42 protein-coding genes, 1 tRNA gene and 1 riboswitch are annotated in these 51,552 nt (G+C 69.4%); of the genes, 19 read left to right on the forward strand and 24 right to left on the reverse strand.

The features are described 5' to 3' along the window. Window positions 1-406 precede the first annotated feature (406 nt). A complete protein-coding gene (locus ACFQ9K_RS33625) occupies window positions 407-1,300 on the forward strand; it encodes a LysR family transcriptional regulator (protein ID WP_378717870.1) in 894 nt (297 codons plus the stop codon). On the opposite strand, the gene ACFQ9K_RS33630 is transcribed toward ACFQ9K_RS33625, so the two are convergent. Continuing rightward, window positions 1,301-2,782 carry an amidase gene (locus tag ACFQ9K_RS33630; protein WP_378717872.1) on the reverse strand — a complete coding sequence of 494 codons (1,482 nt, stop codon included), beginning with the start codon at window positions 2,780-2,782 and terminating at the stop codon, window positions 1,301-1,303. Window positions 2,783-2,962: 180 nt separating this feature from the next. Here ACFQ9K_RS33630 and ACFQ9K_RS33635 point away from each other — a divergent pair, with 180 nt between their 5' ends. Genes ACFQ9K_RS33635 through ACFQ9K_RS33645 form a run of 3 tightly spaced genes read left to right on the forward strand, consistent with a single transcriptional unit; the run spans window position 2,963 to window position 8,927 of the window. Then, window positions 2,963-5,527, forward strand: coding sequence for a serine/threonine-protein kinase (locus tag ACFQ9K_RS33635; RefSeq protein WP_378717874.1), 2,565 nt, complete (start codon window positions 2,963-2,965; stop codon window positions 5,525-5,527). Further along, entirely contained in the window at window positions 5,524-8,211 is a 2,688-nt protein-coding gene (locus ACFQ9K_RS33640) for a protein kinase (protein ID WP_378717876.1), read from the forward strand. Before ACFQ9K_RS33635 ends, ACFQ9K_RS33640 begins: the two co-directional genes overlap by 4 nt. Continuing rightward, window positions 8,208-8,927, forward strand: a complete 720-nt coding sequence (locus tag ACFQ9K_RS33645; protein WP_378717877.1) for a cyclase family protein — start codon at window positions 8,208-8,210, stop codon at window positions 8,925-8,927. The genes ACFQ9K_RS33640 and ACFQ9K_RS33645 overlap by 4 nt, the downstream gene beginning before the upstream one ends. Here ACFQ9K_RS33645 and hpt read toward each other — a convergent pair. The 4 genes from hpt to dacB form a co-directional block, all read right to left on the reverse strand. After that, window positions 8,924-9,475, reverse strand: a complete 552-nt coding sequence (hpt, locus tag ACFQ9K_RS33650) for a hypoxanthine phosphoribosyltransferase (RefSeq protein WP_150401002.1) — start codon at window positions 9,473-9,475, stop codon at window positions 8,924-8,926. The genes ACFQ9K_RS33645 and hpt overlap by 4 nt on opposite strands. Window positions 9,476-9,595: 120 nt before the next feature. Next, entirely contained in the window at window positions 9,596-10,618 is a 1,023-nt protein-coding gene (gene tilS, locus ACFQ9K_RS33655; RefSeq protein WP_378717880.1) for a tRNA lysidine(34) synthetase TilS, read from the reverse strand. Window positions 10,619-11,053: 435 nt separating this feature from the next. Next, window positions 11,054-12,184: a zinc-dependent metalloprotease gene (locus ACFQ9K_RS33660; protein ID WP_378717881.1), complete on the reverse strand. Its 1,131-nt coding sequence runs from the start codon at window positions 12,182-12,184 to the stop codon at window positions 11,054-11,056. 13 nt (window positions 12,185-12,197) lie between these two features. Then, on the reverse strand, window positions 12,198-13,637 hold the full coding sequence (gene dacB, locus ACFQ9K_RS33665; protein WP_378717934.1) for a D-alanyl-D-alanine carboxypeptidase/D-alanyl-D-alanine-endopeptidase: 1,440 nt from the start codon (window positions 13,635-13,637) through the stop codon (window positions 12,198-12,200). A gap of 173 nt (window positions 13,638-13,810) precedes the next feature. Here dacB and ACFQ9K_RS33670 point away from each other — a divergent pair, with 173 nt between their 5' ends. Beyond that, window positions 13,811-14,302, forward strand: a complete 492-nt coding sequence (locus ACFQ9K_RS33670) for an inorganic diphosphatase (protein ID WP_150400999.1) — start codon at window positions 13,811-13,813, stop codon at window positions 14,300-14,302. Window positions 14,303-14,355: 53 nt separating this feature from the next. Here the strand turns inward: ACFQ9K_RS33670 and ACFQ9K_RS33675 are convergent, their stop codons facing one another. Next, window positions 14,356-17,400, reverse strand: a complete 3,045-nt coding sequence (locus tag ACFQ9K_RS33675) for a BTAD domain-containing putative transcriptional regulator (RefSeq protein ID WP_378717884.1) — start codon at window positions 17,398-17,400, stop codon at window positions 14,356-14,358. A 472-nt stretch (window positions 17,401-17,872) separates the two neighbouring features. Here ACFQ9K_RS33675 and ACFQ9K_RS33680 point away from each other — a divergent pair, with 472 nt between their 5' ends. Together ACFQ9K_RS33680 and ACFQ9K_RS33685 are read left to right on the forward strand one after the other, a co-directional pair. After that, on the forward strand, window positions 17,873-19,063 hold the full coding sequence (locus ACFQ9K_RS33680; protein WP_378717885.1) for a serine hydrolase domain-containing protein: 1,191 nt from the start codon (window positions 17,873-17,875) through the stop codon (window positions 19,061-19,063). 60 nt (window positions 19,064-19,123) lie between these two features. Further along, entirely contained in the window at window positions 19,124-20,638 is a 1,515-nt protein-coding gene (locus ACFQ9K_RS33685) for an alpha/beta fold hydrolase (protein WP_378717886.1), read from the forward strand. A 43-nt stretch (window positions 20,639-20,681) separates the two neighbouring features. Here the strand turns inward: ACFQ9K_RS33685 and ACFQ9K_RS33690 are convergent, their stop codons facing one another. From ACFQ9K_RS33690 to ACFQ9K_RS33710, 5 genes are all read right to left on the reverse strand, one after another. Beyond that, a complete protein-coding gene (locus ACFQ9K_RS33690; protein WP_378717888.1) occupies window positions 20,682-21,326 on the reverse strand; it encodes a response regulator in 645 nt (214 codons plus the stop codon). Next, window positions 21,314-22,570, reverse strand: coding sequence for a sensor histidine kinase (locus ACFQ9K_RS33695; protein ID WP_378717890.1), 1,257 nt, complete (start codon window positions 22,568-22,570; stop codon window positions 21,314-21,316). The genes ACFQ9K_RS33690 and ACFQ9K_RS33695 overlap by 13 nt, the downstream gene beginning before the upstream one ends. Window positions 22,571-22,658: 88 nt before the next feature. After that, the gene (locus tag ACFQ9K_RS33700) at window positions 22,659-24,467 is read right to left on the reverse strand and encodes an MDR family MFS transporter (protein WP_378717891.1); all 1,809 of its coding nucleotides are present in this window, start codon (window positions 24,465-24,467) and stop codon (window positions 22,659-22,661) included. A gap of 73 nt (window positions 24,468-24,540) precedes the next feature. Beyond that, window positions 24,541-25,047, reverse strand: coding sequence for a MarR family winged helix-turn-helix transcriptional regulator (locus ACFQ9K_RS33705; protein WP_378717893.1), 507 nt, complete (start codon window positions 25,045-25,047; stop codon window positions 24,541-24,543). Between the two features lie 89 nt (window positions 25,048-25,136). Continuing rightward, window positions 25,137-25,958, reverse strand: coding sequence for a crotonase/enoyl-CoA hydratase family protein (locus tag ACFQ9K_RS33710; RefSeq protein WP_378717895.1), 822 nt, complete (start codon window positions 25,956-25,958; stop codon window positions 25,137-25,139). A 236-nt stretch (window positions 25,959-26,194) separates the two neighbouring features. On the opposite strand from ACFQ9K_RS33710, the gene ACFQ9K_RS33715 reads away from it, so the two are divergent. From ACFQ9K_RS33715 to ACFQ9K_RS33725, 3 genes are all read left to right on the forward strand, one after another. After that, the gene (locus tag ACFQ9K_RS33715) at window positions 26,195-26,515 is read left to right on the forward strand and encodes a 2-oxo-4-hydroxy-4-carboxy-5-ureidoimidazoline decarboxylase (RefSeq protein WP_378717896.1); all 321 of its coding nucleotides are present in this window, start codon (window positions 26,195-26,197) and stop codon (window positions 26,513-26,515) included. A 53-nt stretch (window positions 26,516-26,568) separates the two neighbouring features. Beyond that, window positions 26,569-27,045, forward strand: coding sequence for a YbaK/EbsC family protein (locus tag ACFQ9K_RS33720; protein ID WP_378717898.1), 477 nt, complete (start codon window positions 26,569-26,571; stop codon window positions 27,043-27,045). A 113-nt stretch (window positions 27,046-27,158) separates the two neighbouring features. Further along, complete coding sequence (locus tag ACFQ9K_RS33725; RefSeq protein WP_378717900.1) at window positions 27,159-27,710, forward strand: flavin reductase family protein; 552 nt, start codon at window positions 27,159-27,161, stop codon at window positions 27,708-27,710. 25 nt (window positions 27,711-27,735) lie between these two features. Here ACFQ9K_RS33725 and ACFQ9K_RS33730 read toward each other — a convergent pair whose 3' ends face one another. Next, on the reverse strand, window positions 27,736-29,055 hold the full coding sequence (locus ACFQ9K_RS33730; RefSeq protein WP_378717902.1) for an aminotransferase class V-fold PLP-dependent enzyme: 1,320 nt from the start codon (window positions 29,053-29,055) through the stop codon (window positions 27,736-27,738). Window positions 29,056-29,101: 46 nt separating this feature from the next. Continuing rightward, window positions 29,102-29,215: riboswitch (SAM riboswitch) on the reverse strand. Window positions 29,216-29,325: 110 nt separating this feature from the next. Between ACFQ9K_RS33730 and ACFQ9K_RS33735 the strand changes: the two genes are divergently transcribed. From ACFQ9K_RS33735 to ACFQ9K_RS33745, 3 genes are all read left to right on the forward strand, one after another. After that, window positions 29,326-29,973, forward strand: coding sequence for a LysE family translocator (locus ACFQ9K_RS33735; RefSeq protein WP_378717903.1), 648 nt, complete (start codon window positions 29,326-29,328; stop codon window positions 29,971-29,973). A 340-nt stretch (window positions 29,974-30,313) separates the two neighbouring features. Next, window positions 30,314-34,231 (forward strand): Pls/PosA family non-ribosomal peptide synthetase, encoded by a 3,918-nt coding sequence (locus ACFQ9K_RS33740; protein WP_378717904.1) that lies wholly within the window; start codon window positions 30,314-30,316, stop codon window positions 34,229-34,231. Continuing rightward, window positions 34,231-35,565 (forward strand): M1 family metallopeptidase, encoded by a 1,335-nt coding sequence (locus ACFQ9K_RS33745; RefSeq protein WP_378717906.1) that lies wholly within the window; start codon window positions 34,231-34,233, stop codon window positions 35,563-35,565. Before ACFQ9K_RS33740 ends, ACFQ9K_RS33745 begins: the two co-directional genes overlap by 1 nt. Window position 35,566: 1 nt before the next feature. Here ACFQ9K_RS33745 and ACFQ9K_RS33750 read toward each other — a convergent pair whose 3' ends face one another. The 3 genes from ACFQ9K_RS33750 to ACFQ9K_RS33760 are packed head-to-tail and all read right to left on the reverse strand — an operon-like array spanning window position 35,567 to window position 36,696. Then, entirely contained in the window at window positions 35,567-35,755 is a 189-nt protein-coding gene (locus ACFQ9K_RS33750; RefSeq protein WP_378717908.1) for a hypothetical protein, read from the reverse strand. A 55-nt stretch (window positions 35,756-35,810) separates the two neighbouring features. Beyond that, entirely contained in the window at window positions 35,811-36,275 is a 465-nt protein-coding gene (locus ACFQ9K_RS33755; protein WP_378717909.1) for a DUF2752 domain-containing protein, read from the reverse strand. A gap of 43 nt (window positions 36,276-36,318) precedes the next feature. Further along, window positions 36,319-36,696 carry a glyoxalase superfamily protein gene (locus ACFQ9K_RS33760; RefSeq protein WP_378717910.1) on the reverse strand — a complete coding sequence of 126 codons (378 nt, stop codon included), beginning with the start codon at window positions 36,694-36,696 and terminating at the stop codon, window positions 36,319-36,321. A 75-nt stretch (window positions 36,697-36,771) separates the two neighbouring features. Here ACFQ9K_RS33760 and ACFQ9K_RS33765 point away from each other — a divergent pair, with 75 nt between their 5' ends. The 4 genes from ACFQ9K_RS33765 to ACFQ9K_RS33780 all read left to right on the forward strand — a co-directional run bounded on the left by ACFQ9K_RS33765 (window position 36,772) and on the right by ACFQ9K_RS33780 (window position 39,385). Further along, the gene (locus tag ACFQ9K_RS33765; protein ID WP_378717913.1) at window positions 36,772-37,053 is read left to right on the forward strand and encodes a hypothetical protein; all 282 of its coding nucleotides are present in this window, start codon (window positions 36,772-36,774) and stop codon (window positions 37,051-37,053) included. Window positions 37,054-37,294: 241 nt separating this feature from the next. After that, complete coding sequence (locus ACFQ9K_RS33770; RefSeq protein WP_378717914.1) at window positions 37,295-38,347, forward strand: alpha/beta fold hydrolase; 1,053 nt, start codon at window positions 37,295-37,297, stop codon at window positions 38,345-38,347. Window positions 38,348-38,480: 133 nt separating this feature from the next. Further along, entirely contained in the window at window positions 38,481-38,771 is a 291-nt protein-coding gene (locus tag ACFQ9K_RS33775; RefSeq protein WP_378717916.1) for a putative quinol monooxygenase, read from the forward strand. Between the two features lie 140 nt (window positions 38,772-38,911). Then, window positions 38,912-39,385: a hypothetical protein gene (locus ACFQ9K_RS33780; protein ID WP_378717917.1), complete on the forward strand. Its 474-nt coding sequence runs from the start codon at window positions 38,912-38,914 to the stop codon at window positions 39,383-39,385. Between the two features lie 74 nt (window positions 39,386-39,459). On the opposite strand, the gene ACFQ9K_RS33785 is transcribed toward ACFQ9K_RS33780, so the two are convergent. From ACFQ9K_RS33785 to ACFQ9K_RS33800, 4 genes are all read right to left on the reverse strand, one after another. Continuing rightward, the gene (locus ACFQ9K_RS33785) at window positions 39,460-40,743 is read right to left on the reverse strand and encodes an RNA polymerase sigma factor (protein ID WP_378717919.1); all 1,284 of its coding nucleotides are present in this window, start codon (window positions 40,741-40,743) and stop codon (window positions 39,460-39,462) included. Between the two features lie 15 nt (window positions 40,744-40,758). Next, entirely contained in the window at window positions 40,759-41,178 is a 420-nt protein-coding gene (locus ACFQ9K_RS33790) for a YciI family protein (RefSeq protein WP_378717920.1), read from the reverse strand. Window positions 41,179-41,567: 389 nt separating this feature from the next. After that, window positions 41,568-41,640: transfer RNA gene (locus ACFQ9K_RS33795), tRNA-Thr, on the reverse strand. Window positions 41,641-41,712: 72 nt separating this feature from the next. Continuing rightward, on the reverse strand, window positions 41,713-42,918 hold the full coding sequence (locus tag ACFQ9K_RS33800; protein ID WP_378717922.1) for a DNA polymerase III subunit delta': 1,206 nt from the start codon (window positions 42,916-42,918) through the stop codon (window positions 41,713-41,715). A 119-nt stretch (window positions 42,919-43,037) separates the two neighbouring features. Between ACFQ9K_RS33800 and ACFQ9K_RS33805 the strand changes: the two genes are divergently transcribed. After that, window positions 43,038-43,583: a DJ-1/PfpI family protein gene (locus tag ACFQ9K_RS33805; protein ID WP_378717924.1), complete on the forward strand. Its 546-nt coding sequence runs from the start codon at window positions 43,038-43,040 to the stop codon at window positions 43,581-43,583. A 6-nt stretch (window positions 43,584-43,589) separates the two neighbouring features. On the opposite strand, the gene ACFQ9K_RS33810 is transcribed toward ACFQ9K_RS33805, so the two are convergent. The 3 genes from ACFQ9K_RS33810 to ACFQ9K_RS33820 form a co-directional block, all read right to left on the reverse strand. Beyond that, window positions 43,590-44,093 (reverse strand): DinB family protein, encoded by a 504-nt coding sequence (locus tag ACFQ9K_RS33810; RefSeq protein WP_378717926.1) that lies wholly within the window; start codon window positions 44,091-44,093, stop codon window positions 43,590-43,592. 66 nt (window positions 44,094-44,159) lie between these two features. Continuing rightward, a complete protein-coding gene (gene topA, locus ACFQ9K_RS33815) occupies window positions 44,160-47,066 on the reverse strand; it encodes a type I DNA topoisomerase (protein ID WP_378717927.1) in 2,907 nt (968 codons plus the stop codon). Between the two features lie 322 nt (window positions 47,067-47,388). Then, window positions 47,389-47,595, reverse strand: coding sequence for a cold-shock protein (locus tag ACFQ9K_RS33820; protein WP_011206895.1), 207 nt, complete (start codon window positions 47,593-47,595; stop codon window positions 47,389-47,391). Between the two features lie 436 nt (window positions 47,596-48,031). Between ACFQ9K_RS33820 and ACFQ9K_RS33825 the strand changes: the two genes are divergently transcribed. Continuing rightward, window positions 48,032-50,398: a DEAD/DEAH box helicase gene (locus ACFQ9K_RS33825; protein WP_378717928.1), complete on the forward strand. Its 2,367-nt coding sequence runs from the start codon at window positions 48,032-48,034 to the stop codon at window positions 50,396-50,398. 314 nt (window positions 50,399-50,712) lie between these two features. Here ACFQ9K_RS33825 and ACFQ9K_RS33830 read toward each other — a convergent pair whose 3' ends face one another. Both ACFQ9K_RS33830 and ACFQ9K_RS33835 read right to left on the reverse strand, forming a co-directional pair. Beyond that, window positions 50,713-51,174, reverse strand: a complete 462-nt coding sequence (locus ACFQ9K_RS33830; protein WP_378717931.1) for an Rv3654c family TadE-like protein — start codon at window positions 51,172-51,174, stop codon at window positions 50,713-50,715. Between the two features lie 65 nt (window positions 51,175-51,239). Further along, the coding region (locus tag ACFQ9K_RS33835; RefSeq protein ID WP_378984044.1) for a TadE family type IV pilus minor pilin at window positions 51,240-51,552 on the reverse strand (313 nt) is incomplete at its 5' end.

Here is a 51,552-nt window from a genome sequence, read left to right on the forward strand (position 1 = left end):
GATTCATCCCGGCCGCAGCGCCTTTTCGTGTGTCCGGTGAGTGTCCGCGAAGCGATCCAAACGGCAATACAAACCAAATTGTGACGAAAATCACTATTCGATGGGCAAATGACCGCGCGTCAGCCATAAGTGGGGGCCCAGCGGACGATCGGCAATCGAAAATGCCGACGGATCCGGCCCGCCCGGCAGCGCATCGGCGGACATCGCTGCTGGTCACGCGCCCAACTGGATTCGATCGACCGGACCGGCGGTCACATGCCGAAGATTCGCGGAGTCGATGGTGCGTCCCACCATCACAAGCAATATGCTGTCCCTAACAAACCTGTAGAACGTTTTGGTACCCGTATCCGAACTTTCTGGCCTGATAAGGCTGGAAATTCAGGACTGATTCTGATAGCAAGGGGCTATGGACCCGCATTTGCGCGACCTGCGGTATTTCGTCGCCGTCGCTGAGGAACTGCACTTCACCAACGCCGCTCAGCGGCTGCACATCGCTCAACCCACCCTGTCGCGTCAGATCCGGCAGCTGGAACGCCAGCTCGACGTGGTCCTGTTCGACCGCAACCAGCGCAGCGTTGCCCTCACCGTGGCAGGCAAGGAACTGCTCGAGGGCGCCCGCAAGATCCTGGAGCTGTGGGAGGTCACCAACGTCTCCCTGCAGGAGGCGGGCGAGGTGCTGCGCGTCGGCATCCAATCCGCGCTCGGCCGTGGGTTGTTGAACGATCTGGAAAGCGCGAGCGGTCATCGGCTCGCGCTGCACGCGGCCTCGTGGACCGACCCGTCCAGCGGCCTGTCCGGGCGGCAGGCGGACCTGTCGCTGGTGTGGCTGCCGCTGCCCGACCCGAATCGCTACCGCTGGCAGGTGCTGCGCACCGAGCCGCGCTGGGTGCTGCTGCCGGAGAACCATCCGCTGGCCGACCGGGAGATCATCGAGTTCGCCGACCTGCTCGACGAGCCGTTCATCGCACTGCCCACCGAAGCCGGTGCGGTGCGCGACTTCTGGCTCGGCAACGACGCGCGCAACGGACGGCAGCCGAAGATCGGCGCCGAGGCCGCGACCCCCGAGGACAAGCTGGAGGCGGTCAGCCTCGGCCTCGGTGTCTGCCTGCTCGCCGAGAACAACGTGCCGATGTACCGGTGGCCCGGTCTCACCGCGCGACCGGTGGCCGGCCTCGCGCCGTGCGAACTGGCCGTCGCGTGGCGGGCCGACGACCAGCGTCCGACCATCCTCGAATTCGCCGGACGCGCGGTGAACGGCGGATTCTCCGAGCAGCAGCCGCAACCCGCCATCAGCGCCTGATCAGTTGATGGTGCGCCGCCAGGGGTGCAGTGTTTCCAGTTGCGCGGACAACCGCAGCAGGCTGGATTCGCTCCCCGGCGGACCGGCGAGCTGCGCGGCCACCGGCGTCCCGACGTCGGGATGCATGCCCATCGGAATGGACGCGGCCGGCCAGCCGACCAGGTTCCACAGCGGGGTGAATGGGGAAAACCGGGCGGTGGCAAGCACATTCGCCAACCAGCCACGGTGATGCCAGGCCCGCGCCTTGGGCGGCGGGCAGGCGAGCGTGGGGGTGATCACCACGTCGAAGCGTTCGAAGTATTCCAGCAGGCGCGCCTCGACCCGATCGATCTGGGCCGGTCGCACCAGGCGTAGTCGCTGCACCAGGCGGCCGAGCGCGAGGTGGCGGCGGGTGCGCGGCTGCAGGCGGTCGGGGTGCGGTAGCGCGGCGGCGTCCCTGGCGCCAACGGCCAACCAGCGCAAGCAGATCCACAGCATCGCGTCGCCGTAGGGCAATGTCGCCTGCTCGACCAGATGACCCGCCGCGGCGGCGACCGAGGCCGCGGTGCGCGCGGCATTGGTCCAGTGCCGGTCGACCGGGAAACAGCGCAGCGGCGAAGCCACGGCTAGGCCGATGCGTAGTCGGCCGGGCGGCTCCACCTCGGCTAGGTCCGGCCGGGCGGCCAGCACCGATAGCGCGAGCGCCGCATCGCCGACTGTCGTTGCCAGCACACCGTTTTCGAACATGCCCGACCATGAGTCGACGCCGATCTCCGCGGGCACCGTGTAGCGGCCCGGCTTGATGCCGTACACCCCGCAGCAGGCCGCGGGCACCCGGATCGAACCGAGCCCGTCGTTGCCGTGCGCGATCGGCACCAGCCCGGCGGCGACCGCCGCGGCCGCGCCGCCGGACGAGCCGCCCGCGCTGCGCGCGACATTCCACGGATTACCGGTGATCCGCTCGGGCGTATCGGTGGTGCCCCACAGTCCGAGTTCCGGCACCGTGGTCAGGCCGACGATCACCGCGCCCGCGGCGCGCAGCCTGCGCACCACCGGGTGATCGTCGGCGACCGGGCGGGCGTCGGTGGCCGCCGAGCCGGCCCGCATGGTCTCCCCCGCCACCGCGATGTTGTGCTTGATCGCGATCGGCACCCCGGCCAGCGGCAGCACGTCGAGATCGGCGCGCTGCTCGAGCGCGGCCGCCTCGGTTCTGGCCTTCTCGGTACGAATGACGCTGAAGGCGTTGGTGTTCCGGTGCTCGGCCACGATCCGGGCCATGGTCGTCTCGACCACCTCCGTCGCGGTCAGCGAACCCTCGCGCACGCCCGTCGCGATGGTCGCGGCCGGACCGCGCGCGCCGTCCCTATCGGCCGGATCGGCGAGGATTTGGTCGTTCGCGCCCAGCGGACTATCTTGAGCGGGCGCACTCGCTTCGGTGTTCGATCGAACGGGTGGCGCGACGGCTATCTCCGCGTCCGCCACCACTGTGGCCTTGATCTGCATGTGCTGGTCGTCCCCCGTCGCATCGTTGTCGAATTCGGGTGATCGCTCTCAAGCCGCAAGTTATCATTTCGAATACTGCTCGGGGGACGATGGCGTCGGGTGTGGCGGAAATTCTCCGCGACATCCACCGACCGACCAGTGCGGATTCTTCGGTGTCCGCCGAAGCCACTAGGTCCGAGAATGAGTGCCGACTCCGATAGAAGTTCCGAATCCACCACAGGTTTCGATCCGGGTGCCGGTTTCGGCCACCACCCGCCGCAGGCCGAATTCAGCGTCGTCGCCGCCTTCTCCGCCGCCTGGGAAGACGCCGCCTACGCCGCCGCTGGGCCGCCCGAGATCGCCGAGTTCCTGCCGGACGCGCACACCCTGCGCACCGAGGCGCTGCTCGAGCTGATCCGCGTCGACCTGCGGCATCGCTGGCTGCGCCGGGTCGTGCTCGGCGCGCATCCGGCCGGCCAGGACACCCGGAAACGGCTCGCCGAATACTGTGCCGAGTTTCCCGAACTTCAGCCCGGAAGTATCCCCGCCGGGCTGGTGTACGAGGAGTTCGTCATCCGCAGGCACAGCGGCGAACGCGTCGATCCGCGTGAATATCTGCGCGAATATCCACATCAGGCCGGCGAACTGCGCGCACTGCTGAACGCCGACGATGTCGATCAGAGCACCCGCAGGGCGGCGCTAGAGGATTCCACGGTGACCGCGCTCGCGCGTACCAGAGCGGCCTTCGTCGATAACGAATTGAACCGAACCGCCGAGTCGACTCGTAGTTCAGAAGTGACCCGAGCGACCACAACTGATCTGACGGGAACGGCGACAGCCATTCCCACCACGATCGGCACCGGACCTGGCCGCCTCGACGCGCTCGACCGCATCGAAATCGGCCAGCGGATCGATGATTTCGATCTGCTCACCGGGCTGGGCAGCGGCGCCTTCGCGCGCGTCTTCCTGGCCCGGCAGCGCTCGCTGCAACGGCTGGTCGCGGTCAAGATCTCCACCGACCACGGCACCGAACCGCAGACCCTGGCCCAGCTCGACCACGACTACATCGTGCGGGTCTTCGACCAGCGCGTGCTCGCCGACGGCGCCGCGGCCGCGCGCCGGCTGCGGCTGCTCTACATGCAGTTCCTGCCCGGCGGCACGTTGCTCGGTGTGCTGCGCTGGGTGCGCGCCACCCCGCCCGCCGAGCGCAGCGGCCAGCTGTTGCTCGATGCCGTCGACGCGGCGATGGAGGAGAAGGGCGAGATCCGGCCGACGGATTCCAGCGTGCGCGCCGAGATCGCCGCGCTGAGCTGGCCGGAAACCGTGGCCTGGCTGGGCCGCAGGCTGGCCGAGGCGCTGGACTACGCCTCGGCGCACGGCGTGCTGCACCGCGACGTGAAGCCGGCCAACGTGCTGCTGACCGCGGAGGCGGTGCCGAAGCTGGCCGACTTCAACATCAGCTTCAGCCGCAATGTCGAGGGCACCAGTCCGGTGTCCTATTTCGGCGGCTCGCTGGCCTACATGTCGCCGGAGCAACTGGAGGCCTGCCATCCCGGATTCGGCCGCAGCGCCGCGGATCTGGACACCCGCGCGGACATCTATTCGCTCGGCGTGGTGCTGTGGGAACTGCTCACCGGCGCGAAACCGTTCGACGACAGCACCGCGGGCGCCGGCGACCACGGCGACGACACCACCCTCGAGGCCATGCTCGAGCGGCGCAGCTCCGGCGTGGATGCCGCTGCGCTGGACCGGGTTCCACCCGATTGCCCGGCGGCACTGCGGCGGGTGCTGCTGAGCTGCCTGGCACCGGAGCGGACGAACCGGTGGGCGAACGGATCGGTGCTGGCCAGGCAGTTGGAGCTGTGCCTGGACCCGCGCGCCCGCGAGCTCGTCGATCCGGCGCCGACCAGTTGGCGGCTGCGCCTGCGGCCGTGGCTGGTGCTGGTCACGCTGCTGTCGGTCGGGCTGCCGAATGTGCTTGCCTCGCTGTACAACATCCAGCACAACCAGCACCTGATCATCAGCAGGCTGAACGAGGACGCCCAGCACAGCTTCGTGGTGATCACCGGCGTGGTGAACGCGGTGTTCTTCCCGGCGGGCATCGCGATCGTGGTGTACATGTCGCGGTCGCTGCTGACGGTGCCGCGCGGGCTGCGCACGGGACGACGATACGACCCGGAGACGCTGCGGCATGCCCGGCGCGACGCGCTGCTACTCGGGGATCGTGCGGTGGCCGTTGCGTTTTCGCTGTGGGTACTGTCCGGCATCACCTTTCCGCTCACCCTGCAATTGGTGACCGGCGACCTGCCCGCGCGGGCGATCGTGCACTTCCTCGCGTCCCTGGTGGTGTGCGGGGCGATCGCGGTGGCGTATCCGTTCTTCCTGCTGACGTTCTACATGGTGCGCTGCATCTATCCGCTGTTCCTCCGGCACGGCGACATCAGTCCGGCGGACGCGGTCTGGTTGCGCGGCCTGGACCGCCGGTGCAACGGATACCTGGCGGTCGCGGCGTCGGTGCCGCTGCTCGCGGTGGCCGGCGTGACCTTCCTGCCGCCGCCCGATATTCCGTTGGTGATCTTCGCGGTCCGGGTGCTGTGCGCGGGCGGCATCCTCGCGTTCGTCGGCTCCTACCTGCTGTTCCGTGCGCTCGAGGCCGATCTGCGCGCGCTGGAGCGCGTCGTCGCGCCGGACTCGGCCGGACCGAATACCGTTGCGGCGGTGTCCGAACTCGACGAGACCGAGGCTGCCGTGGAGACCCGCACGTGAGCTCCCCGCGCGCCGATGCCGTCGCGCGCTTCGCCGCGGAGTGGCAACGCCGCCTGCGGGCCGACCCGTTCGCGCCGCCGCGCCTGGCGGATTACGTGCCCGACGGCGCCCAGGTGCGGCTCACCGTGCTGGCCGACCTGCTGCGCATCGATCTGCGCGAGCGGTGGGCCATGGCCGCCGGGCTCGGCAAGCGGATTGCCGAGTACCGCAAGGAATTTCCGGAGGTCGAGCACAGTCCCGAACTGGCCGACCTGCTCTGCGAGGAGTTCCTCGCGCGCCGCCGCCACGCCCCGCTGGCCATCGACGAGTTCGTCGCCGAGTATCCCGACCTGGCCGGTGCGGTGCGGGATCGCCTCGCCGCGTTCGGCATCGATGACCACAGCGCCGACCTCGGCGCGGCCGAATCGACCGAAGCGGTTGCCGCACTGGCCGATCTGGCGCCCGGTCGGCAGATCGACGACTTCGACCTGCTCACCGACCTCGGCACCGGGGTGCTCGGCCGCGTCTTCCTGGCCAGGCAGCGCTCCATGCAACGGCTTGTCGCGGTTCGCCTTTCGGCGGGGCGGGCCACCGCGCCGCACACGATGGCCCAGCTCGATCACGCACACATCGTCCGCGTCTTCGATCAGCGGCTGCTCAGCACCGAACCCGCCGATGACGCTGATGCCGACGAGCCGTTCGACCGGGCGACAGCCGATCCCGGACGTGACGCCGGCGATCGACGAGTGCGGTCCGGCCCTCGACCGCCCGGCTTCCGCAGCATGGAGCGGACGATCCCGGACGACGCCACCGTCGCGGGATCTCGTACCACCGAGGCCACTGTCCGCGGCACCTCGAAGCGCCATAACGATGCCGCCGCGGCGCAGGACCCGAATTCCGATGACACCGCGCGTGCCGGCAGCTCGTCGACTGGTATCGGCCGAACCACTGTCACGCGACCGCTCGACGCCGACGGCACCGTCGTCAGCCGTAGTCCTCAGGACGACACCGGCGACCGGACGGTCCCCAGCCCACGCGCGCGCAGCACGGATTTCCCGCGGCCGACGAGAACCGAGCTGCCGCCACGTGTTCCGGGCGGCACAGCCGCCGACCTGGGCCGCTCGCTGCTCAGCGCGTCCGCGCCGCGCCTGGTCTACATGCAGTACCTGCCCGGCGGCACCGCGGTCGGCGTCCTGGACCAGCGTCGCGCCGGCCCCGAATCCGACGGCGGCGCACTGCTGCTGCGCGCCATCGATGCGGCGATGGAGGCGAAAGGCGAGATCCGGCCGTCGGATTCGAGCGTGCGGTCCGAGATCGCCACGCTCAGCTGGCCGGAAACGGTGGCCTGGATCGGCAGGCGGCTGGCCGACGCCCTGGATTACGCGGAGCACCACGGGGTCCTGCATCACGACCTCAAACCCGCGAACGTGCTGTTCACCGCCGAGGGCATTCCGAAGCTGGCCGATTTCGCGTTGAGCGAGTCCGGCCGGCGCCCGGCCGCGGTGAATCCGGCTCAGCACGAGGACGATTCGCTGTCCTACCGGTCGCCGGAGCAGTTGGCCCGGCTGCTCGATCCGACCGCGCCCGCCCCGGGCGCCCGCAGCGACATCTACTCGCTCGGCGTCTTGCTGTGGGAAATGCTCACGGGCGCCAACCCGTTCGACGACACCGGCCGGCCCGGCGAGACACCGGCCGAGACCTATACCCGCATGCTCGCCGTTCGCCGCGCCGGAATCACCGACACCGCGCTCGCCCAACTGCCCGCGGACACTCCGGCCGCCCTGCGCCGAGTACTCCTCGACTGCCTGCACGCCGACCCGAAACGCCGCTGGCGCACCGGCGCCGAGCTGGCCGGGCAGCTCGACCTCTGCCTCGACGCGCGCGCCCGCAACCTGGCCGATCCGCCGCCGACCAGCCTGGCCCATCGGGCCCGCGGCTGGCTGATCCCGTTCGCCGCCCTGTGCATCGGCGTGCCGAACGTGCTCGCGAGCTGGTACAACATCCAGCTGAACCAGTCCCTGATCATCGATCGGATGTCGGCCGACGATCAGGCCAAGTTCGCCACGGTCGGGTTGGTCAACAATCTGATCGCCTTCCCGGTGGCGGCCGTACTGCTGATCTTCCTCACCCGCAGACCGCTGACCATCGGCTTCCGGCTGGCCCGCGGCCGCGAGTATTCCGCGCGCACGCTGGCCAAGGCCCGCCGCGACACCCTGCTGATGGGCGACTGGGCGGTGTTGGTGCCCTTCGGTTTCTGGCTCGCCGCGGGCGTGATCTGGCCGCTCGGGCTGGCCTTCACCGGCGTCGATCTGCCGCCGAAGACGTTCCTGCATTTCTTCGCGGCGCAGGTGGTGTGCGCCGCCATCGCGCTGGCCTACCCGTTCTTCCCGATCATGGTCTACGCGGTCCGCTCGATCTATCCACAGTTGCTGGTGCGCGGCGGAATCGGGCCGGGCGACGAGCGCCAGCTGCGAAATCTGGCCCGGCGCGGCAACTTCTACCTCGGTGTCGCGGCGTCGGTGCCGCTGCTCGGGGTGGCGGGGGCGACCTTCGTCGACGCAGGCGATCTGGAGTTGGTGATCGTTCCGGTGCGCTTGCTCAGCGTGGGTGGCATCCTGGCATTCGTGGTTACCTACCGGTTGTTCCGCTGGCTAGAGGCCGACCTGCTGGCGCTCGCGCGGGCCATCCCGCAGCGGAAGCGATGACCGCGCCGCGCCCGCTCGGCCGGCTGGTGAGCCTGTCGCACGTGCACGATCCGGCGACCACGCCGCTGTATCCGGACGATCCGGAGTTCCGCACCGACATCGTCGCGACGGTCGCCAACGACGGCTACTACCTGCGCTACATCCAGCAGGGCGAGCACACCGGAACCCATTGGGGCGCACCGATCCACTTCCATTCCGACGGCCTGGCCGCCGACGAGCTCGAGCTGGACGATCTGCTGCTGCCCGCGGTGAAGATCGACGTCCGCGAATCGTGCGCGGGCGACCGGGATTACGCGATCACCGTCGCCGATCTGAAGCGGTGGGAGGGGCGGCACGGCCGCATCCCGAACGGCGCGGCGGTGATCGCCTGGACCGGCTGGGATGCCAAGTGGGGCACGCCGGAATTCATCGGCACGGCCGAATCCGCCGACCATCAACCGGGTTTCGCGGTGGAGACGATCGAGTGGCTGCTGCGCACCGGCCGGCTCGGCCGCCGCGGCGCACTCGGCATCGACACCTTCGGCCCCGACCTGGGCACCGACCAGACGTACGCGGTCTCCAAGCTGCTCTACGGCGAGCATCGAATCAGCCTGGAATGCCTGGCCAATCTGGCCGCCATCCCCGCGACCGGCGCCTGGATCCTGGTCGGCAGCCCGCTCTATCGCAGCGGGTCGGGCTCCCCCGCAACGATTTTCGGGATCCTGCCGGACCGCTAGGAGTAGACCTTCGGGTCCAGGGTGCCGATGTAGGGCAGGTCACGGTAGCGCTCGGCGTAGTCCAGGCCGTAGCCGACGACGAATTCGTTCGGAATGTCGAAGCCGACGTGCGCGACGTCGACATGGGTGCGCAGCGCGTCCGGCTTACGCAGCAGCGTGACCACCTCGAGCGAGGCGGGGTTGCGGGTGGACAGGTTGCGCTTGAGCCAGGACAGGGTCAGGCCCGAGTCGATGATGTCCTCGACGATCAGCACATTGCGCCCGGCGATGTCCTTGTCCAGGTCCTTCATGATCCGGACCACGCCGGAGGACGAGGTGGACGACCCGTACGACGAGACGGCCATGAACTCCATCTGGGTCGGGATCGACAGCGCCTTGGCCAGGTCGGTCATGAAGAAGATCGCACCCTTGAGCACGCCGACCAGCAGCAGGTCGCCCTCGGGGGCGTCGGCGGGATAGCGCTTGGCGATGAGCTCGGCGAGCTCCTTCGTCTTCGCGGCGATCTCTTCCTGGGTGATCAGAACAGACGCGATGTCGTCCCCGTACACGTCAGCTGTTCCCTTCTGGTTTTCGCTCCCGGACGGCCGATCCATTATGTGTCATCGGCCGCTGCGCAGACGCAGTATCAGTGGCGGCGTTCGTTCCGTGGTCCGTGTGGTCACGCTTCGCTACCGCCTCCGGGCCGGACGCTCCCGCCGCAGTGTCAGCCTGCCATGTTCGCGCGCCGCGACCAACCTGCTCCCCGGCCCGCCGCCGCCGACGGCGACGCCACCCTGTCCGCGCCAGTCGGTGATCAGCTCGTCGACCGCGTGTAAATGCTTGCCGGTCAGCGCTTTCGCCCCGCCGGCCAGCAGCCAGGACCGGATCGCCCGGCGGCGCAGCGCGGCCGGCGCAGTGGCGAGCGTCTCGATCGAGAGGGTCGCGCCATCACTCGCGGTGTGCAGCAACTCTCCCGCGAGGGCGTCGAGCACCGCCGCGTCTTCGCGCAGTTGCCCGGCGGTCCGCGCGAGGGCGCCGGCGACCCCGCCGCCGAGCACGTCCTCCAGCAACGGCAGCACCTCGGTGCGCAGCCGAACCCTGGTGAACTCGGGTGCCGTGTTGTGCGGGTCCTCGTACGGCGGCACGTCCAGGTCCGCGCACAGCTGCCGGGTCACCGTCCGCCGCACCCCGAGCAGCGGCCGGCCCCATGGCTCGGCCCATTCGGTCATCCCGTGAATGGACCGTCCGCCCGACCCGCGGGCCAACCCGAGTAATACGGTTTCCGCCTGATCATCGAGGGTGTGCCCGAGCAGCACCGGCAGCCCGTCCCGCGCTTCGTCCAGGGCCGCGTATCGAGCCCGCCGCGCCGCCGCCTCCAATCCGCCGTCGCCGTCCACCTCGACCGCGATCACCCGGGCGGATCGGCAGCCGAGCGCCAGCGCGGCCGCCGCGGCATCGGCGGCGACCACCTCGGAGCCGGCCTGCAATTGATGGTCGACGACCAGCGCGTCGACCGCGCCCACCTCGACCACGGCCGCGGCGGTCAGCGCCAGCGAATCCGCCCCGCCGGACAGCGCGACCGCGACGGCAGTCCCGGCATCCCCACTCGGCACATGGCCGGCAACCCAGTCCCGCACCGCGCGCCGCACCTCCAGCACCGCCGCCGTCTCCGGCAACCGCCGTGGCGCACCCACCCGCCAACGCGAAACCATGACCGGAGCCTACCGACGCCCAAGCGACGCAACTCGCACCCGGCGCGCACAGGTGCGCACCGAATCGCGTACCAATGCTCGCGCAGCCCACCGGTCCATGCGCCGCCGCGCAATCCAGGCCGGCGCGGTGCACCCACCGCTCGCCGTCCGGCGCGCACAGACTGTGCGGCCGCGCACGAAACCGCCAGCCGATCCATCCGCGGCCCCGCCAATTAGTGAACAGCCAGGCAATCAATGCGCAGCCGGGCAATCCGTGCGCAGCCAGACAGTCCATGCGCGGCCAGGCTATCGATGGCGCGGCCAGGCTATCCATGCGCAGCCAGACAAGCTATGCGCAGCCAGACAATCCATGCGCAGCCAGACAATCCATGCGCAGCCAGACAAGCTATGCGCGGCTGACCGATTCTCGGGCGGCCCTCGAGCGGGTGTGCGGAGTCAGCCGAGGACTCGGGTGACCCAGAGTTCGGGCCGCTCGATTTCGTCTGTGCGCGGCAAGGTTTCGGCGTTCGTCCAGATGGTGTTGAAACGTTCCATGCCGACGCGGCCGACGACATCGTCCACGAACGCCTTGCCGCGGACGTACTGCGCGACCTTCGCGTCGACGCCGAGCAGCGCCCGCATGATCCGCTGCAACGGATTGGTCGGGCGCTTGCGCCGCTGGTCGAACGCGGATCGGATCTGCTCGACCGAGGGCACCACCGCCGGGCCGACCGCGTCCATCACATGATCGGCGTGCCCTTCCAGCAGCGTGCCGAGCATCAGCAGCCGGTCCAGCGCCTCGCGCTGCGGCGGCGCCTGGGTGGCCCGCAGCAACCCGACCACGCCGCGGGCGGCGGGATCGTCGGGACGACCACCGCGGCGGCGATCGCGGACCTCGTCGAGCAACCGGGACAGCATCTCGTTGAGCGGCTCGTCGCCGACCTCGCCGAGCACCTCGACATTGTCCCGCATGTAGTCGGCCAGCCAGGGCGCGGAGGAGAACTGCACCCGGTGGGTCACCTCGTGCAGGCAGACCCAGAGCCGGAAGTCGCTCGGCGAGACGCCGAGCGCGCGTTCGACCGCCACGATGTTCGGCGCGACCAGCAGCAGCGTGCCGTCCGGCCCGGTGAACGGGTCGTACTGGCCGAGGATCGCGGTGGACAGGAAGGCGAGCATCGCACCCGCCTGCACGCCGGCCGGTTTGCCGTGCAGCAGCCCGCGCTCGGCGGTATCGCCGCCGGTGCCGGTCAGCTGGCCCATCGAGTCGGCGGCCGCGGTGATCCAGCCGGGCCGGTCGACGATTCGGGCGGCGGGCACCGGCTGGTCGTCGAGCAGCATGCTCACCTCCCGGACCGGCCCCTCCGCGCGCACCGACGCGTCGGCCAGTTCGGCGACCACCTGCTCGGCCGAGAAGCGCGAGGTTCGCGGCCCGGACGGCACCAGGGCCGCGCCGGTCTTCGCGGCCAGCTTCCAGTCGACGGCACCGGAGAACCCCGAGCGGCTCTTGGACTGCTCGACCACCCCGTTACCGGCGGGCACGACGGAACCCGTGCCGGTATCAGCTGGGTCGGAACTTTCTCCGTGCATTGTCAACCACCCGTCACGAGCATCCACAGTTGCGTAGCGTGCCTGCGATCGCATCCAATGCCGGTCTGCTCACCTCCGGCGGTCGATCGTTCGACATCAACGCGAAGGTCAGCACCCGCCCATCGGCGTCGAGCACATACCCGACCAACGCGCTGGACACCGACAGAGTTCCGGTCTTGGCCCGGACGAACCCCGCACCCTGCCGGTTGCGTTCGACATAGCGGCTGGTCAGCGACCCGGTCGCGCCCGCGATCGGCAGATCGTCGAGCAGCGGCGCCAAAGTCGATGCGAGGCGGTCGTTCTCGGGCCTGGCCATGGTGCCGGCCGGCTGCACCGCGGTCGACGCGTTCGGCTTGGCCGCGGTCGCGACCACCCGGTCGAGCAGTTTGGCTGGAACGCGGTCGTCCACCGACAGCCCGCTGTTGTCCTGCATGTCCAGCCCGGCCAGATCGAAGCCCGCCTTGCCGAGCGCGGTGCGCACCGCGTCGACCGCGCCGGCGAACGAGGCCTCGCCGCCGTTCGCGACCGAGATCTCCCGCCCGACCGCCTCGGCGAGGATGTTGTCGGAGTAGACCATCATGTCGCGCAGGCGGTCGCGCAGCGGCGCCGATTCGACGCTCGCCACCTGGGCCGCGCCGGGCGCCGCGGTGCCCATCCGCACCCGGGCCGGGTCGAGACCGAGCTCGGTGGCCAGCCTGCGCCCCGCGTCGAGCGCGGGCGTCGGGGTGCGCGGGGAGTACTCGACCAACGGCTGCAACCGGGCGCCGTCGATCATCACCGACTCCATCGGCGCGATCGAGCCGTCGCGGATGTCGATCGGATCCCAGCCCTTGGCCATGCTCGGCCCGGTGTAGGCCGAGGTGTCGACCACGATGGTGTCGACGCCGCGCCCCGAGTTCTTGATCTGGGTCACCAGGTCGGAGACCCGCGCGGCGTGCGGGTAGTAGCCCTTGCCCTCCGGCTCGGCGGTCAGCGTCGGATCGCCGCCGCCGACCAGCACCAGCTCGTTCGGCGCGGCCCCGGCCACCACCTTGGTGATCAGCCGGTGGTTGTCCGGCAGCGTGAGCAGCGCGGCGGCCGTGGTCAGGATCTTCGCGGTGGACGACGGGATCATCGGCCGGGTCGGGTCGCCGCTCCACAGCACGGTCGCGCTGTCGGCGTCGGTGACCTGTCCGGAGAACGCGCCCAGGTCGGGGTTGCCGATGACCGGCGCGAGCGCGGCGGCGATGCCGGCCGGGCTCGGCGCTGGTGCGTTCGAGGGCGCCGGGACGACCTGCGGGACCGGCCGGACCGGGGCCGGCGGCGCGGCCGTGGTCAGCCCGCCGTGCCGGAACTCGTCGGTCCACGGCTTCACCGTGAGCAGCACACCACCACCCGCCGCGAGGACGACGGCGAGCGTCACGCCGAGTCCGATCCAGATGTTGCGGCGCCGCCGGGCAGCCAAGCCACCGATGTTCTTACCAACCACAGCCCGCAGCTCTCCTCGACTGATTTCCGCAGCAGCCGCCTGCCGCACCCATGTCCCCGCCGACCACACTATCCTCGTTGCGCAACCGTTCCCCCGAACAACCTGGCGAGTCGGCAGTCGTGACTGCTCATGCTCATAGATGCACCGAAGGAGATGGCGTGGAGTTCGACGTCACCATCGAGATCCCCAAGGGCTCTCGGAACAAGTACGAGGTCGATCACGAGACCGGACGGGTCCGGCTCGACCGGCACCTCTACACCTCCATGGTCTACCCCGCCGACTACGGCTACATCGAGAACACCCTCGGCGAGGACGGGGACCCGCTGGACGCGCTGGTCCTGCTGCCCGAGTCGGTGTTCCCCGGCTGCCTCATCGAGGTGCGCCCGGTGGCGATGTACAAGATGGTCGACGAGGCAGGCGGCGACGACAAGGTGCTGTGCGTGCCGGCCGGCGACCCGCGCTGGGACCACATCCAGGACCTGAAGGATGTGCCCGAGTTCGAGCTGGCCGCGATCAAGCACTTCTTCGAGCGCTACAAGGATCTCGAGCCCGGCAAGTACGTCAAGGGCTCGGAGTGGGTCGGCCGCGCCGAGGCCGAGACGGAGATCACCGCCTCGATCCAGCGGCTGAAGGACAACGGCGGCCACTGAGCCGTACGGCACGAAAAGCGGGAAGTCCGTTCGGGCTTCCCGCTTTTCGTGTGTTATCCGGCCGTGCGCCGCTGTTTGCGTTCGGCGATCACCTGATCCAGGTGCGCGCCGAGCAGCGCGAGGATCGGCGCCTCCACCTCGCTGTCGAGTCGCTCGTGGGTGAGGTGCGCGTCCTCCATCGGGGCGAAAGCCTCTGCCGCCGAACGGTATACGCAGTAGGCCTGATGGGTCCGGCCGAGCGCCTGCAGGATCAGCCCGTGCATCACCAGCACCCTGGCCCGCGACAGCGGACCGATGGCGCGGTTGAGCATCCGCACGGCCGCGTCGGCGATCGGTTCCGCCTGTTCCAGTTGCCCGGCCATCATGTGCACGTGCGCCAGCCGGGCCAGCGCCCAGCCTTCGCGCAGTTCCACCCCGCTGAGCCGGGCCAGCCGCAGCGACTCGCGGCACAGCTCGATCGCCTCCGCGTGGTCGCCCTGGAATCCGCGGCTCACCCCAAGCTCGTGCGTCGCCATCGCCTCCAGCGCGGCGTTGCCGATCTTCGCGGCCAGGGTCTTCGCCTCGGTCGCCCGATCCTGCGACTCGGCGAATTCGCCTGCGTCGGAGAGGGTCTTGGACATGTGCACCAGGCTGGCGCACTCGACCGCGGGATCCTCGACCCGCCGGGCCAGGCGGATCGCGCGTTCGGCATGCCCGAGCGAGGCCGCGGTTTCGGTGCCCATCCTGGTCGAGGAGGCGAGCAGTTGCGCAGCGAACGCGATCAGCCGCACGTCGGCGGCCGTGTCCGGGGTGAGCGACAGGGCGATGCGCTGATGATCGCGGCCCTGGCGCAGCGTGCCCAGCGAATAGCTGTAGATCGCGCCGAGCGTCACCCGGATCCGGCATTCGATCCGGCGGTCACCGGCCCGCAGGGCCGCGCCGAGCAGCTTGTCCAGCGCCCGGGACAGCTCCTGGCAGTGCGGGCCGCCATCGATCAATTCCGCGGTGGCCCAGGCGATATCGGCGGCAGGCCCGAGCGCGCGACCACCCACCCGCGCGGTCTGCTCGTACAGCGAGATCAGGTTCGGCCGCTCGACGTCGAGCCAGTACTGCGCGGCGATGCTGTCCCGGAACGACAGTCCCTCGGCCACCGTGGCGCCCAGGTGTTCCGGTAGTCGCGACCCCGGATTGCACACCGCCATAAGGTTTTTCATGGTGGCGAGATAGAAGTCGAGCAGGCGGACCAGGGCGCCGGACACCGGCTCGCCCGCGTCCGGGCCCAGGTGCAGTTCGCGGGCGAACAGCCGCGGCAGATCGTGATAGGTGTAGCGCCCGGACGCGCTGGTCTCCATCAGGTTCAGATCGACGAGCGACTCGCACAGCTCCTCGACCAGCATCCGATCCGACCCGAGGATCGCGGCCGCGCCGTCCAGCGAGAGCTCCGCGACCTCCGGCATCGCCAGCATCCGGAACGCCCTGGCCTGCGCGCAATCGAGCTGGTCGTAGCTGAGCCGGAACGCCGCCTCCACGGCCAGGTCGCCGCTGCGCAGCGTGCCGAGTCGCTGCTTCTCGTCCGCCAGCCGCTCGGCCAGGCTGGCGACGCTCCAGTTGGGCCGGGCGGCCAGCCGGGCGCCGATGATCCGGACCGCGAGCGGCAGCCCGCCGCACGCGTCGAGCACGCTGTCCACCGCGGCCGACTCGGTGCCGACCCGGCGCAGCCCGGCGATCCCGGCGAGCAGCGTGCGCGCCTCCACCCGGTCGAGCACATCGAGCCGCACCCCGAGAATCCCGACCACGCAAGGCAATTCGGGCATGGACGAGCGACTGGTGATCAATACCGCGGAGCCCGGCGTGCCCGGGATCAGCGGGGTGACCTGGTCGACGTCGCGGGCGTTGTCCAGCACCACGAGCATCCGCTTGCCGTCGAGGAAGCTGCGGAACTGGGCCGAGCGCTCGGCCAGCGTGGGCGCGATCTCGCCCTCCGGAATGCCCAGGGCGCGCAGGAAATCGCCGAGGGTGTCCGCGGCCGGGGTGCCCGAGTGCCCGGCCGGGCCGCGGGCCTGCGCGAAGCCGCGCATGTCGACGTGCAGCTGCCCGTCCGGGAACTGGTCGCGCACCCGATGCCCGACGTGCACCGCGAGCGCGCTCTTGCCGATCCCGCCCATGCCGGCGATCACACACACCGGCACCGCGAAACCGTCTGCCCGGGTAAGCCATTCGCTGATCTGCCGGACCGTGTCCGCGCGGCCGGTGAAGTCGACGACGTCGGCGGGCAATTGGGCGACCCGGCCGACCGTGCGCCGCGGCGGGCGCACGCTGACCGCCGCGTTGCCGGTCTCGCGCTGGGGCGCCCGCAGATCCGCGCGCAGGATGCGCTGGTGCAGTTCGGCGAGTTGCTGACCTGGCTCGATGCCGAGCCGTTCGATCAGCACCTTGCGGGTGTCGGCGTACACCGCGAGCGCCTCGGCCTGCCTGCCCGCGTGGTACAGCGCGGTCATCAGCAGGCCGCGGATCTGCTCACGCATCGGATGCTCGCCGCACAGCGGCGTCAGTTCGGCGATCACCTCGGGGTAGCGGCCGAGGCGTAGATCCAGCTCGATTCGCTGCTCCAGTAACGCGATTCGCCGTTCGACCAGCTGGGTGCGCTGGCGCTCGGCGTAGGGACCGGGCAGCCCGGCCAGCGGTGTGCCGGACCAGAGCCGCAGCGCGGCGTCGAGCCGTTCGCGCGCCGCCTCGACCGTGTGCGCGGGCTCGGTGCCGATCCGCTCCGGCTGGACGTCGAGCAGCATGTCCTCGACCAGCTCCACATCGACCACGCCGGGGGCCAGCCGCAGCGCGTAGCCGCCGCCGAAGCCGACCAGCACCGTGGCGGCCGCGCCGGTCGGCCGGTCCGGCTCCAGCACGCGGCGCAGGTGCAGGATGTGGTTGCGCAGCGCGCCGATCGCGCTCGGCGTCGGATGCTCGCCCCAGACGCCGTCGATGAGTTCGGGCACCGTCGCCGAACGTCCGCTGCGCAGCAACAGGGCCGCCAGCAAGGCTCTGCGCTGTTTGGAGCCCAGATCGAGCTCCAGTTCATCGCGCCACGCACGCACCTCGCCGAGTACCGCGAACTTCAGCATTCGGTCCTCTCTCTCTGACCGTCGATAGTTCAACGATGAACGTAGACAATCGTCGGACGTCTCGACGACCAGGCCCGGGTGAAGTCACCGATGAGCCACCGCTGATCCAACGTCACCGTTCAGACATCCAAGCAATGGATTCATGAGGTTTTCATGACAACCAACTGATCGGACACTGGTATGGGCGCGGGGCGGACAGCGGCGCGACCGGATATCCGCCCTCGCCGGGTCGAGATCGGTTGCAGATGTATAGATCCCGGTCACCGTATGTTTGCACGCCCTACCGGCGGCGGCCACCGGCACGCGGCGGATCACACCGCGTGGTGGTGCTAGCACCACCACGCGTCCCCTGTAGGCGATACCCCCGATTCGGGTGCGCGCGGCATGGGCCGGACGGCCGCCGCTTCCTAGGCTCGACAGCGTCGGGGACGCACCCATGCCTTCCGGCTCGAACAGGAGGAAATCACTGCTCATGAACCCATTTCGGCGTAACTGCGGGAAAGCGGTCCTTTCGGCCGTGGTGGCCGGTGCGGTGCTCGCCGTATCCGCTTGTGGCGGTGACACTTCGGATTCCACGCCGAAAGACGCGGCGAAGACCGCCCCGGCCGCGGTCGCCACCGCGATGGACGACGTGGTGCGCACCGGAACGCCCGGCGTGCAGGTGGTGATCGACGGCCCCGGCGGCCATCGCACCTTCACGGCCGGCGTGGGCAACCTGGACACCCGAGCGCCGTTCCCGGCGGACGGCCGGGTCCGGATCGGCAGCAACACAAAGACATTCGTCTCGACGGTGATCATGCAGCTGGTCGCCGAGGGCAAGGTCGAACTGGACGCGCCGATCGAACGCTATCTGCCCGGCCTGGTGCAGGGCAGCGGCAACGACGGCAACCGGATCTCGGTGCGCCAGCTGCTGCAGCACACCAGCGGCCTGCCGGACTACCTCGGCCACGGCACCGCCGACGGCGTCGTGCAAGACCACTCCGAGCAGCTGAACCCGGACGACGAGGCGCTGCGCTGGCAGCATTTCGAGATGGCCGAGCTGGTCCGCCGGGCGATGACCGCGCCGCCGAACTTCGAACCCGGCGCGAAATCGGTTTACACCAACACCAACTACCTGATCGCCGGCCTGCTGATCGAGCGGGTGACCGGGCATCCGGCCGCCGAGGAGATCGGCCGCCGGATCATCGAACCGCTCGGCCTGCGCGACACCTACGTGCCCGCCGCGCGCGAAACGACCATCCGCGGCGCGCATCCGCAGGGCTACCACGTGGTCGGCGGCACATCGGTCGACTTCACCGACCTGGACCCGTCCTGGGGCGGCACGGCAGGCGACATGATCGCCACGCCGACCGACCTGAACCGGTTCTTCACCGCGCTGCTGGCCGGAAAGCTGGTCGCCCCGGCGCAATTGGCCGAGATGCAGCGCACCGTGCCGTTCGACCGGATGCCCGGCGCCGGTTACGGACTCGCGCTCATCCACCGCACCACACCGTGCGGCAAACAGGTGTGGGGCCACGGCGGCAGCATCCCCGGATTCGAGACGCGCAACGGCGTGACCGCCGACGGCACCGCGGTGACCGTCACGGTGAATCAGCTGCCGACCTCCGAGGAGACCGCCGACGCGGTCACCAGGGTGCTCGACGCCGCGCTCTGCTCCGCCTGACGCACGCCCACCTCGCCGCACCGTTATCGGTTGCGGCCCAATGACATCGAAGGATCATCAGTGAAACGCACAAGAGCGCTGACGGCCGTGCTGGCCTCCGCCACCAGCCTGGTGGCCTGCGCCGGGCTGATCGGCTGCGCGGGGCCGAGCGCGCAGGCCGAACCGCCCGCGCTGGACCGCTTCTACAGCCAGCGGCCGGACTGGAAGGCGTGCGGGGAACCGACGCTCGACGAGGCGGGCGCGCAATGCGCCGACGTCACCGTGCCGCTCGACTACGCCCAGCCGCAGGGGCCCACCCTCACGGTGGCGATCTCCCGGCTGGCCGCCACCGATCCCGCGCAGAAGCGTGGCGTCATGCTGTCCAACCCGGGTGGCCCCGGCGGCGCGGGCCTGGACTTCATGGTCACCGTCGGCAAGGCGATGACACCCGAGGTCCGCGCCCGCTACGACCTGATCGGCATGGACCCGCGCGGCGTCGGCCGCTCCTCCCCGGTGCAATGCCACTGGCCCCGCGGCACCGGACTGCAATCGGCGGGCGTCGACGCGGCGAGCTTCGCGGAGTCCGTGGCGATGCAGGGCGAACTGGCCGCTCGCTGCGCCACCACGGAGGCGGCCCGGCTGCCCTACATCACCACCCGCAACACCGCGCGGGACATGGACGTCATCCGCGGCATCTTCGGCGAGGAGCGGATCAGCTTCTACGGCACGTCGTACGGCACCTACCTGGGCGCGGTGTTCACCCAGATGTTCCCCGAGCGCAGCGACCGGATCGTGCTGGACAGCGCGGCGGATCCGGACAACTACGGGACGGTCGGCATGATGCAGGCGATGGGGGCGCCCAACGAGGCCGCGCTCGACCTGTGGGCGGATTGGGTCGCCGCGCGGGACGGCGAATACCACTTCGGCACCAGCCGGGCCCAGGTTCGCGCCGCGGTGCAGGATCTGATCCGCGCTGCCGGGGACAAGCCGATCCGGTTGGGCGAGTACGAGATCGACGATCACTGGATACCGCTGGTGCTGTTCGTCGGGCTGGACTCCCCGGACCAGTACGGGATGCTGGCCGGGCAGATCCGCACGATCGCCGACGCCGCGGCGGGCAAGCCGGTCGAGGTCGACAAGACGCTGGACGCCACCCTCGGATACGCGTTGAAGGCACGGCCGGAGGACAATTCGTCGCAGATGGCGATCCTGTGCGGCGACGTGGCCGCACCGCGCGATCCCGGATTCTATTGGCGCAACATCGAAGCCGCGCGGGCCGCGCAACCGGTGTTCGGCGCGTTCACCAACAACATCTCGCCGTGCGCGTTCTGGGCCCCGCCCGCCGAACCCGCCACCGTGGTGCGCAATTCGGTGCCCGCCCTGATCGTGCAGTCCACCGGCGACACCAGGACCGCCTACGCGGGCGCGGTCGCCATGCACCGCGACCTGAGCGCGTCGCGCATGGTCACGCTGCAGGACGTGCCGATCCACTGGATCTTCGGGCGCTACCAGAACTCGTGCACCTACGCGGCGGTGAACACCTACTTCCGCGACGGCACCCTGCCCGCCGCCGACGTCACCTGCCGGGCGGACTGAGCCCAGCGTGAAAAGGCCTGAACCTGAACGGGTTCAGGCCTTTTCACGCGTTCAGATAGGCGAGCACCGCCAGCACCCGGCGGTGCCCGACATCCTCGGTGGACAGCCCGAGCTTGGCGAAGATACTCCGAATGTGTTTGTGCACAGCGCCTTCGCTGACCACCAGCCGCTCGGCGATGGTCGCGTTGTTGTGCCCCTCCGCCATCAGCGCGAGCACCTCGCGTTCGCGCGCGGTCAACGCCGCCAGCGGATCGTCGGCCTTGCGCCGCACCAGCAGCTGCGAGATCACCTCGGGGTCCATCGCGGTGCCGCCCGCGGCGACCCGGCGCAGCGAGTCGAGGAACCGATCGACCTTGCCGACCCGTTCCTTGAGCAGATAGCCGACCCCGCCCGCGCCGTCGCCGAGCAGTTCGGCGGCATAGCTGTCCTCCACCCAGGACGACAGCACCAGCACCGGCAGGCCGGGATGAATCCGGCGGGCGCTGACCGCCGCGCGCAGCCCGTCGTCGGTGAAGGTCGGCGGCAACCGGATGTCGACGACCACGGCGTCCGGCCGGTCCGCGGTCACCGCGGCGAGGAAATCGTCCGCGTTGTCCACCGCGGCGACCACCTCGATGCCCGCGGTGCTCAGCAAGAGCACGAGACCCTCCCGCAGAAGGGCGTCGTCCTCGGCGATCATGACCCGCACGGCAGCTCCACCCGCAACACAGTAGGGCCACCGGGCGGGCTGGTCAGCACCATGCTGCCGTCGAGCGCCTCGGCCCGGCGCCGGATGCCGGCCAGTCCGCCGCCGTAGGTCTCCACGGCGCCGCCGACGCCGTCGTCGCGGATCTCGATCCGCAGCAGCTCGGGCGGGCCGCCGATGGTCAGCGAAAGGCCTTCGGCGCCGGAATGTTTGGTGGCATTGGTGAGCGCCTCGGTGATCACGAAGTAGGCCGCGGCCTCCACCGCGGCCGGCCGCCTGCCGACTTCGCTCGAGTCGAGCACGCACGGGATCGGGCTGCGCGCGGCGATCGCCGAGATGGCACTCACCAGACCCCGATCCGAGAGCACCGGTGGATACACGTTGCGCACCACGTCACGCAGTTCGGCCAGCGCGGCCGTCGCGGTGTCCTGCGCCTTGCGCACCAGGCCCCTGGCCGCCTCGGGATCCTGGTCGCGCAGCTGATCGGCCAGGCCGAGTTGCATGATCACCGCCGCGATCCTGGCCTGCGCGCCGTCGTGCAGGTCGCGCTCGATCCGGCGCAGTTCCGCGCCGTGCGCGTCCAGCGCGGCCGCCCTGGTCGCGGTCAGCGCGGCGACCCGGTCGGCGAGCACGACGCCCTCGGGGGGTCCGAGCAGGGCCCGGGCCAGCAGCGCCTGCCAGCGCGCGGCCAGCGGGATCTGCAGGACGATGACGCCGACCAGGATGCCGATGAGGAAGCTCAGCGCCGCCCGCGGCCAGGAGCCGACCTCGAAGCCGTAGTTGGTCAGCTCCCCGGGCGGGACATGCTGCCAGATCAGCGGCGTGGCCAGCTGGACCAGCGCGCTGATCGGCAGCGCGATCGCGAACAGCCCGACATAGATGCCGGTCAGCGCGTGCGTGACCAGCCAGGCGAAGTCCCGGCGATTCGCCGGATCGAGGAACACCGTCGTCACGCGCTGCCGCAGTCCGCCGGTCAGCGGTTGATAGGCCTCGATGATCGGTTCACCGAGTCGCTTTGCCGCCCTGCGGCGTTCGAACGCCACCAGCGGCCGGACCAGCCGGACCGCCTCGGGCAGCGCCGGAATCCCCACGCCGATCAAGCAGAACGAGCCGACCAGCAGCAGGCCGATCACCGCGAACATGGCGAGCACCGACGTCGCGGCGCCGACCGTCAGATACCCGATCGCACCGGGCAGCCGCCGTAATCGATCGCGCACCGTGCGCAGGACCACCATCACCCTGGTCATGCTGTCAGAACGGCAGGCGGGTCCGCCCGCCCGGTCGCCGCCGCGCCCGAGTCCCGCATCGACCCGGGCGCGGCAGGACCGCCTTCGGTCACGCCGAGCCGGAACCGTCCGCCGGCCTGCCCGCGGCGCCGTCGCGGTGGCCGGTGCCGTTCGGCGGGCTCACCGCCTCGCCGCCGCCGAGCAGCAGCCCGGCCTGATCGACCACCCGGCCCTCGGCGTCGAGCACCGAGTCCGACTCGCTCGCCGCCGCGTCCTTGGCCGCCTGGATGCCGCTGACCATGCGCAGCGGCACCTCCCGCCAGAACAGCACCAGGATCAGCGCGAGCAACGCGATACCGGTCGCGGACAGGAACACCGTCGACATGGACTCGGCGAAGCCGACCTTGAACGGGCGGGCCAGATCCGGGCTCAGCTGCTGGATCACCGAGCTGTCCTTGAGCACCGAACCCGCGGCCGAAGTGTCCTGCGCGAGCAGGCCTTTCGCCAGCGCGGCATCGGCGGGGTTGCTGCTCCGCGCGCCTTCGACCACCGCGTGCTGGAACTGCGGATCGGCTGCCGCACTGCGCATCTCGTCGGAGATGTTCGGGGTCAGCTGGGCGAACAGGATGGACAGGAACACCGCGACACCGAGCGTGCCGCCGATCTGCCGGAAGAACGTCGCGGCGGCGGTGGACACGCCCATGTCCTTGGGCGGCAACGCGTTCTGCAACGCCAGGGTGAGCGGCTGCATCAGGTTGCCGAGCCCGAAACCGGTGCACGCCATGAAGATCATCGCGAGCCACAGCGGGGTGTCGGCGGTCAGGAAGTGCAGCAGGAACAGGCCGAGCGTCAGCATGCTCGCGCCGATGATGGTGAAGCTGCGGTAGCGGCCGGTCCGCGAGATCAGCTGGCCGGACACGACCGAGCCGGTCATCAGGCCGAGCACCATGGGCAGCATCTGCAGACCCGCCAGCGTCGGGCTGGCCCCGCGCACCACCTGCAGGTACTGCGGCAGCAGCGAGATGCCGCCGAACATGCCCGCGCCGACCACGAACGAGATCACCACGCCGAGCGCGAAGGTCTTGTTCTTGAAGATCCGCAACGGAATCAGCGCGGCGTCGCGCAGCGCCTTCTCGACGAACACGAAGCCGATCACACCGAGCACGCCGATCACGTAGCAGGCGATGGAACGCCCACTGGCCCAACCCCATTCACGCCCCTGCTCGGCGACGATGAGCAGCGGGACCAGGCCGACCGCGAGCACGAACACGCCCCACCAGTCCACCCGGTCGGTGGAATGCGGCCGCTTCGGCAGCTTGAGCACGCGATACACCACGGCGAGCGCGATCAGGCCGATCGGCACGTTCACCAGGAACACCCAGCGCCAGCCGCTGACCCCGAGGATGGTGTCCTGCCCGGCCAGCACGCCGCCCAGCACCGGGCCGATCACGCTGGAGGTACCGAACACGGCCAGGAAGTAGCCCTGATACTTGGCGCGTTCCCGCGGCCCGACGATGTCGCCGAGGATGGTCAGCGCCAGCGACATCAGACCGCCGGCGCCGATGCCCTGCACGGCGCGGAACGCCGCGAGCTGGTACATCGACTGGGCCATCGTGCACAGCAGCGAGCCGACGATGAAGATCGCGATCGCCAGCATGAAGAACTGCTTGCGGCCGAACATGTCGGACAACTTGCCGTACAGCGGCGTCGCCAGCGTCGCGGTGATCAGGTAGGCGGTGGTCGCCCACGCCTGCAGCGAATAGCCGTCCAGATCGTCGGCGATGGTGCGGATCGCGGTGGACACGATCGTCTGGTCCAGCGCCGCGAGCAGCATCCCGAGCATCAGCCCGCTCAGGATCACCAGAATCTGGCGATGGGTGAACGCGGGTGGCGCCTCCACCTTCTCGACTGTGGTCACGACCGCGCCTCGCTAGTGCTCGGCTCCGTCGTGCCCACGGCGGCTGTGTCTTCGGTTCGCTCGCGTTGCTCGCTCACGTGTCGTTCTCCGTCCCAGTAAAGGTCTGATCCCAAGTGCGGCGCATCGCGGCGATCATCTCGGGTCTGGTGCGCTCGAAGTCGTCGACGAACTGCCGGAGCAGTTCGGCGAAATCGGCCCGGGATTGCGGCGCCCATTCGGCCATCACCCGGGACAGGTTCTCGTTGCGCCGCCTGCGGACCTCCTCGGCGACCGTCCGGCCACGTTCCGTCACGACCAGCACCGTGGCCCGGCCGTCCGCCGGGTCGGCCTGCCGCTCGACCAATTGCTTGCCGACCAGCTGTGCCACCTGGCGGCTCACCGTCGAGGCGTCCGAGTGCAACGCCCCGGCCAGCTCTCCCGATCGCATCGGACCGTCGCAGCACAGCCGGAGCAACGTGCCGTATGCCGCGGGATCGAGACCGTCCTTGGTCCACGTGCCGATCTGGGCCGCGGTGCGGTCCCGGATTCGCTGCAATCGGGAGAGTTGCATCGCGATCGTGTCGACCGTTTGCTCGTCCAAACCCAAAACCTTTGCTTGCATCAATCAATTAGTTGCGCAATGCAAGTATGCGGACGAGTCTCCTACTGGGGCAAGTGATATACCGAGCTTTACCTGCCCTTGAACTCCGGCGCCCGCTTCTCGAACACCGCTTTGAGCGCCTCGGCGAGGTCTTCCGACGGCAGGAACGCCGAGTTCCAGGCGGACACGTAGCGCAGCCCAGCGGCCACCTCGTCCTTGTTCCGCTGATCCAGCACGTCCTTCACCCCCTGCACCACCAGCGGCGGATTGACGGCGATCTCGCGCGCCGTGGCGTGTGCCGCGTCCAGCACCGCTTCCTGATCCTCGAACACGTCGCTGACCAGGCCGATCTTCTCCGCCCGCGCCGCGTCGATGTCCTTGCCGGTGTAGGCGAGTTCGCGCAGCTGACCCTCGCCGATGATGCCGGGCAGCCGCTGCAACGAGCCGATGTCGGCGACGATGGCGACCCGCGCCTCGCGCAGGCTGAACTTCGCGTCCGCGCTCGCGTAGCGGATGTCCACGGCCGCGATCAGGTCCAGCCCGCCGCCGATGCACCAGCCGGAGACCGCGGCGATCACCGGCTTGCGGCAATCGGCCACCGCGGTCACCGCCGCCTGCATCTTGCGCAGTTCCACCAGGAACTCGGTGCGCGGCGCGGCCTGCGCCCGATCGGCCATCAGCGGGCCGAACGTGCCGGCCATGGCAGGCAGGTCCAGACCATAGGAGAAGTGCTTGCCCGAACCGGTGAGCACGATCGCCCGCACCTCGGGGTCGGCGTCGAGCACCTGGAAGATCTCCGGCAACTCCCGCCAGAAATCCGGGCCCATCGCATTGCCCTTGCCGGGACCGGTCAACGTCACCTGCGCGACGTGGTCCTTCGTTTCTACGGTGAACGCCTGCCAATCAGTCATTCTTACAGCGTATCGAGCATGCCGGACGCCGCTGCCGCGCATCCCGGAAACAGGCGTGGACCAGGCGCGTCCGCTCCGGGCAGACCCGGCCGGTTCGTTCGGGTCCGGTTCGCGGCGCGCAACCGCGCCCCATGTAAACGCTGCGCAAAATCGGTGCGGCGCACTAGGTCCCGGCTCGTCCCCGAGCGGATCATAAAGACCGTCAGCAAACCTCATTCATCGATTCGGAGGCGATCATGCTGATGCATCAAGGAATCGGCCTCGCCCGGTTCAACCAAATCTCCCGGGCCCGTGCGATTCACGCGCTCTTCGCCTGCTGCGCCAATGTCACCTGGGCGGCCGTGCTCGCCGACGCCCGGCCTTATCCGGATCGGGACGCGCTGCTGGCCACGGCCGATGTCGAGTTGCTCGCGCTGTCCCAGGGTGATCTGGATCGGGCGCTCGAAGCGGTTGCGCACGAACAGGTCTCGGGCGGCAGCGTGACCGAGCTGGCGCAGATCACGCGCGCGCGCATCGCGCTACTGCTCGGGCCGAGCGAGGGTTATCCGGAATACTGACGCATTCGCCGAGTAGCCCGGCGCACCATCCGCAATCGCTCTACTCTGGTGGCATGCGCAGGTCGACATTGCCACCGATCGCCTGCCGAGTCGCGGACACCCTCATCGCCCGAGGCCATCACGGTGTCATCGTGACCCAGCCGGCACCAACCCCCACCGTCGCGGATGCCGCCCGAACCCTCGGTGTCGACGTGGGCGCCATCACCAGCTCCGTGGTGTTCCTGCTGGACGAGGATCCGGTGCTGCTGCTGGTCTCCGGCGTCCACGAGGTAGACCTGGAGTCCACCGGCAAACGCCTCGAAGGCATCCTCTCCCACGCCCCCGCGGACATGATCCGCGAGGTCACCGGCCAACCGCTCGGCGGCGTGGCCCCGGTCGGCCACCCCACCAACCTGCCCACCTGGGTGGACACCGCGCTGTCGAACCATCGCGAGGTCTGGGCCGCGGGCGGGCATCCGAACACGGTCTTCCGCACCTCGTTCACCGAGTTGGTCCGGATCACGGCCGGCCTGCCGATCGACGTCGACTGAATCACTGCCTGCCCGCACGAAGATTCGTTGAGCAGCGAAAACTTTCCGCCGAGCCGAGATCGCCGCCGGACGCGATGGCCCGCCGACCCGAAACCAAGCGTAGGTTTGGGCTGGTGACCGAAGCAGAACGGCCCGCCACGGATTTCCAGATCCCCGATGATCTGAGCGGGATCACCGCCGAGCAATTCCGCGCGTCCATGCGCCACTACCCGGCCGGCGTCACCGTCGTCACGCTGAACTCACCGAACGGCCCGATCGGTTTCACCGCGACCTCGTTCGCGTCCCTGTCGCTGGCCCCGCCGCTGGTCTCGTTCAATATCGCGCACACCTCGTCCAGCCTCACCGCACTCCTGGACGCCGACTCCGTGGTCATCCACTTCCTCGGCGAACACCAGCACCACCTGGCCCAGCGCTTCGCCCGCACCGCCGCCGACCGGTTCGCCGACCGCTCCCTCTGGACCACTCTCGACACCGGCGAGCCGGTCCTGCACGGCACCCCCATCTGGCTCCGCGCCACCATCCACCAACTGATCCCCCTCGGCGACCACACCCTCGTCGTAGGCCTGGTAACCCGAGTCCACGACAACACCAACGAAACCCCCGCCGCCGCCCCCCTCCTCTACTACAACGGCCGCTACCACCGCCCCACCAAACTCGGCGACTGAGCCGCGGCGCCGACTGCCGGCGGGACTAGCCGATCAGGCAGGGGGCGGCGCCGGTGGGGGCTTCGGAGGTGAAGGGGCGGGTTTCGGGGGTGGGGTTCCAGAGGCCGTGGGTGGTGGCGTAGTTCCAGGCGGGGCCGGTGTGGACGAGGGTGGCGATGGCTTGGACGAGGCGGTCCACGTCGGCGGGGGTGGTGCCGAGGCCGATGCTGGCGCGCAGGGCGCCGTCGAGATCCAGGCGGGCGAGCAGGGGGTGGGCGCAGAAGCGGCCGTCGCGGACGCCGATGCCGTGTTCGGCGGAGAGGTAGGCGGCGACGTGGCCGGGGACGAAACCGTCCAGGGTGAAGGCGACGATGCCGACGGTGTCGGGGGCGTCGGTCCAGATGCGCAGCAGGTTGACGCCGGGGATGGCGGCGAGGCCGGCGCGGAGTCGATCGGCGAGCTGATGTTCGGTGGCGGCGAGGGTTTCCGCATCGATCGCACAGAGCGCGTCACAGGCGGCGGCCAGCGCGGCGGCGCCGAGCACGTTGGGCGAACCACCCTCGTGCCGCTGCGGCGCGGGCGCCCACTCGGCGCCGGTGGTGCTGACCTCGCGGACCGCGCCGCCGCCGGCCAGGTAGGGCTCCGCGCGGTCGAGCCAGTCGCGTCGGCCGACCAGCACGCCGGCGCCGAACGGCGCGTACAGCTTGTGCCCGGAGAACGCGAGGTAGTCGATGCCGGTGTCGCGCAGGCTGATTCGCCGGTGCGGTGCGAGCTGGGCCGCGTCCACCAGGATGCGGGCGCCGCACTGGTGCGCGATCGTGGCCAGCCGCTCGAGCGGCAGCACCTCGCCGGTGACATTGGACGCGCCGGTCACCGCGAGCAGCGCGGCGGGCTTGCTGCACAGCTCGGCGACCAGCCGCCCGATGGTCTCCTCGACGGTCGCCGCGGCCTGCACGACGCGGCGGCCATGCCTGGTCCAGGGCAGGAAGTTGGCGTGATGCTCGATGTCGAGCACCACGGTGTCGCCGGGCACGCAGGAGGCGAGCAGGTTCAGCGAGTCGGTGGTGTTGCGGGTGAACACGACGACTTGGTCGTCGGCCGCGTCCAGGAAGCGCGAGACCGAACCGCGGGCGGCCTCGTAGCACTCGGTGGAGATCCGCGAGGCGTAGCCCGCGCCGCGGTGCACGCTCGCGTAGAACGGCAGCAGCTGCTGGATCCGATCGGTGACCTGCGCCAAGGCCGGCGCGCTCGCGGCGTAGTCGAAGTTGGCGTAGGTGGTCGTCCCACCCTGGACCAGCGGCACCTGGAGGTCGTCACCGGAAACCCGGGCGAGGGGGGCACAGTCCTTGGTCACAACAGCGGTCATCACGAATTCCCGTCGGCTCTGGGACTCGTGATCAGGAGATTCGTCGAGTCCGCGCTTGCCGCACCCGGTCGGGCGTCGGCCTGGTCGTCACCCGGAGCACCCCACCGCGGAGGAGGGTTGCCGACCAGCAAGCCGGGGCTGAACGCTGGTACTCATGACCTGATCCGAGATTGGCAGACGGCCCCCCGCGCTGTCAACCATGATCTCGTCGCGTGTGTCGGCAGGCGATAAAGCGTTGCCAATCACGCCGTTCTGGGTTCACATCATGAGGTGTCACTTTCGCTGCTGATCAGCTTCATCGGCCTGTGCGTGCTGCTGGCGCTCACGCCGGGGCCGGATTCGTTCCTGGTGCTGCGCTTCTCGCTGGTGGACGCGCGACCGGGGATCGCCGCCGCGATCGGGTCGGCGCTGGGCGGGATCCTGTGGGCGGTGGTGGTCGCGGCGGGCGTCGCCGCGCTGCTGGAGCAGTCCGCCACCGCGTACCGCACGCTCAAGCTGATCGGCGGAATCTACCTGGTGTACTTGGGCATTCGCGCGCTGCTCGACCAGCGGCGGCAGCGCCGGGCGGCCGGCGGATCCGGTGCCGCCGAGGACCTGCCGGCCACCGCGCGCGGCACCCGCGCCTCGGTTCGCTCGGCGTTCACCGCGGGCGTCGTCTCGTGCATGTTCAACCCGAAGGTCGGCCTGTTCTACCTCGCCGTGCTCCCCCAGTTCCTGACCGAGGTCACCTTCGCCAACACACTCGCGCTCGGCGCCGTCGAATCGTCGATCGCCGCGGTAGCGATGGTGCTCCTGGCCCTGGCGGCCTCCCGCGCGGTCGCGCTGCTGCGCCGCCCCAAGCTCCGGGATCGGCTCGAACAGGTCAGCGCGGCCATCCTGGCCACCCTCGGCCTCGGCACCGCCGCCTCCGCGGCCTGACCCGAGCCGCCCCGAAACCCGCTGAGCTGCAAGATCACCAAGCCGATGTGGGCAATACCACCGGACTGAGCGGACCGGCGCAGCGACTATCCGGCGAACCCACCGCGCGACCCGTCCACCAGGCATTGCTTCGGCGCTCCCGGCAGAAATCGCCACGACCTGCAACAACCCCGCCCGCCGTCGAGCAGTAGGCAACCACGGCGGTGAACAACAAACGTCGACAACCCCGAGTACCGTGGACAACTGGTCACCACAGTGTTTGCCAACTGGTAACCCAGCTATGACACAAACACCATCAGGGAAGTGCGAGGCAGGTCGAATGGGAGGTGGGCAGGGCGTCATGCTCCAACCACAGGTTGATGCGAAGGTCGATCCCCTGCTCCGGACCGCGCACACGCCACCGGCCCGGACCCTCGTCGACATCCTGACCGCGACCGCACTGACCCACCCCGATGCCCCCGCCATCGACGACGGCCAGGTGGTGCTCAGCTATCTCGAACTCGTCGTCGAGATCGAGAAGACCATGGCCCGGCTGGCCAACGCGGGCGTGCGGCCGGGCGACCGGGTCGGCGTGCGCATGCCGTCCGGCTCGCGCGAGCTCTACCTGACCATCCTCGCCGTCCTCTACGCGGGCGCGGCGTACGTGCCGGTCGACGCCGACGACCCGGACGAACGAGCCCAGCTGGTCTTCGGCGAGGCGCAGGTCACCGCGATCGTCACCGGCGCGGGCATCGAGACCACCCCGGCGGGCATCCGCGCGGCCACCGACAACCCGGCCGACGCGGGCACCAGCACGCTGCCGACCCCCGCCGACGACGCCTGGATCATCTTCACCTCCGGCTCCACCGGAACACCGAAAGGCGTTGCGGTGACTCATCGCAACGCCGCCGCGTTCGTGGACGCCGAGGCCCGCCTCTTCCTGCGCGACGCCCCGATCGGCCCCGGCGATCGGGTGCTGGCCGGGCTCTCGGTCGCCTTCGACGCCTCCTGCGAGGAGATGTGGCTGGCCTGGCGCAACGGCGCCTGCCTGGTCCCCGCCCCGCGCGACCTGGTGCGCACCGGCGCCGACCTCGGCCCGTGGCTGGTGCGCCGGGAGATCAGCATCGTCTCCACCGTGCCGACGCTGGCCGCGACCTGGCCCGCCGAGGCGCTGGACGCGGTCCGGCTGCTGATCTTCGGCGGCGAGGCGGTGCCGCCGGAACTCGCGGAACGCCTTGCCGGGAACGGGCATACGGATCGCGAGGTCTGGAATACCTACGGCCCCACCGAGGCAACGGTTGTCGCCTGCGCGGCCCTGCTCGACGGCGAGTGGCCGATCCGGATCGGCCTGCCGCTCGACGGCTGGGACCTCGTGGTGGTCGACGCGGCCGGAAACCCGGTGGGCGAGGGCGAATCCGGCGAACTGGTGATCGGCGGCGTCGGCCTGGCCCGCTACCTCGATCCGGCGAAGGACGCGCAGAAGTACGCGCCGCTACCCTCGGTCGGCTGGGATCGCGCCTATCGCAGCGGTGATCTGGTCCGCAACGACAGCGCGGGCCTGGTCTTCCTCGGCCGCGCCGACGACCAGATCAAGCTCGGCGGCCGCCGCATCGAGCTCGGCGAGATCGACAACGCGCTGCAACACCTGCCCGGCGTCACCGGCGCGGCGGCCGCGATCCGAACGACCAAGGCGGGCAACAAGATCCTGGTCGGTTACCTCACCGGACCCGGCCCCGACTTCGACACCAAGGCGGCCAGAGCCCAACTCGCCGAACAGCTTCCGTCCCCGCTGGTCCCCCGCCTGGCGATCGTCGACGAATTGCCCACCCGGACCTCGGGCAAGGTCGACCGCAACGCCCTGCCCTGGCCGCTGCCGAACAGCACCGAGGACGACAACGACAACGATCTCACCGGCACCGCGCAATGGGTTGCGCAGCTGTGGGATTCGGTGCTGGGCGGCGAGGTCACCGATCTCGACGCCGACTTCTTCGACCTGGGCGGCGGCTCGCTCTCGGCGGCCCAGCTGGTCACCGCGCTGCGTGCGCGTTATCCGCAGATCACCGTCGCCGACCTCTACGATCATCCCCGCCTCGGCGCGCTGGTGGAGCTGCTGGAGCAGAGCACACCGGCCGTCGCGGTGGAGGAACGCGTCGTGCGACCGACGCCGCGACGCGCGCAGTGGACGCAGGTGCTCGCCACCATCCCGCTCACCACGCTCACCGGCCTGCAATGGCTCACCTGGCTGGCGATCGTCGGCAATGTCGCCGGCTGGTCCGGCTCGCTGCCGTGGCTGCCGCACCTGTCCTGGTGGTGGACCCTCGCGGCGTTCCTGCTCTTCATCTCACCGCCCGGCCGGATGGCGATCTGCGTGGCCGGCGCCCGATCGCTGCTGCGCGGCGTCGAACCAGGCCGGTATCCGCGCGGCGGCTCGGTGCACCTGCGGCTGTGGGCCGCGGTGCGGCTGTCCGAGGCCAGCGGCGCCGAAAACCTCTCCGGCGCACCGTGGATGGTGCCGTTCGCCCGGGCGCTCGGCGCGAAGATCGGCAAGGGCGTCGACCTGCACACCCTGCCGCCGGTGACCGGCATGCTCGAGCTGGGCGACGGATGCAGCGTGGAACCCGAGGTGGACCTGTCCGGCTACTGGATCGACGGCGACGTCGTGCACATCGGCCCGGTCACCGTCGGACCGGGCGCGGTGGTCGGCTCCCGGTCGATTCTGTTGCCCGGCACCAGGATCGGCAAGAACGCCGAGGTCGCACCTGGCTCCTCGGTCGCGGGCAAGGTCAAGGCCGAGCAGGAGTGGGCGGGCTCGCCCGCCGCGAAAATCGGTAAAGCACAGCATCGCTGGCCCGCGCACACGCCGGATCGGGCGGCGCACTGGGTGGCGATCTTCGGCATCACCTCGATGGCGCTGGCCGCGGTGCCCATCCTCGGCCTCGGCGCGGGCGGCCTGTTCATCGCCTGGTTCATCCGCGATACCCGCACGCTCGCGGGCGGTTTGGGCCGCGCGTTCGCGATCCTGCCGGTCGCGACGCTGCTCAGCCTCGCGGTCTACGCGGCGATCACCATCATCCTGGTGCGGCTGCTCAGCTTCCGCCTGCGCGAGGGTTATCACCCCGTGCGCAGCCGGACGGGCTGGCAGGTGTGGTCCACCGAACGCCTGCTGGATTCCGCGCGCACCTTCCTGTTCCCGCTGTACGCGAGCCTGCTGACGCCGATCTGGCTGCGCCTGCTCGGCGCGAAGATCGGCCAGGGGGTCGAGGCCTCGACCGTGCTGCTGCTGCCCAAGTTCACCACCGTCGCCGACGGCGCGTTCCTGGCCGACGACACCATGATCGCCAGCTACGAGCTGGGCGGCGGCTGGCTGCGCATCGGCGAGGCGAAGGTCGGCAAGCGCGCGTTCCTCGGCAACTCCGGCATGACCGCGCCCGGTCGCCGGGTGCCGAAAAACGGTCTGGTCGCGGTTCTTTCGGCGGCGCCGTCCAAGTCCAAGGCCGGCTCGTCCTGGCTGGGCAGCCCGCCGGTCCGCCTGCGCCGCGCGCCCGAGAGCTCGGACACCGCGCGCACGTTCGATCCGCCGCCGAAGCTGCGGATCGCCCGCGCCGTCGTCGAGACCTGCCGCCTGTTCCCGGTGCTGGTCACCTTCGCCATCGGCCTCGGCGTGCTGTTCACCCTCGCCTGGCTCGCGCAGAGCCTCGGCCACCTGCCCGCCGCGCTGCTCAGCGGCGTGGTGCTGCTGGCCGCCGGCGCGATCGCGGGCGCGAGCTCGGTAGCCGCGAAGTGGTTGCTGGTCGGCCGGATCGGCGCCGAGGAGCATCCGCTGTGGAGCTCGTTCGTCTGGCGGAACGAGGTCTCCGACACCTTCGTGGAAACCGTTGCCGCGCCGTGGTTCGCGCGCGCCGCGACGGGTACTCCGGTGCTGAACCTGTGGCTTCGCGGACTCGGTGCCCGGATCGGCCGCGGGGTATGGTGCGAGTCCTATTGGCTACCGGAGGCGGACCTGGTGACACTCGGTGACGGCGCGACCGTGGAACGCGGCTGCGTCGTGCAGACCCATCTCTTCCACGACCGGATCATGTCCATGGACACGGTCACCCTCGGCGCCGGCGCCACCCTCGGCCCGCACTGCGTCGCGCTGCCCGCCTCCACCATCGGCGAGGGCGCGACCATCGGCCCCGCCTCGCTGGTGATGCGCGGCGACACCGTTCCCCCGTCCACTCGCTGGTGGGGCAACCCGATCGCGCCTTGGTTCGGAGGCGACCAGGGAGCGGCCCGCTGATGCCGGGGAAGTTCTACGAGGCGCCGATCGACGAATACCTGCCGCAGAACGGAAATCGGGGCTACCGGGTATCGCGGTACGAGCTCGACCTCACCTACAAGGTCACGGGCAACCGGCTGGCCGGCCGCGCCGAGATCACCGCGGTGACCACGGCGGTGCAGCCGCGCTTCGCGCTCGATCTGTCCCAGGCCCTGACCGTGGCCAAGGTATTCGTCAACGGCGCCAAGGCCGCGAAGTACACCCACCAGCGCGGCAAATTGGTGATCACCCCGCAGCAGCGGATTCCGGCGGGCGGCGTGCTCTCGCTGGTCGTGCAGTACGGCGGCATCCCGCGCCCGGTGCGCGGACCGTGGGGCGCGGTCGGCTGGGAGGAGCTCACCGAGGGTGCGCTGGTGGCCAGCCAGCCCAACGGCGCGGCGTCCTGGTTCCCGTGCGACGACCACCCGAGTTCCAAAGCCAGCTACCGGATTTCGATCACCACCGACAGTCCGTACTACGCCCTGGCCAACGGCACCCTGTTGCGCAAGCAGGTCAAGGCCAGCCAGACCACCTGGGTGTACGAGCAGGCCGAACCGATGGCGACCTACCTGGCGACCATCCAGATCGGGCCGTATCAGAAGCACCGCATCGTTTCTCCGGCCAACTCGGTGCCCATGCACGCCGTGTCCCCGGCCCGGCTACGCGCCAACTTCGAACACGACTTCGCCCGGCAGCCGCAGATGATGGCGGTCTTCAGCGAACGGTTCGGCCCGTATCCGTTCGAGGGATACACCGTGGTGGTCACCGATGACGAGCTGGAGATCCCGATCGAGGCGCAGGGCATCTCGATCTTCGGCGCCAACCACTGCGACGGCAGGCGCGGCGCGGAACGGCTGGTCGCGCACGAACTGGCGCACCAGTGGTTCGGCAACAGTCTGACCATCCGGCAGTGGCGCGACATCTGGCTACACGAGGGCTTCGCCTGTTACGCCGAATGGATCTGGTCCGAGGCGGCGGGTGGCCCGACGGCCGATCAGCTGGCCCGCGCGGCCAGGCACAATCTGTCCAGGCAGCCGCAGGACATCGCGGTCGGCGACCCGGGTCCGCAGCACATGTTCGACGATCGCGTCTACAAGCGCGGTGCGCTCACGCTGCACGCGCTGCGCCTGGAACTGGGCGATCACGGTTTCTACGATCTGTTGCGGGAGTGGACGATTCGCTACCGGCACGGGTCGGTGAGCACCGAGGAGTTCACCGATCTGGCCGGACATTACAGTCCGATTCCGCTGCGACCGCTGTGGGACAGCTGGCTGGCGGGCAAGCCGTTGCCGCAGCTTCCGCCGTCCGCCGCGTAGGTCAGAACACCAGGTAGCGCGAGGCGAGTTCTTCGATCAGGGGGTCGTCGTCGGGGACGCTGTCGAGTGCCTGAAGGTCCGATTCGACCGAGAGCTGCCGGGTGTCTTCTTGTTCAGGGTCCGGTGCGCCGTCTTCGACGAGTTGTCGCATCAGCTTGGTGCGGACCCGGTCCTTCAAGGAATCACTCATGAATTCAGCTTGCCCGGTTCACGGCGGGCGAATCGGGTCGGCGCGCCGGGTCTGATCACACCGGGGCGAGCCAAGTTCCCCACGGAGTATTGCGCAGCACGGTGTAGACGGTGAGCAGCGCGAAGAAGGTCCACATGGTGGCGCGGCTGATCGAGGGCAACCGCATCCGCTGACCGCGCCAGGCGCGCAGGGACCAGTCGGTTATCCACAGGACGAACGCGAGCACCAGCGGAAGCGCAAGCACGTTGCTGTGCACCGAATCCAGCAGGTGGCCGTCGGTCAGATTGTGGATGGCCCGCATGCCGCCGCAGCCGGGACACCAGAATCCGGTCAGCGCGTAGACCGGGCAGACACCGTAGGAACCTTCGACGTGCGGGTCGCGCACGTGCAGCAGCACGCCGATCCCGATGCCGACCCCCGCCACCAGCAGCGGAACTCCTACGCCACGCAGACCCCGCCTGGCCGGGGGCGCCGAGTGCTGGTGCGCAGCCGGTTCCGGCGCCACGTGCGTGCTGTCCACAGCACCAACGGTAACCGCGCGCCGCCGCTCGCCGCCACAGGTCCTACTCGGGCTGGGCGAAGCGCAGGGTGTTGCCGGACGGATCGATCAGCTCGAAACCGAGTCCGCCCGGGCCGTCCTCGGGCGGACCCGGTTTGGCGTAGCGGTATTCCTTGCCCGCCAGCTCGGCCTGCCACGCCTTGACGTCGGCCACCGCCATCCACACGACGGTGCCCGGTGTGCCGTCACCGTGGTGCTCGCTGAGGTGTAGTTCCGCCGCGCCTCGGGAGACCTGCGCGTACAGCGGGAATTCGTCGCCGAACCGGTGCTCCCAGTCGACCGTGAAACCCAGGTAGTCGCAATAGAACTCATATGCCCGCGCGACGTCGAACATGCGCAGGACGGGGATGGGTGCTGCGAAGCCGATCTCGTCGGAAACCACCCCACGATCATCGCACCGGGGTCCGACAAGATCGAATATATCTGCTATTTACGCAGGTAGAGTATGATTTCCGCTGTGGACGCCGCTGGTTCCGCCAGGCTCGACGGATGCACGGTCAACGCGACTCGCAAGCTCGAATTCGGGCATGTGGGGCACTGGTCCGCACCCGGGCATCGCGATCTCGACGACGACGGCCAGCGGATGGTCGCGGTCGAGATCGATCCCGGCGACGGCTCCTCGGTCGTGGTGTTCGTCCGCGCCCCCAACCGCAGCGACGTGCCGAGCGACTTCCATCCCGACGACCAGGTCTGCCTGGTGATCCCGGACGCGATCGCCGCGCTCTACCCCACCGACTGAGCCGGTGCGCGGAAACCGTTACTGGATCGCCACTTTCGCGGGCTAACGCACCCCCGCACGCTTGGCGATGAAGACAGCGGAGGCCCGATCCGGACGTTAATTCTTTGTGAAAACAGACAGTGTCACTGCATCGAATTCCGGGTAATCAAGCCGGTGAGCCAGAAGTTCCGCTGCGGCGCGCTTGCACTAGCAAGCACTCAGCTTGCACTGTACTGTGGCGGCAGACACAAAGGAGTGCCCGATGCTGGTGAAGTCGATGAGGACTTTGGCGGACGCGCGTAACGGCGCCCTGACCGCCGGTTACCGTGCCGGATTGCGATCACGCACCTTCCGGACCGCGTCGTTGAACGCTCCTACCGCTCCCCTGGAAGTCATCCCCGTCACCACCGTGGACGGCACCCGGTTGCGGGTGCACGCGTACGGCCCCGCCGACGGCGAGGTGATCGTGCTGATCCACGGCTGGAGCTGCAGCATCGAGTACTGGAACCCGCAGATCAACGCGTTCGCCGACCGGTATCGGGTGGTCTGCTACGACCAGCGCGGGCACGGCGCCAGCGAACTCGGCCGGCGCATGCCGAGCCGCGACACCCTGGCCGACGATCTGTCCGCGGTACTCGACGCCACCCTGCGCCCCGGCCAGCGCGCCGTGCTCGCCGGCCACAGCATGGGCGGAATCACCGTGCAGGCGTGGGCGGCTCGCTATCCCGAGCAGGTCACCCGCCGCGCCTCCGCCGCCATCCTGCTCAACACCACCGCGGGCGACATCCGCTACGACACCGACCTGCTCCCGCTGCTGAACAAGCAGCTCACCGTGCAGAACAAGCCGGTCACGGTGCTCGGCGCCCCGCTGCGCCTGCCCACCTTCTTCTCCGAGACCGTGCTGACCAGCCCGGTCCCGCTGCCCGGCGGCTGGCTGGTCGGCGCGGTGCTCAAGGATCGGGTGATGAGCAAGCACGCCAGCGCCGACGAGGTGAACTTCGCCCTCGGCATCGTCCGTTCCTGTCGTCCGCTGGCCCGCGGCAAGCACGCCGCCGCCCTGGCCGACCTCGACGTCAGCGACGGCGCCGCGCACCTGACCATCCCCACCACGGTCATCTCCGGCAGCTTCGACCGGCTGTTGCCGGAACGGATGGCCCGCCGGATCGCCGACACCCTGTCCGGCACCGGCCACCTCGCCGCCTACCACTGCTGGCCGACCGGCCACCTCGGCAATATCGAGGCCGCCGACCGCTTCAACGCCGAACTCGAGCTGGTCGCCGGGCAGGCCACGCAGCGCGCGGCCGTCGCGGGCTGACCCCCGATCGTTCTCCTGGGCCGGTCAACGGCGCCCGGCCCAGGAGCAACACCCGTGCCGATCAGTTCCCCGCCGCCGGACCGTCCTTACTGCTGAGCACGTAAATCACCCCTCAGCAGAAGAGGTTTCGCGAATGTTGATCATCGCCGGTTACGCGGAAGTCGACCCCGCCGAGCGCGACACGTACGTCAGCGCCTTCCGGGACCTGCTCAGCCGCTCCCGATCCGCCCCCGGCTGTCTCGACTGCGCCATCACCGCCGATCCCATCGACCCGGCCCGGGTGAACGTCTTCGAACGCTGGGACACCGCGGAAAACCTCGAGGCCTGGCGCGCGGTGGCCGACGCCCCCGACCTCGACATCGCCCTCGCGCACACCCACGTGATGAAGTACACCGTCACCGACGAACGCCCGCCCTTCGACTGATCCGTCCTGTCGTCTGAACAACTGTCGCCTGAACAGCGGATATCCGCCGATCGATCCCGATGGGATCGTGTTCAACGTACATTCCCCAAGCAATTTGTTAAGGAAATACGTTGAGCACTTCAGGTTTTCGGTATTCCGGTATGCTTAAGGCGGCAACGGCGGCAGTGCTGGCGGCAGCGGTGACCCTGGCGGCGGCAGCGGGCGTGTCGGCGGCACCGCCGTCGGGCAGCAGCGGCAGCGGGAGTGGCAGCAGCGGCGGACCCGGCAGTAGCGGCAGCGGCAGCGGGCCAGGCACCCCCGCGCCGCCGACTCAGCAGTGCAACCAATCGACCCAGGCCGGCGGCGCCGGTGTCACCAACACGATGCACCAGCTCGGCCGCCCCGGCCCGACCTCGTTCGTCCTGTCCTACGAAACCTTCAACATCCCCGACCAGATCGAGGTCTTCTACCAGGGCGCCCTGGTCTACACCACGGGCTACGTCGGCGACGACATCAACGAGGGCACCGGCTCAGCGGTAGTCAACATTCCACCCGGCACCGCGACCGCCGTACTCGTCCGCGTCACCGGCCCCGGCGGCACCGACTGGAACTACACCGTCCACTGCCCCCGATGACCCCGCTCCTATCGAACGGGACATGGTGACGGCCGCGGCGGCGTGTCCGGTCCGCCATGTCCCGTTGGACGTGGTCAGGCCAGGGCGGCGAGTTTGCCGGAGAGGACTGCGCGCTCGCGGGCGTTGCCGCACAGGGTGATCGCGCGGGTCAGTTCGGTGCGGGCTTCCGAATTGCGGCCCAGTTGGATCAGGAGTTCGCCGCGCACGCTCGGCAGCAGGTGTGTGCCGGAAAGTTCTGGGGCGGAAGACAATTCGTCGACGATCGATAGGGCGGCGGCCGGGCCCTGCGCCATGGACACCGCGACGGCGCGATTGAGATCGACCACCGGCGAAGGGGCCAGCCTGCCGAGGGCCTCGTACAGCAGCACGATGCGCTCCCACGCCGTTTCCTCGACCGACGGTGCGACAGCATGACATTCGGCGATCGCCGCCTGTAGACCGTAGGCGCCGAGGCCTCGCCCGACCCGCCCGGCACGATCCAAGGCCGCACGGCCACGGCCGATCGCGGCGCGATCCCAGCGACGACGGTCCTGATCCGCCAACAGGACGGGATGTCCGTCCGGTCCGGTGCGCGCCGGAAAGCGGGCCGCGGTCAGCTCCAGCAACGCCAGAAGTCCTTGGGCCTCAGGCTCGTTCGGCATCAGCCGGGCGAGCACCCTGGCCAGTCGCTGCGCCTCGCCGGCGAGCTCGGACCGGATCAGCTCGCTGCCGGAGCTGGCCGAGGAGCCCTCGGTGAAGATCAGATACACCACATTGAGCACCGAACCGAGCCGTGCCGTGCGCTCCTGTGCGGACGGCACCTCGAATCGCACCCTGGCCGCGGCCAGCGTCTTCTTCGCCCTGGTGATGCGCGCCTGCACGGTCGCCGTCGGCACCAGGCACGCCTTGGCGATCTCGTCGCTGGTCAGGCCGCCGACGACGCGCAGGGTGAGCGCCACCCTGGCGTCCCGGGACAGCGTCGGGTGACAGGAGATGAACATCAGCGCGAGGATGTCGTCGTCGATCTGGTCCGGATCCCACAGCACGTCACCGGCCGCCGTGGGCTCCGCGGGTTCGCTACCGGACACGGCACCGCCTTCGCTCAGGTTGTGGGCGAGGGCCGCGTACCGGTCGTCGAGGGCCGAGCGCCGCCGGAACGCGTCGATGGCCCGCCGTCGGCCGACGGTGAGCAGCCAGCCCGCGGGGTTGTTCGGCACCCCGTCGCGCGGCCAGGTCACCAGCGCTTCGGCCAGTGCCTCCTGCGCGAGGTCCTCGGCGAGCGAGAAATCGCCGGTGTAGCGCGCCAGCGCGCCGACGATCCGCGCGGATTCGATCCGCCAGACGGCGGCGACGGCCTCACGACCGGTGTGCTCGGCCATCGCCCGCCCTCCCGGTCAGAGCTGGCCGGTGGCTTCGCGCCACTCCCGCTCCTTCTTGACCCACTCGTTGTCCTGCGGGAATTCGTCGATCGAGGCGACCCGCCTGATCTCGGTCTTGAAGCCGGGCCCGGCCATCGGCATGCGCTTGGCCCACTCGATCGCCTCCTCCTTCGACGCCACATTGAGGATGTAGAAGCCGCCGAACAGTTCCTTGGTCTCACCGTAGGGCCCGTCGGTGACGATCGGCTGCTCGGCGGAGTAGTCGACGACCACCCCCTCGGCCGGATCCGTGAGCCCCTCGGCCGCGAGCAGCACTCCCGCCCGGATCAGCTCCTCATTGAACTGCCCCACGATCTCCAGCATCTTGTCGAAGTCGACCTCCCCCATCCCCGCATACGCCTCATCCGTCGCGCGCATCACCAGCATGTACTTCATGGTCTGTCTCCTCGGTTCTTCCGGATCCCCTCTGGACCCTGCCACCCTTAGGTCGAACAGGGGACACCAAGGATCGACACGCCTCCGAATTTTCTTTTGCGTCTCGGCCGGAGGTGGCAAGTCCGCCGCTGCCGCGACAACAAGAACGCCGAACGACCGAGCCGCATACATCAGCGCGATACGGAAGCTGGCGACCGGAACAAGCACAAGCGTGGCGGCACGTAGTTCGAAACCCTCGGCCCCATCACCGTGGCGGACCTGATCCTGCACACCGAGGTCACCGCAGACCGCGACCGGCCATCGATCACGGTCTACTACAGCAAGCACGACACCGAGTAACAACGAAAAAGCCCCTGCGGCGAATTCGCACGCAGGGGTAATCGAATCGGAGCCGCCTGCGAGAATCGAACTCGCGACCTTTTCATTACGAGTGAAGCGCTCTACCGACTGAGCTAAGGCGGCGTGCCTTTCGGCGTGGCGAGTCTATCGTCTCGGGGGGTGGATTGCGAAAACGGGTGGTCACCGGGGGCGGGGTCAGGTGGATTGGGCGGCGGTGAGGGCGGCGGCGAGGGCGGCCAGGGCGAAGCGGGGTTTGACGTTGACGTCGAGGGCTTCGCGGCAGGCCAGGACCGCGTCGATGGATTTGAGCAGGCCCTCGGGGCGGACACGGTCGGCCAGGTCGTGGATCTGGTCGGACAGGTCGGGATGGGTGAGGGCGACGCCGGAGCCGTTGCGGGCGGCGCCGAAGCGGACAGCGAGGGCGTCGCGATAGACGCCGGCCACGTCGATGAGGGCACGGTCGAGCGAGTCGCGGCCGGTGCGGGTCGCGCGGGACTTCTGGCGGCGTTCCAGGTCTTTCAGCACACCGGCTGATCCACGGGTGGCGCCCGCGGCGCCTTTGCCGGTGCCGCCTGCCCCCATCGCGGTGGCCAGTTCCTCGCGCTCGCGGTCGTCGCGGTCCGCGCTCATCTGTTTGGCTTCGTCGTCGGCGGCCTTGACCAGTTCGTCGGCGGCGGCATAGGCGGCACCGGGTCTCGAGGCCGCGGCGACCAGGGCCAGTGCGCGTTGACGACGTTCGCGCGCCTCGGCATCGGTGGCCAGGCGCCGGGCCCGGCCGACGTGTCCGCCGCTGATCGAGGCCGCCCAGTTCGCGGTCTTCTCGTCGAGGTTGTCGCGTTCGCGCAGTACCCGCGCGATGGCAGGCACCGACGGTGTCACCAGGTGCACGTGCCGGCAACGTGAACGCAGGGTCACCGAGATGTCCTCGGGGTCGACCGACGGCGCGCACAGCAGGAACACCGTCCGGTCCGGCGGCTCTTCGACCACCTTCAGCAGCACGTTGCCCGCGGCCTCGGTCAATCGGTCGGCATCCTCGATGACGACCACCTGCCACCGGCCGGTGCTCGGCCTGCGCGAGGCGATCTGCACGATCTCGCGCATCTCCTTGGTGCTGATGCTCAGCCCCTCCGGGATGACCCGGCGCACGTCACCGTGTGTGCCCGCCATGGTGGTGGTGCAGGCATGGCAATGCCCGCAGCCGGGCGTGCCGGGGTCGGTGCACTGCAACGCGGCCGCAAAGCACAGTGCCGCAACGGATCTGCCCGATCCGGGCGGCCCGGTGAACAGCCACGAGTGCGTCATCGCCCCCTGGACGACCTCCGCGCGGGCCGCGACCGAGGCGGTCGTGAGCGCGGACTCGACCGCCTCCTGGCCGACCAACCGATCGAAGACTCCTGCCACGCCGTACACCCTAGCGGCCCGCACCGACACGGATCGCCGGGTCGGGTCCGGACGACGCGCGGACCGGTATTGACCGTGCGGCCGGCCGGGCGGATCCTCGAGAAGGAGGTGGAATCACCGTGAGAATCCTGTTGATCACCGGCGACGCGGCCGAGGACCTCGAGGTCATGTACCCGTATCAGCGTCTGCTCGAAGCGGGCCACGAGGTGAAGATCGCGGCCCCCGCCGTGAAGAAGTTGCAGTTCGTGGTGCACGACTTCGTCGACGGCTTCGATACCTATACCGAGAAGCTCGGGCACAGCTGGCCGGCCGACGTCGCGTTCGCGGATGTCGATCCGTCCACTTACGACGCGCTGGTGGTGCCGGGCGGCCGGGCGCCGGAGTACCTGCGCAACAACCCGGATTGCCAGCGCCTGGCCCGGCACTTCGCGGAGGCGGGCAAGCCCATCGCCGCGCTGTGCCACGGACCGCTGATCCTCGCTGCCGCAGGCGTTTTGGTCGGCCGGTCGTGCAGCGCGTACCCGGCGCTGGCCCCGGACATCGAGGCGGCCGGGGCCAAGTTCGTGGACAGCGAGGCCTACGTCGACGAGAACATCGTCACCGGCCGCGCCTGGCCCGATCACCCCGCCTGGATGCGTGAATTCCTCAGGGCGCTGGGCGCATAACGCGACTCACGGGTTGCGCGAGTAGGTGCTGTTCGCGCCGTCGAGTTCCTCGCGGATGATGTCGGCATGCCCGGAGTGGTGCGCGATCTCCCGCAGGATGTGCAGCAGCGTGTAGCGCACGGTCCACCAGATTCGCTCCGGCGACCAGGGCGCGGTCGGCGTCGGGACCGAGGTGTCCAGACTGTCCACCGTGCGGATCAGTTCCGCCGTCGCCGCCGCGACCTCGTCCCATTCGGCGAGCAATCCCGCGACGGTCTCGCCCTCGGCCATCACGTACTCGCCGTCGAACTGCGCGGGGTCGAGTGCCGCGGTCTCATCCCGCTCGATGAGCACCCTGGTCCAGTGCCGCTCGCAACTGATCAGGTGATGCAGTAGCCCGCCGAGGGTCAGTTCGCTGGCGGTGGTGCGCCGGCGCGCCTGCTCATCGTCGATGCCGCGCACCGTGATGCGGAACAGATCGCGCTGGTCGGCGAGGATGCTGATCAGGTCTTCGCGTTCCTGGTCGGCCATGGGTGAATCCTTTCGCGGATCGGGCATTCGGACCGTAGATTACGGCCGTCCGCCCGACCCGCGAACTCAGGAGTTCCCGACGCCGGTCTTCTTCGCCGCCGTCTTCTGGGCGGCGGTCTTCTTGGCGACCGTCTTGGTGGTCGTGGACTTGCTCGCGGTGGCCTTCTTGGCCGCGGTCTTCTTCGCCGCGGTCTTCTTCGCGGGCGCCTTCTTGGCCGCCGCCTTCTTCTTCACCGGTCCGCGCGCACGACGATCGGCGAGCAGTTCCATCGCCCGCTCCGGGGTGATGGACTCGATCTCGTCGCCCTTGCGCAGGGTGGCATTGGTCTCGCCGTCGGTGACGTACGGACCGAAGCGTCCGTCCTTGATCACCATCGGCTGACCCGAGGCGGAGTCGTTGCCGAGCTCGCGCAACGGCGCCGTGGCCGAGGCCTGCCGCCCGCGCCGCTTCGGCTCGGCGTAGATCTTCAGCGCCTCGTCGAGCGTGACGTCGAAGATCTGATCCTCACTGGTGAGCGAGCGAGAATCGGTGCCCTTCTTCAGATATGGGCCGTAGCGGCCGTTCTGCGCGGTGATCTCCTCGCCGGAGGCCGGGTCCGCGCCGACCACGCGCGGCAACGACAGCAGCTTGAGCGCGTCGTCGAGCGTGACGCTGGCCAGGTCCATCGACTTGAACAGCGAGCCGGTGCGCGGCTTGGGCGCGGCCGCCTTCTTCGCCGTCTTCTTGGCGGGCGTCGCGGTTTCCTCGGCGGCGGGCTCGGGTAGCACCTCGGTGACGTACGGGCCGAAACGTCCTTCCTTGGCGACGATTTCGTGCCCGGAGGCCGGATCGATGCCGAGCGAGCGGCCTTCCTGCGGCGTGGAGAACAGCTTCTCGGCGACCTCGATGGTCAGCTCGTCGGGCGGCAGATCGTCGGGCAGGTTGGCTCGCTGCGAGATCGAATTGCCTTCGGGGTCATCGGGATTGATGACCATTCGCTCCAGGTAGGGCCCGTACCGGCCGACCCGGACGACCACGTCGCGGCCCTCGTCGTCGGCAAAGAGCTTGATGGAGTTGATTTCTCGCGCGTCGATGTCGTCGAGCCGCTCGCCGACCATCTTCTTCAGACCGCCGGAGCGCGCCACCGAACCCTCGGCGCCGGTCTCGCCGCCGAAATAGAAGCTGGACAGCCAACTTCCGCGCTGCTCGCGACCGCCGGCGATGGCGTCGAGATCGTCCTCCATGCCCGCGGTGAAGTCGAAATCGACCAGTCGGCCGAAATGCTCTTCCAGCAAACCGATTACGGCGAACGCCACCCACGACGGCACCAGCGCGCTTCCGCGCTTGTATACATAGCCGCGGTCGAGAATGGTCTTGATGATCGACGCGTAGGTCGACGGACGGCCGATGCCGAGCTCTTCCAGCGTCTTGATCAGCGACGCCTCGGTGTATCTGGCGGGCGGATTCGTGCTGTGCCCATCGGGATTCAGCTCGACCGCGGTGACGCCCTGGCCCTCGGTCAGCGCGGGCAGCCGGGATTCGGCGTCGTCGGATTGACCGCCCGCCTCCTCGTCCACACTCTCCACGTAGGCCTTGAGGAAGCCGGCGAAGGTGATGGTGCGACCGGAGGCGGAGAACACGCATTCCTCGCCGGTGGTCGCGGTGCCGGTGATGCGCAAGGTCAGCGTGGTGCCCCTGGCGTCGGCCATCTGCGAGGCGACCGTGCGCTGCCAGATCATCTCGTAGAGCCGGAACTCGTCGTTGTCCAGCCGCGCGTGCAACTGGCCCGGGGTGGCGAAGGTGTCGCCGGCCGGGCGGATCGCCTCGTGGGCCTCCTGCGCGTTCTTCACCTTGCGGGTGTATTGCCGCGGGGTCGGGTGCACGTACTCCGAGCCGTAGAGCTGGGTCGCCTGCGACCGGGCCGCGGCGATCGCCGACTCGGACAGCGTGGTCGAGTCGGTACGCATATAGGTGATGTAGCCGTTTTCGTACAGCCGCTGCGCGACCCGCATCGTGCGCTCGGAGTTGAAGCGCAGTTTGCGCCCGGCCTCCTGCTGCAGCGTCGAGGTCATGAACGGCGGATACGGCTTGCGGGTGTACGGCTTGGCCTCCGCGGAGGAGACCACCAGGTCGGCGCCGTCCAGCGCCTGCGCCAGGCGGCGAGCATAGGCCTCGTCCAGCACGACGACGCCGGACGCGGTCTTGAGCTGACCGTCCGAGCCGAAGTCACGACCGGTCGCGACGCGCGCACCGGCGACATTCACCAGCCGCGCCCCGAAGGTCCGCGGGTTGCTCGTATCGCCGTCCTCGCCCGGGCCCGCGTCGAGCTTCGCGGCGATATCCCAGTACTCCGCCGAACGGAAGGCCATCCGCTCGCGCTCGCGCTGGACGATCACCCTGGTGGCGACCGACTGCACGCGACCGGCGGAGAGCCGGGGCATGACCTTCTTCCACAGCACCGGACTGACTTCGTAGCCGTAGAGCCGGTCCAGGATGCGGCGGGTCTCCTGCGCGTCGACCAGATCGTTGTCCAGGTCTCGCGTGTCGGCCGCAGCCGCTTGAATGGCGGGCTCGGTGATCTCGTGGAACACCATGCGCCGGACCGGGACCTTGGGCTTGAGCGTCTCCAGCAGGTGCCAGGCGATCGCCTCGCCCTCCCGGTCGGGGTCGGTGGCGAGGTAGAGCTCGTCGGCGTCCTTCAGCAGGCTCTTGAGCTCGGCGACCTTGGCCTTCTTATCGGGGCTCACCACATAGATGGCCTCGAAGTCGTGGTCCACGTCGACGCCGAGACGCGCCCAGGACTCACCCTTGTATTTGGCGGGAACGTCCGCCGCTCCCCGGGGCAAGTCCCGGATATGCCCCACCGAGGCCTCGACCGTGTAGTTACGGCCTAGGTAGGGCGCTATCTTGCGGGCCTTGGTTGGGGACTCGACGATCACGAGACGACGCAGGGGACGGCCCTGGTCGGCTGCACCGCGGTCTCGTGTTGCCACCGGCGAATACACCTTTCCTGTCGACCCGCGCGGGCGCTTTTCGGCGCTGTGCGCGGCTGGGGCAAGCGGGGACGACGGCTGGGCGTCGCCACCAGACACGTTTATACCTTGACGCTACGTGTGGTCGAGTGCTTGCGACTTGAACCACAGAGCGTACGCGCGTCACTGCGACTCAGTATGCCTTGTGTTCAGGCCCCGGCTGTGCCACGGCGTGTTCACCGGCGTCCGACCCGAGTCGCCTTGGCGTGTCTTTGCCCTGGATATAGCTCGTCCCCCACCCCCGGGTTACCGGCGGTGAGGGACGAGAGTTGGATTGCGTCGCTCAGCTGAGCGCGCGAACTCCGGTGGCCTGCGGGCCCTTGGTGCCCTGGCCGACCTCGAACTCGACCTTCTGGTTCTCTTCGAGGGTACGGAAGCCCGACCCCTGAATTTCGGAGTAGTGGACGAAGACGTCAGCGGAGCCGTCCTCGGGCGCGATGAAGCCGAACCCCTTCTCCGCGTTGAACCACTTCACAGTTCCCTGTGCCATTCTGTTCCTTCTCTTTTCTTACCGGAACGGCGGACAACTGGGTTCGTCCACCGGGCCCGTTCCGACCGCTGTACTGTTGGTTCCCCCTGCAGGAAAGCACCAAGCACACCGTTCGCAACATCGATCCTGCTGACGGTTTGGACTTTGGATCCGACCCTCGAACACAGAAGCTTGCGACCAGGAACCAGTGAACCATGTCTTCGAGCAATTCAACAGTCGAGTTACCGACAATTTGCAAAAAAGTTGATCTTGCGAATGCGCAGGTGAGGGACACAATGCCAGAATCCAGACTTGAGGTTCGTTTGCCTCCCGATAACCGAGTGCGCGTATGGCAAACAGCCTGTGACCCAGGTCGCTATTGGGTATCGAATTGGCAGGTAGAGCTTCCTAACCGCGCACGTTTCACACTTTCTCAGCGTGTCGCGGCGCGCGCCGCATGAATCCGGCGAACTCGACAGCGCGGACAACGCCGAACAACAGCCTCGGCTACGGGACATCGTTGCTGAATCGTGTCCTAGCCGGCAACCCTACCGATGACCCCCGGTTGACCCACGTCGTGGAGCTACCCGCACGCGCCGCCGAGGTCACCACCTGGCCCGATTGGACATCGCCAGAGGTGATCTCGGCATTACAGGACACCGGGATCGACGCGCCGTGGAGTCATCAGACCCGCACCGCCGACCTCGCCCACGGCGGCGCGCACGTCGTGGTCAGCACCGGGACCGCGTCCGGCAAGTCGATGGGTTATCAACTGCCGGTGTTGACCGCGTTGCGCGAGGATCCGCGCGCCACGGCTATTTACCTGTCACCGACCAAAGCGCTCGGCGCCGATCAGCTGCGGGCCGTGGGCGCGCTGACCCACGAGGGGCCGCTGCGCGATATTCATCCGGCAACCTATGACGGCGATACGCCTGCCGAGATCCGGCAGTGGGTGCGGGCCAATGCCCGCTGGGTTTTCACCAATCCCGACATGCTGCATGTGGGGATCTTGCGCTCACACCAACGCTGGGCCAGAGTGCTGCGCCGGTTGCAGTACGTGGTGGTCGACGAATGCCATGCCTATCGTGGGGTTTTCGGCTCGCACGTGGCGCTGGTGCTGCGCCGGTTGCGGCGCATCGCCGCGCGGTACGGGGCCGATCCGGTGTTCGTGCTGTGCTCGGCGACGACGGCCGAGCCCGCGGCCGCGGCCTCCCGGTTGATCGGGGCCCCGTGCGTCGCGGTCACCGAGGACGGGTCGCCGCAGGGGCCGCGCACCGTCGCGCTGTGGGAGCCGCCGCTGCTCACCACGGTGACCGGGGAAAACGGCGCGCCGGTCCGGCGCGCGGCCACCACGGAGGCCGCGCGGATCATGGCGGACCTGGTGGTAGAGGGCGCGCGGACACTGACTTTCGTGCGGTCGCGACGGGGCGCCGAGCTCACCGCGATGGATGCGCGGCGGCTGTTGAGCGAGGTCGATCCGGACCTGGCCGAGCGGGTGGCCGCCTATCGGGCCGGGTATCTGGCGGAGGATCGGCGGGCGCTGGAGACGGCCCTGTCGGACGGTTCGCTGCTCGGGGCCGCGACCACCAACGCGCTCGAGCTCGGAGTGGATATCGCGGGGCTCGACGCGGTCGTGATCTGCGGGTTTCCCGGGACCGTCGCGTCGTTCTGGCAGCAGGCCGGGCGGGCCGGACGACGCACCCAGGGATCGTTGGTGCTGCTCGTGGCCAGGGACGATCCGCTGGATACCTATCTTGTGCATCATCCGGAAGCGTTGCTGGACAAGCCCGTCGAGGCGACCATCACCGATCCGCGCAATCCCTATGTCCTGGGTCCGCAACTGCTCTGTGCCGCTTTGGAACTGCCGCTCACCGACGCCGAGGTGGACGAACTCGGCGCGCTCGAGGTGCTCACCGGGCTGGCAGAGAAGGGGCTGATCCGGCGGCGAGTGGGGGCCGAGGGCCGGGGGCGCTGGCACGTCACCGCGGAGACGCAGCCGCACGACGCTGTCGATGTGCGCGGCGGAATCGGCACGCCGGTGGCCATTGTCGACGGGGAGACCGGCCGATTGCTCGGCACGGCCGACGCCGGGCGGGCGCCGGCGACGCTGCATCAGGGTGCGGTTCATCTGCATCAGGGAGAGACCTTTGTGGTCGATGAGCTGGAGCTCGAGGACGGGGTCGCGTTCGTGCACGCCGCCGAGCCGGGGTGGACCACCAGTGCTCGATCGGTGACCTCGATCGCCATCGACGAGTTGACCGAGCAGCGCGTTCACGGCCGGGTGCGGACGGCGCTGGCGCAGGTCAGGGTGACCAGTCAGGTGGTCGGGTATCTGCGCACGCTGGTCAGCGGCGAGGTGCTCGACCTGGTCGAACTCGATATGCCCGAGCACACGCTGGTGACCAGGGCGGTGCTGTACACGGTCAGCCCGGAGTTGTTGGCGCTGGCCGGAATCGACCCGGCGGACGTGCCGGGTGCGCTGCATGCCGCCGAGCACGCGGCGATCGGGCTGTTGCCGCTGGTGGCGACCTGCGACCGGTGGGATATCGGCGGGGTGTCCACCGCCGAGCATCCGGACACCGGGCTGCCGACGGTGTTCGTCTACGACGGTCAACCAGGTGGTGCGGGGTTCGCCGAGCGGGGGTTCGCCCAGCTGCGCCGCTGGCTCTCGGCGACCCTCGCGGTGATCGAGTCCTGCGGGTGCGCGGCGGGCTGCCCGTCCTGCGTGCAGTCGCCCAAGTGCGGGAACGGAAACCATCCGCTCGACAAGGCCTGCGCCGCACGATTACTCACCGCGGTATTGGCCGAGCTGTCCGTCCGGTGACATCGTCGAGCTCGGTTCGTGACGGGGCCGAGCTCGACGCGTGACCGGAGATCGACCTGACCTGCACGAACGCGAGGCCGCGGTCGGCGGGTCCGGCTGGACGTCGGTCCAGGAGTCGCGGTCGATTAAAGAGGAATGTATTCAGGTTAACTGCGCTATTGCCACATCGCCGCCTGCGTACATGCGCATTCATTAGATACTTTATCCGCGTGCACGCGGACAATTCTGCCGTCTGAAATTAAACGGCCTGGGTAATTGCCGATTTCCGCTACTCGGGACAAGGACATCCGGGGGCGTCCGCACTTAGGTTTCTCTCAGCCTTCAACGGGTCCGGCCCGTGCCACTGCGCGCACCATGCTGACGACTAACAGACTCATTGGTACATTCCTGTTAACAATCACAGTGGCATCCCACTCCGCGACTTCGCACTCTTGCATGCGCGTTCCCATCCGGCGTGCGACTTCGCCCGCCGCCGCGCATCCCGCGTCGGCTCCTTCGGTCAATGCGCCGGCCGCCGCGAGCGCCGCCAGGTCGGCGGCGGCCTGCGCCTGATGGCGGGTGACAACCACCACACCCACCTGCCCGATCATCAGCGTCGCGACGATGAGCCCGGCCAGCGCGAGGCATGCGAACACCGTCGCGGCTCCGTTGTCGGCCCGCAGACTCGGACCGAGGCCGAGGCCGGGACCGGGACCGGCGCTGGTCGTGATCGGCGGTAGGTCCACCCCGCTCCAGCGCACGTATGCCGCAGAGCCGGGATCTGCGACCGAAATCACCGCGCGCTTCCCGGCCGCCCGCCGAGCCCAGCTGCCATTCGGCCGGCTGGGCGCCCACCTTCCCCTCACGGTGTCGTCCCTGGTTCGCGGGACGCGATGGCGTCCGCGCGCAGGGTCAGCATCGGCAGAAGCGGCGCACGGGTGGTGACCCGGGCAACCACGTGATTGCCCTCACTGCGCACCGAGATGTCCGCGGCAGGCGGTGCCACCCGCCGAGCCGCCGAGATCGCGTTCGCCTCGTCGCCGCGCGCGGACAGCCGAGCCGCCTCACGAGCGGCGGGGGGCCCGCCCGCCCTGCGGCGCGGCGCGCCCCCGGGCGCCCCCCCCCCCCGGGACCCCCCCCCCCCGGGGGCCCCCGCGGGCCCCGCCCCCCCCGCG

This window comes from Nocardia sp. NPDC056564 (assembly GCF_042793755.1).
Classification (GTDB): Bacteria; Actinomycetota; Actinomycetes; order Mycobacteriales; family Mycobacteriaceae; genus Nocardia.

Excerpts from the sequence above, each read along its gene's own strand:
- ACFQ9K_RS33675 (WP_378717884.1), bottom strand. The coding sequence starts at position 17,400 with ATGCTGAAGTTCGCGGTACTCGGCGAGGTGCGTGCGTGGCGCGATGAA.
- ACFQ9K_RS33745 (WP_378717906.1), top strand. The coding sequence starts at position 34,231 with ATGCCGGGGAAGTTCTACGAGGCGCCGATCGACGAATACCTGCCGCAG.
- ACFQ9K_RS33695 (WP_378717890.1), bottom strand. The coding sequence starts at position 22,570 with ATGACCAGGGTGATGGTGGTCCTGCGCACGGTGCGCGATCGATTACGG.
- ACFQ9K_RS33625 (WP_378717870.1), top strand. The coding sequence starts at position 407 with ATGGACCCGCATTTGCGCGACCTGCGGTATTTCGTCGCCGTCGCTGAG.
- ACFQ9K_RS33810 (WP_378717926.1), bottom strand. The coding sequence starts at position 44,093 with ATGGCCGACCAGGAACGCGAAGACCTGATCAGCATCCTCGCCGACCAG.
- ACFQ9K_RS33820 (WP_011206895.1), bottom strand. The coding sequence starts at position 47,595 with ATGGCACAGGGAACTGTGAAGTGGTTCAACGCGGAGAAGGGGTTCGGC.
- tilS (WP_378717880.1), bottom strand. The coding sequence starts at position 10,618 with ATGGTTTCGCGTTGGCGGGTGGGTGCGCCACGGCGGTTGCCGGAGACG.
- ACFQ9K_RS33790 (WP_378717920.1), bottom strand. The coding sequence starts at position 41,178 with ATGAAGTACATGCTGGTGATGCGCGCGACGGATGAGGCGTATGCGGGG.
- ACFQ9K_RS33645 (WP_378717877.1), top strand. The coding sequence starts at position 8,208 with ATGACCGCGCCGCGCCCGCTCGGCCGGCTGGTGAGCCTGTCGCACGTG.
- ACFQ9K_RS33630 (WP_378717872.1), bottom strand. The coding sequence starts at position 2,782 with ATGCAGATCAAGGCCACAGTGGTGGCGGACGCGGAGATAGCCGTCGCG.
- ACFQ9K_RS33660 (WP_378717881.1), bottom strand. The coding sequence starts at position 12,184 with ATGCACGGAGAAAGTTCCGACCCAGCTGATACCGGCACGGGTTCCGTC.
- ACFQ9K_RS33780 (WP_378717917.1), top strand. The coding sequence starts at position 38,912 with ATGCTTAAGGCGGCAACGGCGGCAGTGCTGGCGGCAGCGGTGACCCTG.
- ACFQ9K_RS33710 (WP_378717895.1), bottom strand. The coding sequence starts at position 25,958 with ATGACTGATTGGCAGGCGTTCACCGTAGAAACGAAGGACCACGTCGCG.
- ACFQ9K_RS33720 (WP_378717898.1), top strand. The coding sequence starts at position 26,569 with ATGCGCAGGTCGACATTGCCACCGATCGCCTGCCGAGTCGCGGACACC.
- ACFQ9K_RS33730 (WP_378717902.1), bottom strand. The coding sequence starts at position 29,055 with ATGACCGCTGTTGTGACCAAGGACTGTGCCCCCCTCGCCCGGGTTTCC.
- ACFQ9K_RS33740 (WP_378717904.1), top strand. The coding sequence starts at position 30,314 with ATGCTCCAACCACAGGTTGATGCGAAGGTCGATCCCCTGCTCCGGACC.
- ACFQ9K_RS33775 (WP_378717916.1), top strand. The coding sequence starts at position 38,481 with ATGTTGATCATCGCCGGTTACGCGGAAGTCGACCCCGCCGAGCGCGAC.
- ACFQ9K_RS33635 (WP_378717874.1), top strand. The coding sequence starts at position 2,963 with ATGAGTGCCGACTCCGATAGAAGTTCCGAATCCACCACAGGTTTCGAT.
- ACFQ9K_RS33770 (WP_378717914.1), top strand. The coding sequence starts at position 37,295 with ATGCTGGTGAAGTCGATGAGGACTTTGGCGGACGCGCGTAACGGCGCC.
- ACFQ9K_RS33785 (WP_378717919.1), bottom strand. The coding sequence starts at position 40,743 with ATGGCCGAGCACACCGGTCGTGAGGCCGTCGCCGCCGTCTGGCGGATC.
- ACFQ9K_RS33680 (WP_378717885.1), top strand. The coding sequence starts at position 17,873 with ATGAACCCATTTCGGCGTAACTGCGGGAAAGCGGTCCTTTCGGCCGTG.
- ACFQ9K_RS33715 (WP_378717896.1), top strand. The coding sequence starts at position 26,195 with ATGCTGATGCATCAAGGAATCGGCCTCGCCCGGTTCAACCAAATCTCC.
- ACFQ9K_RS33825 (WP_378717928.1), top strand. The coding sequence starts at position 48,032 with ATGAATCCGGCGAACTCGACAGCGCGGACAACGCCGAACAACAGCCTC.
- ACFQ9K_RS33750 (WP_378717908.1), bottom strand. The coding sequence starts at position 35,755 with ATGAGTGATTCCTTGAAGGACCGGGTCCGCACCAAGCTGATGCGACAA.